This window comes from Streptomyces sp. SD31, from assembly GCF_052068475.1.
Lineage (GTDB): Bacteria > Actinomycetota > Actinomycetes > Streptomycetales > Streptomycetaceae > Streptomyces.
This window is the reverse complement of record NZ_JBQHCX010000003.1, coordinates 456,766-512,447: the sequence shown is the minus strand read 5'-3', so window position 1 is coordinate 512,447 and position 55,682 is coordinate 456,766. Positions and strand designations below refer to the sequence as shown.

Genomic DNA, 55,682 nt, shown 5'->3' with positions numbered 1-55,682 from the left:
CGCCGACCTCGCCGTCCTCACCATCCGCGACGGCGTCCTGCACGTCCTGCTCGTCGAGCGCGGGCAGGAGCCGTACAAGGGGGACTGGGCGCTGCCGGGCGGCTTCGTGCAGCCGGACGAGTCGGCGGAGACGGCCGCCCGGCGTGAACTCGCCGAGGAGACCGGCCTGTTGGACGTCTCCGGTCTGCATCTGGAGCAACTGCGGACCTACAGCGAGCCCGACCGTGATCCCCGGATGCGGGTGGTGACGGTCGCCTTCACCGCACTGCTGCCCCACCCGCCCGAGCCGCACGGTGGCAGCGACGCGGCGCAGGCGCGCTGGGTGCCGTACGACACGGCGGGGCCGCTCGCCTTCGACCACGACCGGATCCTGGCCGACGCCCATGAACGCGTCGGCGCCAAGCTCGAGTACACCTGTCTCGCCACCGCCTTCTGCCCTCCCGAGTTCACCCTCGGCGAGCTGCAACAGGTCTACGAGACGGTGTGGGGCACCGCCCTCGACCGGCCCAACTTCCGCCGCAAGGTGCTCGCCACGCCGGGCTTCGTCGAACCCGTCCCCGGCGCCGCCCGGCTCACCGGCGGCCGCGGCAAACCGGCCGCGCTCTACCGCGCGGGCACCGCCACCGCCCTCCACCCACCCCTGCTGCGGCCCACCCCGGAAGGACGCCCCACATGACCACGACCACCGTCCGCAAGCGCGCCGCCACCGGCTCCCTGCTCGGCCTCGCCCTCGGGGACGCGCTCGGCTTCCCGACCGAGTTCGACGACGTGCCGACGATCCTCGCCAAGTGCGGGCCCTGGCGGGAGATGGAGCTGCCGACGCCGGCGATCGTCACCGACGACACCCAGATGACGCTGGCGTTGGGGAAGGGGCTGCGGACGGCGATGGATCGGGGTGTGCTCACACCGAAGCGGCTGGAGCGGCCGGTGCGGGAGGAGTTCGTCGACTGGTACCAGTCGCCCGAGAACAATCGCGCGCCGGGCCGGACCTGCCTGGTCGCCTGCAATCTGCTGAAGAGTGAGAGCAGGTCCTGGCAGGACGCCAGCCAGATCGGCTCCAAGGGCTGCGGCGCCAACATGCGCGTCGCGCCGATCGGGCTCATCCCCGGCCTGAGTGACGAACAGCGGGCGGGCGCCGCCCAGTTGCAGTCCGCCCTCACCCACGGACATCCGACCGCGCTCGCCGCGTCCGACCTGACCGCACACGCCGTACGGCTCCTCGCGCAGGGCGCCGAGCCGACCGGGCTGGTCGGGTTGCTGCGGTCGTACGCCTACGACAACCGCAGCCACTACCACGAGCGCTGGCTCGGCGACCTGTGGACCCGCAGCCAGGACCCCACCCCCGAGCACTTCATCGCGCGCGGCTGGGACGAGTGCCTGGAGATACTGGGCCGCCTCCAGGACGCCGTACGCACGGCCTCGCCCGAGACCGACCCGTGCCTGGCCACCGGCGCCGGCTGGATCGCCGAAGAGGCCCTCGCGACCGGGTTGTTGTGCTTCCTGATGTTCGTCGACGAGCCGCTGACGGCCCTGCGCCGGGCCGCCTGCACGTCCGGGGACTCGGACTCGATCGCGTGCCTGACCGGCGCGTTCGCGGGCGCCTGGCTCGGGGCCGACGCCTGGCCGACGCAGTGGGCGGACCGGGTCGAGTACCGGGGAGATCTGCTGACCCTCGGAGCGCTCTGGGACGCTTGACGGATGACCGGCGCCCTGGACGTCGACCTCGCACCCGTTGTCGCCGAACAGCCCGGCCCGGTGCTGTTCGGCGACGGTCTCCGGCGCGCATTTGTACGGCTTCCGTCACGCGCCCCCGACGCGGGCCTGCGCGGAGTGCGCTTCAGCGCTGCCCGACGCTCCGAGGGCCTACGACGCCCTGCCTGCCTTCGTCGTACGGGCCCGGCTGGAGGGCTGAGGAGCGGCGGACCCGTGTCAGGAAGTCCTCCACGCGGCGGCGGTCCGGCTCCGGCGGGAGCGGGCTGTGGTGGCAGGCCTCCTCCGTCTCCCTCGCCAGGCGGGTCATCCAGGACTCGACCTCCGGCCAGGGGACCTCGCCGCGCTTGACCGCGAGCAGTGGCTCGCGATGGTCGCCCACGTCGATCGTGAGGTGGCCGGTGCGGAGCAGGTCGCGGGCGCTGATCAGGAGGCGGATCAGGTGCATCGCGTGCTTCCAGCGCGGGGCGCCGTGCACGCGGACGTCGGCGTCCAGCTTCTTGCGCTGGCCCAGTGCGTAGCGAGTGAACGTCTCATGGGCCTGGCGGGACAGGAACGCCTCGCGTAGGGCCAGCAACTCGCGGCCGGTGTCGTCGGCGTACTCCACGAGCGGGGAGTGCAGGCACTCCAGGATGTTCGGGTTGGCGCGCAGGGCCAGCTCGCAGAAGCGTTCCAACTCCCAGCTGAACTGCTCCTCCAGCGGGCCTTCGACATGCGTCGGCGGCTTGTCGAAGCGCCAGAAGAGGGGAGTGGGGGCGAGGTACACGCCACGGCGGTCGGTGTCGCTGCCGTCCGTGGCCAGACCGAAGGCGCGCGAGCCCATGACGCAGGCGTAGATCGTGTGGTCGCGGACCAGGGTCTCGGGGTGCATGCCCGGGAGCGTACGCGGCGGATCACGCCAGGCGGATCGAATTTCCGTCCACGGTGATCTTCTTCTCGGGCAGCGGCCTGGTCGCCGGAGGGTTCGCCACCGAGCCGTCCGTGATGTTGAACTTGCTGCCGTGGCAGACGCAGTTGATCGTGCCGTCCGCGACCGTCGCGACCGTGCACTGCTGATGCGTGCAGATGGCGGAGAAGGCCTTGAAGTCGCCCTGCTTCGGCTGGGTCACCACCACCTCCTCGTCCTTGAAGATCGTGCCGCCGCCCACCGGGATCTCGGACGTGGTGGCCAGCTCCTGGCCCTCTTGGCCGTCCTGGTCGTCTTGCCCGGGGGAGGTGGTCGAGGTCGAGTCGCCGTTGTCGTCGGAACCGCCACAGCCCGCGACGAGCGCCGTCGCGCCTGCCGTGCCCGTCGCGATGAGGATCGTGCGCCGCGTCGGACGGTAGGTCATGTCGTCACTCCGAAAGTGCGGAAGAACCAGAGGGCGGATGTGAGCCAGATGATCGTGAGAGCGGTGAGGACCAGCCCGCCGACGATCGGCAGCAGCCGGCCGGGAAGTCGCTCCGAGCGGAGCAACAGCATCTTTGCACTGAAAGCACCGAAGAAGAAGCAACCCAGGAGGGAGTGCCAGAAAACGCGCGTTTCGTGCGTCTGGTAGCCCAGGGCATACAGGCAGTGCACCGCCACGGGGACGGAGACCAGGAACGCCACGCGGCCCGACCAGCGGTGCAGTGCGGACGACCAGGTCGGGCCCGGCAGTTTGCCGTACACCATGAAGGCGGAGGCCAGTTGGACCAGCGCGAAGAAGATCGCCGCCGTCGCCAGCCATGACTTGACCGCGCCCGTGCTGCTGAACCCGGCGAGGTTGAAGGCGGTCCCGCTCGGGTCGTGGACCTTGCCGTACACGCCGAGGGTCACCGCGACCGCGCCGGCGGCCAGCGCGGGGACCAGATAGCGGGCCGGGCGCGGGCGGCGGTGGCCGGGGTGCGGGGACGGGAAGTCCTGGGTGACTGCGTTCGGGTCGACGGTCATGATCGACTCCTGTGAGGAGGGGGATCGAGGAGCGGGATCAGTTGGCTGGGGCAGGGGTGGCTGGATCAGAGGGCCTGGATCAGGGGCCTGGATCAGGGGGTGGCGGGGTGGGCCGTGAGGTGCTGTCCGTCGACCGTCACCGCGCCGGTCTCCGGGGCGATCCGCGGGGCGGGTGAGGGCTCGCCGTCGCGGGTGAGGACGCCGACCTGCCGGCCGTCCGGCAGTACGATCCAGCCGCCGTCGACCTCGGCGCCGCGCACGGTGGCGGTGGCCCGGTACGGGCCCGACGGCTCCTTCGTCCGGCCGGCGGTGAAGGTGTGGTGCCCGCCGTCGATGTCGACCGTGCCGCGGATCCGCTTGCCCTGATCGAGGGTGCCGTTCAGGACGGAACCGTCCTTGCCGGTGAGCCGCATGGTCCCATCGTCGTTCACCTCGCCCTTGAGCCAGGACTCCTTGGCGCGACCGTCGCAGAAGTACGCGATCGCCCGGCCCTGGCGCAGGGTGAGGGCGACGGCGGAGGAGTCGTCGTCGGTGCGGCCGGTGTAGCGGGCGTCGGGGACGGGGGTCGTGGCGGGCGAGGGCGACGGGAGCGTCCTGGTGGGCGTAGGTGACGCCGTCGCCGCGGGCGGCGCCTTCGTGGTGTCCGCCGCCGTGTCCGCCGTGGTGTCCGTGGACGAGGACGATGTGTTCTTCGCCCCCGTCGTCGCGTTGAGCGACAGCATGAACACACCGACCAACAGTCCCGCGAGAAGGGTGAGCAACGGTCCGGGACGCTTCATGAGGCCTCCCCCGAGGCGAGCTTGCTGCCCATGAGAGCGGAGCCCTGCCCGGGCGTCCAGGGGCGCACGGAGGTGTTCGCAGTCCGGTAGCGAAACCGGGATGCACGGGTGACAGTGGCCCAAAGTCGACTTCGGGTGTCCGGCGGTGTCTCAGCGGGCGGGCGACATGCGTCCGCCGCAACCGGGCTGACTAGGCTGGACCGGCGAAAGAGCCGATCCGTACAGCAGCAAGGAGCCAAGCCGTGGCGGTACGAGCGGTCCGGGGAGCCGTCCAACTGGAGCGGGACGAGGCCGGCCACATGGACGAGCAGGTCGGGGCCCTGCTCACCGCGATCCTGGAGCGCAACGGCCTGGGCCCGGACGATCTGATCAGCATCTGGTTCACGGCCACGCCCGATCTGCACAGCGACTTCCCGGCGGCCGCCGCCCGCAAGCTCGGCATCGTCGACGTACCGCTGATCTGCGCCCAGGAACTGGACATCGCCGGCGCCATGCCGCGGGTCGTGCGCGTCCTCGCGCACATCGAGTCCGACAAGCCCCGCGCCGACATCGCGCACGTCTACCTCGGCGCCGCGGCCGCCCTGCGCAAGGACATCGCCCAGTGAGAACCGCACTCGTCATCGGAACCGGTCTCATCGGTACGTCCGCCGCGCTGGCGCTGGCAGGGCGTGGGGTCGTCGTCCACCTCGCCGACCACGACCCCGAGCAGGCCCGTACGGCGGCCGCGCTCGGCGCCGGCACGGACGAGGCGCCCGAGGGGCCCGTGGACCTCGCGATCGTCGCCTCCCCGCCCGCGCACGTGGCCGGGGTGCTCGCCGACGCCATGCGCCGGGGGGTGGCCCGCGGCTACCTCGACGTGGCCAGCGTCAAGGGCGGGCCGCGGCGTGAGCTGGAGGCGCTGGGGCTGGATCTGTCCGCGTACATCGGTACGCATCCCATGTCGGGCCGGGAGAAGTCCGGGCCGCTGGCCGCGACCGGGGACCTCTTCGAGGGCCGTCCCTGGGTGCTGACGCCGACCCGCGACACCGACACCGAGGTGCTGAACCTCGCTCTGGAGCTGGTCTCGCACTGCCGTGCGGTGCCGGTGGTGATGGACGCCGACGCCCACGACCGGGCGGTCGCCCTGGTGTCGCACATGCCCCATCTGGTGTCCAGCATGGTCGCCGCGCGGCTGGAGAACGCCGAGGAGGCGGCCGTACGGCTGTGCGGTCAGGGCATTCGTGACGTGACGCGGATCGCGGCGTCCGATCCGCGGATGTGGATCGACATCCTCTCCGCGAACCCGGGGCCGGTCGCCGACCTGCTCACGGATGTCGCCGCGGATCTGGAGGAAACGGTGCGGGCGCTGCGGGCGCTGCAGTCGTCCGACGACGACAAGCGGCTGGAGGGGACGTCCGGGATCGAGGACGTGCTGCGGCGCGGGAACGCGGGGCAGGTGCGTGTGCCCGGTAAGCACGGGGCGGCTCCTCGGGTCTACGAGGTCGTTGCGGTGCTGATCGACGACCAGCCGGGGCAACTGGCTCGGATCTTCGCGGATGCGGGGCGGGCCGGGGTCAATATCGAGGACGTGCGGATCGAGCATGCGACGGGGCAGCAGGCCGGGTTGGTTCAGCTGATGGTGGAGCCGAAGGCGGCGCCGGTGCTCAGTGCTGCGCTGCGGGAACGGGGCTGGGCGATCCGTCAGTAGGGTTTCCCGCCCCCGCCGCCTGGGCCGGCGTTGAGAGGTGACGTCCCCTGGGGGTGGGGGAGGGCTGGGGACGGCGCGGCCGGATGAGTGACTCGCACCCAGTAACCTTGTGCGGGGCACGTTCGCGCCCCGCCCCTCCCGCCTCACCGCACCAGGAAGGTGTCCCCCCGTGGAAAACGGTGCCGCCAAGCCCGTGATTGTCGCCATCGACGGCCCCTCCGGCACGGGCAAGTCGAGCACGTCGAAGGCCGTCGCCGCGCAGCTCGGGATGAGCTATCTCGACACCGGCGCCCAGTACCGGGCGATCACCTGGTGGATGGTGGCCAACGGGATCGACATCGAGGACCCGACCGCGATCGCCGCCGTGGCCGGCAAGCCCGAGATCGTCTCCGGCACCGACCCGGCGAACCCGACGATCACCGTGGACGGCACCGACGTGGCCGGCCCGATCCGCACCCAGGAGGTCACCTCCAAGGTCAGTGCGGTCAGTGCGGTGCCGGAGGTGCGTACGCGGATCACCGAGCTGCAGCGCTCGCTGGCGACCTCCGCGGAGGCCGGCATCGTCGTGGAGGGGCGTGACATCGGTACGACCGTGCTGCCCGACGCCGACCTGAAGATCTTCCTCACCGCCTCCCCGGAGGCCCGCGCCGCCCGCCGCAGCGGCGAGCTGAAGGGCGCCGACGTGCACACGACCCGCGAGGCGCTGCTGAAGCGGGACGCGGCCGACTCCAGCCGCAAGACCTCGCCGCTCGCCAAGGCGGACGACGCGGTCGAGGTGGACACCACCGAGCTCACGCTGCAGCAGGTCATCGAGTGCGTCGTCACGCTCGTCGAGGAGAAGCGGGCCGGAAAGTGACGACACCCTCCGAGAAGGGCGCCGAGGTCGGGCGGCGCATCGGCGTCGGCCTGATGTACGGGCTGTGGAAGCCGCGCGTGCTCGGCGCCTGGAAGGTGCCGGCGACCGGGCCGGTGATATTCGCCGTCAACCACTCCCACAACATCGACGGCCCGATGGTCATGGGCGTGGCGCCCCGGCCGACACACTTCCTGATCAAGAAGGAGGCGTTCGTCGGACCGCTCGACCCCTTCCTGACCGGCATCGGCCAGCTGAAGGTGGACCGCGAGACCACCGACCGTACGGCGATCACGCAGGCCCTCGACGTGCTGTCGGCCGGAGGTGTCCTCGGCATCTTCCCGGAGGGCACCCGAGGCGGGGGCGACTTCGCCTCCCTGCGCGCCGGGCTCGCGTACTTCGCGGTGCGCAGCGGGGCGCCGATCGTCCCGATCGCCGTGCTGGGAAGTTCCGAACGGCAGGGACGGTTGGTAAAGGGGCTGCCTCCGCTGCGCAGCCGTATCGACGTCGTCTTCGGCGACCCCTTCGAGGCGGGCGACGGCAGCGGCCGGCGTACCCGCAAGGCGTTGGACGAGGCGACCGAGCGCATCCAGAAGCAGCTCACCGCGCACCTGGAAAACGCCAGGCGACTGACCGGTCGCTAGGCGACACTGAGTAGTGGATCGGACCGGCACAAAGGCACCGGGCGGTTCACCGATCACCACGATGAACGAGGTACGGACTTCATGAACGACCACATCCACTCCGAGGGCTCGCTCGAAGAGCACGACCACGGAGAGCTTGGCGATGCCGAGTACGCGGAGTTCATGGAGCTCGCCGCGGAAGAGGGCTTCGACCTCGAGGACGTCGAGGGGGCGATCGAAGCGGCCGGTCATGGGCCGCTTCCCGTCCTCGCCGTCGTCGGGCGGCCCAATGTCGGCAAGTCGACTCTCGTCAACCGCATCATCGGTCGCCGCGAGGCGGTCGTCGAGGACAAGCCCGGCGTCACCCGTGACCGCGTGACCTACGAGGCCGAGTGGGCCGGCCGCCGCTTCAAGGTCGTCGACACCGGCGGCTGGGAGCAGGACGTCTTCGGCATCGACGCCTCCGTGGCCGCGCAGGCCGAGTTCGCGATCGAGGCCGCCGACGCCGTCGTGTTCGTGGTCGACGCCAAGGTGGGTGCGACCGACACCGACGAGGCGGTCGTACGACTGCTGCGCAAGGCCGGCAAGCCCGTGGTGCTGTGCGCCAACAAGGTCGACGGTCCCAGTGGCGAGGCGGACGCCGCCTATCTGTGGTCGCTGGGGCTGGGGGAGCCCCACCCTGTCTCCGCGCTGCACGGCCGTGGCACCGGCGACATGCTGGACGCCGTCCTGGAGGCGCTGCCGGACGCCCCGCGCGAGTCCTTCGGCGGGGGCGGCATCGGCGGTCCGCGCCGCATCGCCCTGATCGGCCGCCCGAACGTCGGCAAGTCGTCCCTGCTGAACAAGGTGGCGGGCGAGGAGCGCGTCGTCGTCAACGAAATCGCCGGTACGACCCGCGACCCGGTCGACGAGCTCATCGAACTGGGCGGCAGGACCTGGAAGTTCGTCGACACGGCGGGCATCCGCAAGCGCGTCCACCTCCAGCAGGGCGCCGACTACTACGCCTCGCTGCGCACCGCGGCCGCCGTCGAGAAGGCCGAGGTCGCCGTCGTCCTGATCGACGGCTCCGAGTCCATCTCGGTGCAGGACCAGCGCATCGTCACGATGGCCGTGGAGGCGGGCCGCGCGATGGTGATCGCCTACAACAAGTGGGACACCCTCGACGAGGAGCGCCGCTACTACCTGGAGCGGGAGATCGAGACCGAGTTCGGCCAGGTCGCCTGGGCGCCCCGGGTCAACGTCTCCGCGCGCACCGGCCGGCACATGGAGAAGCTGGTCCCGGCGATCGAGACGGCCCTCGCCGGCTGGGAGACCCGCGTCCCGACCGGCCGCCTGAACGCCTTCCTCGGCGAGCTGGTCGCCGCCCACCCCCACCCGATCCGCGGCGGCAAGCAGCCCCGCATCCTGTTCGGCACCCAGGCCGGCACCAAGCCCCCGCGGTTCGTGCTCTTCGCCTCCGGTTTCATCGAGGCGGGCTACCGCCGGTTCATCGAGCGCCGGCTGCGCGAGGAGTTCGGCTTCGAGGGCACGCCGATCCATATCTCGGTGCGGGTGCGGGAGAAGCGCGGCAAGAAGAAGTAGCAGAAGTAGAAGAAGCAACGGACATGACGGAAGGGCGGCCCGTACCGGGCCGCCCTTCCGTGTGTTCAGCCTCTGCGCGCCGGTGGCAGCGCGGCCGGGACATGGTGCATCCCCGTGCCCTGGGGGCCGATATGACCGACGCGCTGCCACTGCGGCTGCTGGCCGTGGCCCTGGCGCGCACTGTGGGCCCCCGCGCTGTAGGCGGTGTACGAGCTGCTGAACGACCCCGGGCGGTGCCCCCCGTACGAGCCCGTACTCCGCGGGATGTTCCCGAACGCGATGAACCCCAGCTCCTCCTCACCGCTGCGATCACCCGGCAGCGAGCGGAAGGACTTGACGTACTCGGCGTAGAGCGCGTCGTAGATCGGCGTGGGCGAGGGGCCGCCCTGATGGCGGGGAACGTCGTATGCATGCACGTATGTCCAAACGACCCCGCGCTCGAAGGGATGCGGCCGCCGCGAAGGATCGCCTGCTCATCGGGGGCGCCGGCAACGTCCCGGGGGCGCGAGGCAGGCGCTCTCAGGTGCCCGCGAGAGGCAACGCCGCCCCGACCAATTTGCCGTTCGCCGCGGCCTTGTCCAGCGCCTCCCGCAGCAGATCCTCCCGGGGCTGACGCCCGATCGAACCCACCGGTGCCGCGAACATCAGCACCTGCTGGTGCTTGTTCGCGGCGGCCCGCCAGCCGTCGGTCACCAGCAACGGCTGATGCGCCTGCCACCAGGCGACCGGCTGCCCGCCGTTGGTCCCGGGCTGGAGGACTGCGTGCAGCTGCCCCATGGCCAGCAGCACGGACCAGCCGTGCAGCACCGGCGGTACATCGGCCAGCTCCGTCACCGGCATGAACCCCTGCTCGATGAGCAGCGGCAGGAAGTCGTCCCCGGCACCGATCGCCCCGGGGCGCACGATGGGTCCGGTCGGTTCGACGACCAGCGCGGGGTGCAGTTCCCCGGCGATCAGCACCAGTCCGCTGGTCACGCCGAGCACGGCCTGCTCCGGCACGATCGACTCCGGCTCCAGATCGACGCGGTCGCCGGTGATGGACTTCACGGCACCCTGCAACTGCTCCTCGGTGACCTGGACGACCTGCGAGGGCAGACAGGTGGCGTGGGCGAAGGCGAGGACTGCGGTCTCGTCCCCGATGAACAGGACGGTGCTGGTGCGCTCCTGTTCGGAGTCGCCCGGGGTGCGGCAGGACGTGCAGTCGTAACTGCCGGGGGCGTTCTCTCCGGCGAGCAGCCGGTCGGCTTCTTCGTCGCCGATCTCGGCACGTACCTCGTCGCTGACGTCGAGCATGCGCGGCACGGTTGGCTCCCTCGGGATGCAGTGCGTGGCGGGGCCGGGTGGCTCCCGGCCCGTGAACCGGGCGGGTGCCGGGCTCATGAAGAAGACAACGGACGATCTGTGGCGGGAGTCACGCACTCGGGCGAACGGAATCGAACCATCCACAGCGCACGGTCACCTCGGGCGCGGAATCGCGTACTCACCGTCAACTCCTTGGTTGCCAAAGGAAGTTGGGTGCGTGGGGTGCGTCACAGATCGCCGGGGTTGTTGGTCGACAAATCCGGAAATCAGCGAATGAAGTGGGTGGCCAAAAATCGCTGATACCGGAGGTAACGGCGAACTGGCCTGGAATGACAAGGAGTTGGTTGATGCCGACCGGGCGCCCTCCCTACATTCCTCGGCCGTGTGCAACGAGCACCGCTCGGGTACGTCCGCCGGCCGCAACAAGCCAGCTCGCAGTACCGACTCCGGCGGACGGGGTGAGCGCGACTCACACGCCCCATGGCGTGGGAGTGGTGCTTCGCCCTGGGGGACCCCGAGTCCTTCGAGAGGGAACTACATGTCCGAATGTGCCGATAACACTCACGGCAACGGTCTCAAGGCGCAGCAGGCTCCGAACCGGAGCCGGACTCGTACGACGGCGGTCCTCGCCGGGGCGGCACTGCTCGCCCCGCTCGGGCTGCTGGCCGCCACCGGCAACGCCGCGGCGGCGGACGGCGGAGTGTGGGACCGCATCGCACAGTGCGAGAGCGGCGGCAACTGGCACATCAACACCGGCAACGGCTACTACGGCGGACTGCAGTTCGCCCCCTCCACCTGGCGCGCGTACGGCGGTACGGCCTACGCGCCGACGGCGGACCAGGCAAGCAAGGCCCAGCAGATCGCCGTGGCCACCAAGGTCCAGCGCGCCCAGGGGTGGGGTGCGTGGCCGACCTGTTCGGCCCGTGCCGGAGCGTCCGGAGGCGCACCCGCGGCCCCCGCCACCGGCTCGGCCTCCTCCTCAGCCTCCTCCGCCAAGGCGGCCCCGTCGACGCCGTCGCAGACGCCGGAGCGTTCGGCGGGACACCCGAACCGCGGCTCGTCCCGCGGTGACTACACCGTCCGTGAGGGCGACACGCTGAGCGGTATCGCCGCCCGGCACGGAACGACCTGGGAGCGGCTCTACGCCGCCAACAAGTCCGTCATCGGCGGTGATCCCCATCTGATCGTGCCCGGACAGCGCCTCGAACTCTGAGCGCGTCGCCTGTTTCCCCGGGCGCGGGGCCCCACCCGGTCCGCCGACCGGGTGGGGCCCCGGCGGCCGTCGGACGCGCCGCCCAGGCCGACCGCAATGAGCTGCCTAGCGTGCTGATATGAAATGCACACGACTCACGTTCGCCCTGGCCGCCGCACTGTTCACCGCCGTTCTCCCGGGAACGTCGCACGCGGCGCAGCCAACGCACCCGACGCAGCACGTCCATACGGCGCCACCACCGGCCCATGGACCGCCGCCCAAACCCGCGGCGTACGGCTGTGCCAAGGACCAGTGGCCCTGGGGCTGTGTCGCCAAGTGCGAGAGCGGCGGCAATTGGAGCATCAACACCGGCAACGGCCACTACGGGGGACTGCAGTTCTCGCAGTCGACCTGGGAGGGCTTCGGCGGGGGGAAGTACGCCCCGCGCGCGGATCTCGCCACCCGCCAGGAGCAGATCACGATCGCCCGGAAAGTGGTGGCCGTGCAGGGGTGGGGGGCCTGGCCGCACTGCTCCAGGCGGTACGGGCTCAAGGGCCGTATGCAGCTGGAGAGACCCAGCGTCGTGGATCGCCTGACCTCGAAGACATCGCAGCTCATCCGGAAGGGCTCGACCCGGTTCGGCGCGCTGCACGGCGCTCCCACTCGCCGCTCTCTCCGCTGAACACGACCACGCCCCGCCGCAGTTCGTGGACGAGCGCCGCCTTGCCGCGCAACACGCGCGGCAGGCGCTGCTCGGTGACGATCACGCAGGCGTCGAGTCCGCTCAGCAGTTCGTACGTCCGGGCGGCCACCGTGGGGGACATGCCCTGCGCGGGCTCGTCCACGAGCACCACGCGCGCGCGTGCCAGCAGGGCACGGGCGAGGGCGAGCATGCGCTGCTCGCCGCCGGAGAGGGTGCCGGCGCGGCGCGCGAGGAGCGGCGCGAGCCGGGGGTAGGCGTCGAGGGCGATGTCGTACGAGTCGGCCGCGAGTTCGAGGTTCTCGCGCACGGTGAGGGAGCCGAACGTCGCCTGCCGCTCGGGGACCAGGCACAGACCGCGGCGGGCCCGCTCGTATGCGGGCATACGGGTCACGTCGGCGTCGTCCCACACCACCGCGCCGCCCGACAGTGGCACGGTGCCGGCCAGGGCGCGCAGCACGGTCGTACGGCCGGATCCGTTCCGTCCCAGCAGGATGGTGAGGCCGGGACCGGGGGCGGCGAGGGTGACGCCGTGCAGGGCCTCCAGGGGGCCGTAGCGCACGCGCGCGTGGCGCAGGGAGATCGTGGTCATACGGCGGTCTCCTGTGAGCCTGCGAGGTCGAGCACGCGGTCGGGTGCGCCGGAGGCGACGATGCGGCCCGCCGCCATGATGTGCACGGTGTCGGCGAGGTCGGCGACCAGGTCGAGGTCGTGCTCGACGACGAGCAGGGCCGTGCCGTCGGCGGCGAGGGCCTTCAGGGCCCGGGCCAGTGCGGTGACTTCGGCGGTGTCGAGGCCGGCGGCGGGTTCGTCGAGCAGCAGCACGCGCGGGCTGCCCGCGAGGGCGCGGGCCAGTTCGACGCGGCGCAGTGTGCCGGTGGGGAGGTCTGCGGCGGGCATGGCCCGTACGGGGCCGTCGAGTCCGAGGAGCCCGAGTGCGCGTTCCACGGCTGCGGGGTCTCGGACTCGGCCCTGCTCGGCGCCTACGCGGACGTTCTCGGCGACGGTCAAGGAGGGGAAGACGGCCAGTTGCTGGAAGGTGCGGGCGATGCCGAGGCGGGTGCGGGCGTGTGCGGGCAGGCGGGTGATGTCTCGGGCGCCGAGCAGGACTTGGCCGTGGGCGGGGCGGTGGGTGCCGGCCAGACAGTGGAACAGGGTGCTCTTTCCGGCGCCGTTGGGGCCGATGATCGCGGTGATGTGGCCGGGTGGGACGGTGAGGGTGACGTCGTCGAGGGCGGTGAAGGTGTCGTAGCGGGCCTGGAGGTGGTGGGTGGTGAGGGTGGCGTTGCTGGGTGCGGGTGCGTGGGTGGGCACGCGGCCCTCGGCCGCGTTGGAGTTCCCACCCGCACCATCCGTACCGCTTTCGTCGTCGGGTGCGGGTGGCCCTTGTGGGGGCTCAGCGCCGTCGGCGGCTGCGGGCACGGCTTCGTCCTGCTCTTCCCGGCGTGTCGCCCCCGCGGTCGGCCGCAGTCGCCCGCGCACCTCCGCCCCCAACGCCGTAAGCCTCGCCCTCCGTCGCAGCCGCAGTCTCCCCGTCGCCGTCCGCAACGCCTCGTACGGCCCCCCGGCAAAGCGGCCCACCAGCACCGCCAGCACCCCGATCAGCGCCGCCGCCACCCCGCCCCGGGCGCCCGCGTCGAGGCCCACCAGGAGGGCTGCCGCGGCCAGGGCGCCCAGGGTGCTGTCGGCGCCCAGGACGACTACCGCCGCGAACCAGAGGAGGCCGCGGACCGGGTCGTAGGCGGCCGGGTCGAAGGCGCGTAGGCCCATGCCGAGCAGGCCGCCGCCCAGCGCCGCCAGGGCGGCGCCCGAGACGAAGGCCAGGAGCTTCAGGGACGGCACCTGGACGCCTGCCGCCGACGCCCCCGGCTCGTGGTCCCGCATCGCCGCCAGGGCCCGGCCCGTGCGGCCCCGGCGCAGCAGCCGGGTCGTCAGCAGGGCGACCGCGAGGAGGGCCAGTTCCAGGACGTAGTAGGCGCGGTCGCCCTCGAAGCCGGCCGGGCGGCCCAGGGAGAGGCCCGAGATCGCGTACGGCTGGGTGAAGACGAAGCGGCTCACGCCGACGCCTACCGCGAAGGTCGCCAGCGCCAGGGCGAGACCACGGCGGCTGATCGCCGGCCAGCCGGTGAGGAGGCCCAGCGGGGCCACCAGGACGACCGCCAGCGCGAGTGCCGCGAGTTCCGGCAGGCGGGGCACGCCAGGGAAGCGGCCCGCCGCCAGCAGGGCCGTGAACAGGGCGCCCAGGCCCGCGTACGCCGCCTGTCCGAGGGAGATCTGGCCGCCCCGGCCCGTGACCACGACCAGGGACAGCAGCACCACGGCCAGCGCCGGCACCTGTACCGACGTATGCAGGTCCGAGCCCGCGAAGCCCAAGGGGAGCAGGAAGAGAACCGTCGCCACGATCCAGGCGCCCGGCGGGGTCGGCACGCGCGCGGTGGCCGTGCGGGGCAGGGCGTCGCGGGTGCCGACGCGGGGGAGGGCCAGGGCGGCGATCAGCAGGGCCACTACGAAGAGGTTCGTGCTGACGGCCTGCAGGAGGGGCGCGCCCCAGCCCGACGGGTGCAGGCGCGTCAGCTGGCTCTGGGCCACGCCGATGCCCAGCGCGGCGATCACCGCGACCGGCAGGCTGCGCATCCGCGCGGCCACCGCGACCGCGACCACCTCCATGACCAGCAGCGGCATGCCGTACGGGTCCAGGCGGACGTACGGCGCCAGCAGCACGCCCGTCAGGCCCGCCGTGAACGAGCCGAACGCCCAGCCCGCTGCCGCCACCCGGTCCGCGTCGATACCGCCCAGCACGGCCAGTTGGCGGTCGTCCACCACGGCACGGAGTTCCCGCCCGAAGCGTGTCCAGCGGATGACCGCCCCGACCCCGGCCGCCAGCAGCAGTGCCACCGCCAGCTGACCCCACGGATCCGCCGACACCAGCTGCGGCGCGTCGTCCCGCGCCCCCTGGCCCCACCACAGCGCCGCCCCGCCCACCAGCAGCACGAACACCCCGATGGACGCGACCAGGGTCTGCGCCGGGTCGCTGCCCAGGACCGCGAGCGGACGGAAGACGAACCGTTCCAGCACCACCCCGATCCCGGGCGCGAGGACCAGCAGCGTCACCGTCGCGCCCGCCCACAGGGGCCAGCCCCACTCCACCACGCACTGCCGCAGCACATACGCGCACACCATCGCGATCGCCCCGTGCGCGAAGTTCAGCACCCCGGTCGCGCGGTACGTCACGACCAGACCGATCCCGGTGAGCGCGGCGGCGCTGCCGACCGACAGTCCGGCCAGGGTGAGGTCGTACGTCAGCGAGGACATCAGTCATCCGCTTCGGCGGGCTCACAGATCGGGCACGGGCCCAGTTCGCCGCTTGTCACCAGCTTCGCGTCGACCGGCACCGCCTCCACCTTTCCGGCGACCAGCGGGCAGTCCGCGCGGTGCCAGAGGGTGCCGCCGGGCACCATGAGCAGGTCCGCGCTGACCGCGAGCGGCGCCACGGCCGCCTGCCCGGCCTCCTCGGCGTCGGCGGGCTCGGCGGCGACCAGAAGGCCGTACAGCTCCTCCACGCGCGCGGCGGCGAGCGCGCCCCGGCCGTGGGTCAGCAGCACCGCCCCGGCGATGATCAGCGCGGCGCCGGGAATCGTGCAGGACGCGAGATACGGCAGTTGCCGCTCGGCGAAACGCTCGCCGGAGATGCCGTACCAGCCGACGACGCACAGCACCGCGCCCGCCGCGAGCGCGGCCCAGCCGGCCCAGAGGACGGGGTGCACGGTCCGCAGTCGGGCTGTCCGCATCGCCGGCTCCACACGTCGGGTTTCGGGGTATGCACAGCGGGTTTCTGCGCATGTGCCTGTCCATGTCAGCCAATGGCTTGCACTATGCCTCGTGCAAGCTGACCCTGAAAGCACCGGGCGCACACGGCCCGGATCGACACCCGGTGGTGAGCCAGATGGTTCTCGGGAGCGACCTCAGGCGGAGCAATGCCCACAAGGGGCGTGGCCCACGGGCGGCGGGACGGGGGACCGCGGTGGCGGCCGCCCTGCTCCTGTTCCTCGCCCCGGCCCTCGCGGCCTGCAGCGACGACGAGGGAGGCGGCGGCAGCGAGACGCCGCCGACGCCGACCGTCGAGCGGACCGAGCCGACCGAGCAGTCGCCGGCCGCGACGGCGCCCGCCGACGTGGGGGCCGCCGAGACGGAGATCAAGCAGAACTGGCAGAAGTTCTTCGATCCGAAGACGTCCCTGGAGGACAAGCAGACCGTCCTGGAGAACGGCGAGCGGATGGCGCCGGTCCTGCAGGCGTTCAGCGGCGACGAGCGCGGCGGACAGGTCCAGGCGAAGGTGTCCAAGGTCGAGTTCACCTCGCCGACCGAGGCGAACGTGACGTACGACCTCACCCTGAAGGGCGCGACCGCCCTGCCGAACGCCGCCGGGACCGCGGTCGAACAGGACGGCACCTGGAAGGTGTCCGCCAAGACACTGTGCGCGCTGGTCCAGTTGAGCGGCAATGGGTCGCCGATCCCGGGGTGCTGAGGCGGCGATCGCCGTGATGGTGCTGACTCTGAGTACGGCGTGCGGCAGCCGGCTGCCGGAGAGCGACTTCGAGCACCGCGACCGCGGCACGCCTTTGGCGCCCGCGGCGGACCGCACGCCGATCCGCGTCGGCATCATCACCAGCGCCACCAGCGCCGTCGGCGGCAGCGCCTTCACCGGCCCGCGCGACGGCGCCAAGGCCTTCTTCGACCGCCTCAACGCGCGCGGGGGCATCGACGGGCGACGGGTCGAGGTGCGCGAGTGCGACGACGGCGGCAGCGGCGTCGGCAACAACGAGTGCGTGCACGAGCTGATCGACGAGGACGAGGTCGTCGCCCTGGTCGCCACCACCGCCCTGGACTACGCGGGCGCCTCCCGCGTCTCACGCGCGCGCGTGCCCGATATCGGCGGCCAGCCCATCGGGGCCGCCTACGACACCTACCCGCACCTGTACGGCATCTACGGCAGCCTCGCGCCCCGCGACGGCACCACCGGCTGGGACGGCAAGCAGTACGGCGGCACGGAGGTCTACCGCTACTTCAAGCGCGAGCACCGCGCCCGTACGGCCGCCGTCGTCTCCTACAACCAGCCCGCGTCCGCCGCTTACGCCCGGCTCGTGGAGCGGGGGCTGAAGGCCGAGGGCTACAAGGTGGTCACCGAGCAGGTCGACTTCGCGCTGCCCAACTTCCGGGCGGTCGCCGCCGATCTGAAGGAGCAGGGCGCCGACCTCGTCTTCGACGCCATCGACAGCCACGGCAACGCCCGGCTGTGCGAGGCGATGGACGACGTGGGCGCCGATGTCACCGCCAAGGTCACGAACGTCCAGAACTGGACCTCCACCGTCGCCGAGGAGTACAAGGACTCCCCGCGCTGCCGCAACGCCCTGTGGGCGACCGGGTCGTCCCGCAATCACGAGGACACGGACCAGGACGCCGTACGGGAGTTCCGGGACGCCACCGACGGGCTGACGGCGCACTCGCAGTGGCAGTTGGAGGGCTGGGCCGCGGCGATGTGGTTCACGGACGCGGCGAAGTCGTGCGCCGAACGGGGCGTCACGCGCGCGTGTGTCGACGACTTCATGAACCGCAGCCAGGGGTACACCGCCGACGGCCTGCTGATCCCGGTCAGGTTCGAGCGGCTGGCCGAGCCGCCGAAGAGCCGTCGGACCTGTCTGTCCGTGGCCCGCTGGGAGGACGGCAGGGGCTGGGTCTCCCAAGGGGACATGAACAGCACGTGCTTCGAGGTCCCGCAGCTGTCGTATCAGCCATGACGGGCAACCAAAAGGCCGCATCGTCGGTCCAACCGACAGAGCACAGAGCCGAGGGAGGAACCGCAGCGTATGACGCCCGTGTCGCAGGCAGTACCCCTGCGTGCCGACTGCATCGCGGATTCGGCCGGCGGGCTGACCTTCGACGTCACCTCGGCCGGGGTCACCGAGGCGGCCCACCTGGTCCTGCGCCACCGCGAGGGCCACGAGGAGGTCACCCTGCCCCTGACCCCGGCCACGACGGGCCGCCTGCGCGCCGCCCTGCCGAGCAGTGTCGCTCTGCCGGAGGGGCACTGGGACGCGTACGCCTGTGTGACGGAGGGGGAGCCGCACCGCTTGGCTCCGGGTGCCATGAAGGTGCACTCCCTTGCTTCCCGAGTCCCGTACGAGACCCGCCAGGGCAATCTGAGCGTGGAGTGCCGGGTGCCGGCCACGCCCTTAGCTATGGGGCTTGCTCGCTCTTAGGCTCCGGCTGCGGAGCCTCCAGCGCGTGCGCCGGGTGGTGCAGGTCGAACGCCGGGGACTCGGAGCGGATCCGCGGCAGCGCGGTGAAGTTGTGCCGCGGGGGCGGGCAGGAGGTCGCCCACTCCAGGGAGCGGCCGTAGCCCCAGGGGTCGTCGACCTGGACCTTCTGGCCGTACTTCGCGGTCTTCCAGACGTTGTAGAGGAACGGCAGCGTGGAGAGGCCGAGCAGGAACGCGCCGATCGTCGAGATCGTGTTCAGCGCCGTGAAGCCGTCGGCGGCGAGATAGTCGGCGTACCGGCGGGGCATGCCCTCCGCGCCCAGCCAGTGCTGCACCAGGAACGTGGTGTGGAAGCCGACGAACAGCGTCCAGAAGTGGATCTTGCCCAGTCGCTCGTCGAGCATCTTCCCGGTGAACTTGGGCCACCAGAAGTGGAACCCGGCGAAGATCGCGAAGACGACGGTGCCGAAGACGACGTAGTGGAAGTGGGCGACGACGAAGTACGAGTCGGAGACGTGGAAGTCCATCGGTGGCGACGCCAGGATCACCCCGGTCAGCCCGCCGAACAGGAACGTCACCAGGAAGCCGAACGCCCACAGCATCGGGGTCTCGAAGGACAGCGAGCCCTTGATCATGGTCCCGGTCCAGTTGAAGAACTTCACGCCCGTCGGCACCGCGATCAGGAAGCTCATGAAGGAGAAGAACGGCAGCAGCACCGCGCCCGTGACGAACATGTGGTGCGCCCACACGACCATCGACAGACCGGTGATCGCCATCGTCGCCGCGACGAGTGTCAGATAGCCGAACAGCGGCTTGCGCGCGAAGACCGGGATGATCTCGCTGATGATGCCGAAGAACGGCAGCGCGATGATGTACACCTCGGGATGGCCGAAGAACCAGAACAGGTGCTGCCACAGCAGCGCCCCGCCGCTGCCCGCCTCGAACACCACCGAGCCGAACCGGCGGTCCGCCTCCAGCACCAGCAATGCCGCCGCCAGCACCGGGAACGCCATCAGGATCAGGATCGACGTGAACAGCGTGTTCCACACGAAGATCGGCATCCGGAACATCGTCATGCCGGGGGCGCGCATCCCGATGATCGTGGTGATGAAGTTGACCGCGCCGAGGATCGTGCCGAAGCCCGCCAGCGCGAGACCCATGATCCACAGGTCGGCGCCGATGCCGGGCGAGCGCTCCAGGCTGTTGAGCGGCGCGTAGGCGAACCAGCCGAAGGAGGCCGGCCCGCTCGGCACGATCAGCGAGCCCATCACGATCAGGCCGCCGAACAGGAACAGCCAGTACGAGAACATGTTCAGCCGTGGGAAGGCGACGTCGGGGGCGCCGATCTGCAGCGGCATCAGCTCGTTGGCGAAGCCCGCGAAGGTCGGGGTCGCGAACAGCAGCAGCATGATCGTGCCATGCATGGTGAACAGCTGGTTGAACTGTTCGTTGCTCAGCAACTGCGTCCCGGGCCGGGCCAGCTCGGCCCGCATCAGCAGGGCCATGACGCCGCCGGCCAGGAAGAAACCGAACGACGTGATCAGGTAGAGATGGCCGATCTTCTTGTGGTCGGTGGTGGTCAGCCAGTCGACGATCACCCGTCCGGGCTCTCTGGTCCGCTCGGGCCGTGCCGTCGCCCGTACGGTCTGCGTCCCCATCGCTCGCCCCTTCGCTCGTAGCGCCCCGGGCCCGCTGAAAGCCCGCGCCGCACGCGCCGACGCGAGCTCACGCCATGATGCTCGCGTCGGCAGCGCTCCGACAGAGGGCATACGGAGGTTCTGTGGTAGAACCATGTACTTTCTGTGCGATACCGGCTCCCGCGGCCCGTGCGTAATCGGGGGAATAGCAGTCCGCCGAGGCGTCCGGGGATGGTTCCTCGGAAACTTTTCCGGGGGGCTATTGGCCCGGCCGGTGCGACACGCGGAAATTACGATCGAATGCCTGCGGAAGTGCCTGCGGAAGGCCTATGGATCCGCTCGTCCGTGTGACGAAGTGTGGCCGAAACGCGTGTCGTGATTCTGTGACAAAAGCGTGACCGGAGGGGGACGTGTGACCTGGATGGCCGCTACAAAGGATCCCGGTCCGCTCTGGCCCGATCCTTCGCTCAGGCCCTAGCGTGGCGGCATGGCACCCATTCCGAAACCCCCTGCCGAACCCCAGGACAGCCCGGACACATATGTCGGTCTCGATGCCGACCGGGCCGAGCGACTCGCCCGTGACCGAGGGTGGTCGACGGTGCGTTCGCTGCCGCCGGGGGCGATCATCACCATGGAGTACCGAAGCGGTCGCCTGAACTTCGAGGTCAAGGACGGCCAGGTGGCGCGAGCCTGGAAGGGCTGACGAAAGGGCTGACACAGGGCGACGGCCCCGGCTCCTGTCGTGGAACCGGGGCCGTCGCGCTGCGGGGTGGTCGTGCGTACCGAAACCCCGCTGGCCGGGAAGGTCAGCCGCCCGCGAGGGGGCGGGCTGCCGGGGCCCCGCTGCGGTTGATGCGGTCCGGGTGCGGCGGGCGGCGGCTGCCGATCGGGGTGACCGGAGTGCGCTCCGCGCGCGCGGTGTGCGGGCCGGGCGCCAGATAGACGGGCGCCCGGGGCGAGCGGGGCACGGGGTTCGACTCGCATGCCGCGACCTCGTCGTCGGCGGCCGTGGCGCGCGACTTGAGCAGCACGGGGGCCCCGACCGGGGCGGCCGAGGGGGGTCCCCCCGCTCGAACCGGTTCGAGAGTGGGGGAGGACACGGCGCCGGCCCGGCGCTCGCGCAAGCGGTCGCGCAGGTCGAAGATCCAGGCCTCGGACCGGGCGATCAGCGGCTCGAACCAGGGCAGGGCGAGCAGGATCAGCAGTCCGGCGGCCCAGCCGAGGAGCACATCGCTCAGCCAGTGCGTACCGAGGTAGACGGTGGACAGGCCGACACCCAGCGAGGTCACCGCCGACAGGGCCGACAGCCAGCGGCGCGCCCTCGGGGTCGAGGCCAGATACGCCAGGATTCCCCAGGTCACCACGGCGTTGGCGGTGTGGCCGCTGGGGAATATATCGCCGCCCAGCCACATCTCGTTGGAGCCGACGGTCGTCGCGTAGTGCGGTCCGAGGCGGCCCATGCCGAGCTTCGCGGCGCCGACCGTGACGTTCAGCAGCAGCAGCGAGACGCCGAGCGCGAGCAGCGGCCGCAGCGTGTGCTGCCGCCAGGAACGCCAGCCCAGCCAGGCCGCGACCATCACGGCGGTCGGGCCGCGCTGGCCGAGCACCACGTAGTAGTCGACGAACGCGTGGATCTCCGCCCACTGCTGGTACGGCCGGAAGAACATGACCTGCCAGTCGAGCCGGACCAGCCACGAGGTGATGACGACGGCCCACACGATGGCCCCGTAGAAGGCCAGGGTCGAAGCGAACAGCACGATCCTGTGCGGGGTCATCCCCGGCACATCGATGTGGGCCGGACGTTCCGGCTCACGGTCCAGCCTGGCGAAGACCCGGTCCAGACGGGTCAGCTTTCGTTCGGTACGCACGCAATCGACGTTACAGCGAGTGAGCGCAGTTCAAGGGCGATTCCACGGCTTTGTGATGACGATGTGATGTGGGATTCCTCTCAGGAGGAGGTTTATTTCCAAGGAATCCGTAATCGCCGGGCGCTGCATCCTTCAATTCCTTTGATCATTTCGGCGGCTCGTTTTTCGCTGCTTATGAATTGGTTCACCGAATGATGGGATGGAATTCCCCTGGAGCTCACCGGGCCGGCCCCGCTCCGAGCAGGGGCCAGGAGGAGCGGGAGGGGCGGCGGTGCAGACCGGACGTGGCGTACGCCACACCCGCTCTGTGCGGAGTCTGAGAGGTCCGCCACTCGGCACCGACGCGGACTCGCGTACCCTGACGAGTCACTCGCCCTTCGTTGCGCGGGCCGGAGACCACCGCTCCTCTCCGGCCGAGTCACGGGGAGTCCCCACCCCGTGAGCCCGCCGGGGCGAGGGAACATCTGGGAGGTACGTACATGTCCGGTCCGACCACGGCTGCCGCTGCGCTGCGCCGTCGGGCGGCCGGGGCCGGTGCCAACCGCTGGGTCGTCCTGGTCGTCCTGTGCGTCAGCCTGCTCCTCGTCGCCGTCGACGCGACCGTGCTCCACGTGGCGGTGCCCGCCGTCACCGAGGACCTCAGGCCCGGCGCGATAGAGCTGCTCTGGATCGTCGACATCTATCCGCTGGTCTGCGCCTCGCTGCTGATCCTCTTCGGCACGCTCGGTGACCGCGTGGGCCGCAGACGGGTCCTGCTGCTCGGCTACGGCCTCTTCGGCCTCGCCTCCGGCCTCGCGGCCCTCGCGCACGACCCACAGGTGCTGATCCTGGCCCGCGCCCTGCTCGGCGTCGGCGGCGCGATGATCATGCCCGCGACCCTGTCGATCCTGCGCCAGGTCTTCCCCGACCGGCGTGAGCGGGCCCTCGCGATCGGCATCTGGAGCGCGGTGGCCGCGGTGGGCGCGGCGGTCGGGCCGCTGCTCGGCGGCTTCCTCCTCGAGCACTTCTGGTGGGGCTCTGTCTTCCTCGTCAACATCCCGCTGATGCTGGTCAGCCTCCCGGTGGGACGACTGCTGCTGCCCGAGTCGAAGGGCGACGGCAAGGGCCCCTGGGACGTGGTCGGCGCGCTGATGGCGGCGGCCGGTCTGTTCGGTGTCGTCCTGGGCGTGAAGCGGCTCGGCGGCGGGGAGGAGGTGGCCAGCGTGTTCACCGTGGCGCCGCTGGTCATCGGTGCGGTGCTGCTGGTTCTCTTCGTGCGACGACAGCGGCGCCGGGAGTATCCGCTGGTGGACCTGCGGATGTTCGCGCGGCCTGCCTTCAGTACGTCCGTGGGCTGCATCGTGCTGGCGATGCTCGCGCTCGTGGGGCTCGAACTGATCGCGGCGCAGTATCTGCAGCTGGTGCTGGGGCTGTCGCCGCTGGAGACGGGGCTACGGCTGCTGCCGCTGACGTTCGCGGCGATGGCGTCCGGCCTCGCGGGGGCGCGGATGCTGCGGCGGTTCGGGCCCCGGCGGATGGTGTGCGCCGGGTTCTGTCTGACGGCCGTCGCGGTGCTGCTGCTGACGGCCATGGGCGGCGAGGACAATCCCATGCTGCTGCTGTTCGGGTTCGTGCTGCTGGGCTTCGGGCTGGAGACGACGCTCTTCGGGGCGTACGAGTCGATGCTGAGCGAGGCTCCGCCCGAGCAGGCCGGTGGGGCGGCGGCGATCGGCGAGACGTCGTACCAGCTGGGTGCGGGGATCGGCATCGCGCTGCTGGGCAGCGTGATGAACGCGGCGTATGCCCCCGGGCTGACGAGCGTGTCGGGTGTTCCGGCGTCGGCCTCCGCGGCGGCTTCGCACTCGTTGGGGGAGGCCTACGAGGTTGCCGCGCAGCTGGGCGGGCCTGCGGGGGTGGCCCTGCAGCGGGCGGCTCGGGACTGTTTTGTGCACGGGCTGCATGTGACGTTGCTGGTGAGTGCGGGGTTGTTGCTGCTGGGCGCGGTGATGGCGTTGCGGTTGCCGCGGGCCATGCAGTGTGAGGCGCCTGCCGTGGAGTTGCCTGCGCAGAGGGAAGTCGCGGAGTCCCGCGTCTCTGTGTGAACGACCTTCTCCCGCCCACGCACCACCCGTTTCCAGTTCGTTGATGGGTGGGATTCGCTGGGCCTCTCCTGTGTGGGGCCCAGCGCCGTTGGCGGCTTCCGGTTCGGGGAGTCCTACTGGACGTGCGGGACACTGCGTCGTAGCGTCTGCGCAGAGTCGTAACTAGCGGCGCTAGTTTTAATCGTTGCCGGAGGGTGTCCCATGTCCGCGTCCTCGAAGTTGCCCCCGTTCGACCCCGCCGACCCCCTCGGCATCGACGACCTCCTGGAGCCCGAGGACCTGGCGATTCGGAGCACCGTGCGGGAGTGGGCCGCGGATCGGGTGGTGCCGTATGTCGCCGAGTGGTACGAGAAGGGCGAGCTGCCGGGGATTCGTGAGCTCGCCCGCGAGCTGGGGGAGATTGGCGCTCTCGGGATGTCCCTCGACGGGTACGGGTGTGCCGGTGCCTCCGCCGTGCAGTACGGGCTCGCCTGTCTGGAGCTGGAGGCCGCCGACTCCGGCATCCGGTCCCTGGTCTCCGTGCAGGGCTCCCTCGCCATGTACGCCATTCACCGGTTCGGGAGCGAGGAGCAGAAGCAGGAGTGGCTGCCTCGTATGGCTTCCGGTGAGGTCATCGGGTGCTTCGGGCTGACCGAGCCGGACCATGGGTCCGACCCCGCCTCAATGCGCACCTACGCCAAACGGGACGGGTCCGACTGGGTGCTGAACGGGCGCAAGATGTGGATCACCAACGGGTCCGTCTCCGGGGTCGCCGTCGTGTGGGCGCAGACCGACGAGGGGATCCGCGGGTTCGTCGTGCCCGCCGACAGCGCCGGTTTCTCCGCGCCGGAGATCAAGCACAAGCTGTCGCTGCGCGCCTCCGTCACCAGTGAACTCGTCCTCGACGACGTACGGCTGCCCGTCGATGCCGTGCTGCCCGAGGTGGTCGGGCTCAAGGGGCCGCTCAGTTGTCTCTCGCACGCCCGTTACGGGATCGTGTGGGGTGCCATGGGTGCGGCGCGGTCCTGTTTCGAGGCCGCCGTCGAATACGCGAAGACGCGGGAGCAGTTCGGTCGGCCGATCGGTGGCTTCCAGCTCACCCAGGCCAAACTCGCCGACATGGCGCTCGAACTGCACAAGGGGATTCTGCTCGCCCATCATCTGGGGCGGCGCATGGACGCCGGCCGCCTGCGTCCCGAGCAGGTCAGCTTCGGCAAGCTCAACAACGTCCGCGAGGCCATCGACATCTGCCGTACGTCCCGGACGATTCTCGGTGCCAACGGGATCTCGCTCGAATACCCCGTGATGCGGCACGCGACCAACCTCGAATCGGTGCTCACCTACGAGGGCACCGTCGAGATGCACCAGCTCGTGCTGGGCAAGGCGCTCACCGGACTCGACGCCTTCCGCTGAACCCCACCAGGCTGAACCCACCAGGGGGCAGGGCCGGCGAGCGGCCCTGCCTCAGCTCTGGTTGTAGAAGCCGTCCGTGCGGTGCTGCGACGCCTCGCCGCTGATGATCTCCGTGTCGGCCGGAGTCAACAGGAACACACGGTTGGACACGCGGTCGATCGAACCGCGCAGACCGAAGATGAGCCCCGCCGCGAAGTCGACGACGCGCTTGGCGTCGGCCGGCTCCATGGCCGTGAGGTTCATGATGACCGGGACCCCGTCCCGGAACAGTTCGCCGATGGCGCGGGCGTCCCGGAAGCTGTCCGGGGTGACCGTGCCGATGCGGCGGCCCTTCTCCTCGGCGACGTCCGTGGCCACCTTGACCCTCGGGTCGGTGACCCAGGCGTCCCCGGGCTCGGTCCCTTCGGAGTAGTCGTCGTCGTAGTAACGCTCGTCATCGTTGTCGTCAACGAGGCCCAGCCAGGCACTCGCCTTGCGCACCGATCCCATGGACGCCTCCTCTCACAGCGGTCTCTCTTACATTCCGCATCCCTATGGTCATCCATGATGCGGACGTCGCGCCAAGTGGATAGACGCCGCGCGGGGGGTTTGTGACGGTACTGGTGCACAGCGAATCCGTCGAGAGCCCGTGTCCCCCAAGGGGCATGCCACGTACGGCTGCTGACTGTGAGTGAAATATGATTCTTCACGGCGTATGGGTGATGCTGGGTGCGTACGGGTGAACGAGGCGGCCGTGGCGATCTGTACCACGGTCGATACGATGCGGCAGCTCAGCGCCGTGAGAAGCGTCGTAAGAACCACGGGGGAACGTCGTGTTCGGAATCGTCAGGCCTTGTCGTCATCGGCTCGGGGAGCAGCTCACCGGTGAATGGATGGCGCATTTGTGCGGGTTGTGCCTCTCGTTGCGCGGGGACCACGGTCAGTTCGCGCGGATCGTGACGAACTACGACGGCCTCCTCATCTCTGTTCTGACGGAGGCTCAGGCCGAGAAGAACAGTGGAATGCGGCGTACGGCGGGACCGTGCGCGTTGCGCGGGATGCGGACCGCGTCCGTCGCCCAGGGTGAGGGCGCGCGGCTCGCCGCCGCCGTCTCGCTGGTGCTCGCCTCGGCGAAGGTGCGGGACCACGTGGCCGACGGGGACGGGCTGCTGGCCCGTAGGCCCGTGGCGCTCGCCGCGCGCCGGGTGGCCGCCGGCTGGGGTGCGGCGGGTGCCCGTACCGGGTCGGCCGTCGGGTTCGACACCGCCGTACTCGTCGACGCCGTGGACCGGCAGGTCGGCATCGAGGCGCTCGCCGGGCCCGGCACGCCGATCCTCGCCGTCACCGAACCGACCGAGACGGCGACCGCCGCCGCCTTCGCGCACACCGCGATCCTGGCCGGACGGCCGCACAACGCCGAGCCGCTCGCCGAGGCCGGGCGCCTCTTCGGACGGCTGGCGCACCTCCTGGACGCCGTGGAGGACCAGGCGGCCGACGCCGCGTCGGGTGCGTGGAACCCGCTCACCGCGACCGGAACCTCGCTGCCCGAGGCGCGCCGGCTCGCCGACGACGCCGTGCGGGGGGTGCGGCTGGCGCTGCGCGAGGTCGAGTTCGGCGATGCCAAGCTCGCGCATCTGCTGCTCGTGCACGAGCTGCGGCGGTCGGTGGACCGGGCGTTCGGCACGGTACCGATGTGTGCGTCGCACCAGCCCGGGCCCTATGGGCAGCCGCCGCAGCAGGGGCCGGGGCAGGGCCAGGGGCCGTATGGGGCGCCGCAGAATCCGTATGCCGGCCAGAACCCGTATATCGGCGGGAATCCGTACGCGGGCGGTGGGGGAGCGCCCGGTGGGGGTGGCCATGGTGGTGGCGGTGGTGGTGACTTCGGTGGGTTCGGTGGTGGGCCGGCCGCTCAGCCGCCGAAGGGGCGGCGGGGGTTCTGGGCCGGCTGCGGGATGTTCTGGCTGCTGTGCTGCACCTGCAAGCTGTGCTGCGCGAAGGAGTACGAGGGCCCGTGGTCCCGCAAGAAGCGCGAGGGCTGCTGCCGTGACTGTGACGACTGCGACTGCTGCTGCCCCTGCGACGGCTGCTAGGGCCCGTCTCACGGTCGCTGGAGGGATGTCCGGAGAGGCGACTTCCGGACATCCCGGGGGGATGGGGCGTGCGTGACGTCGACCTCTAGGACGCCGATGAGCTCGGGCTTCCGGGGAGCGCAACCTGCGCCGAAGGATGGGCCGACAGGGGCGCTGACCGGGGCAGCGACAGCCAACTCGGATAGATCGTTCAAAGATTGACGGCCGAAAGGCGCCCTTGCGGCTACCCACTGTTCGGCCGAATACTCCCCCTCAGCGCTTGTCAGGGGCACGGCGTGTTCGGAATCCGGACGTGCGGCCGTCTGACTGCGCCTCACGGGCCCCACCCCACGCGGGCCCCCGACTTCCCTTGGAGGGAACGAAACGTGAGGATCAAGCGCACCACCCCCCGCAGTGGCATTACGAGACGGACCCGGCTGATCGCCGTCTCCTCCGGCCTCGTAGCCGCAGCCGCGATCGCGATCCCCAACGCGACCGCAGCCGACTCGCCCACCACCTTCAGCGCCGCCGAGCTCAAGAGCGCCAGCGGCTCCGTGCTGAAGGCCGACATCCCGGGCACCGCCTGGGCGGTCGACAGCAAGACCAACCGTGTCACCGTGACCGTCGACAGCACGGTCTCCCAGGCGGAGATAGCGAAGATCAAGGAGCAGGCGGGCAGCAATGCCGACGCGCTCACGATCAAGCGCACCGCCGGCAAGTTCAGCAAGTTCATCCAGGGCGGCGACGCCATCTATGCGAGTAGCTGGCGCTGCTCGCTCGGCTTCAACGTCCAGGACAGCAGCGGCAACCAGTACTTCCTGACGGCCGGCCACTGCACCGACGGTGCGGGCACCTGGTACTCCAACTCCGGCCGTACCCAGGTCATCGGCTCGACCGCCGGCTCCAGCTTCCCGGGCAACGACTACGGCATCGTGCGCTACTCCGGGTCCGTCAGCCGGCCCGGCACCGCGAACGGCGTGGACATCACCCGCGCGGCCACGCCGGCCGTGGGCACCACCGTCATCCGCGACGGCTCCACCACCGGTACGCACAGCGGCCGGGTCACCGCCCTCAACGCGACCGTCAACTACGGCGGCGGCGACGTCGTCGGTGGTCTGATCCAGACCACCGTCTGTGCCGAGCCCGGCGACTCCGGCGGCTCGCTCTACGGCAGCAACGGCACCGCGTACGGTCTGACCTCCGGCGGCAGCGGCAACTGCAGCTCCGGTGGCACGACCTTCTTCCAGCCGGTCACGGAGGCCCTGAGCGCCTATGGCGTCAGCGTCTACTGACGTTCGGTCGAACGCCGGTATCCGTATGGCCTGATCTGTATGGCCTGATCGGCGTGGATTGACCTACGGCCAGCAGCATGTGAGCCCCCGCACGCAACTGTCGTGCGGGGGCTCACCCTTGCGCCCGAGTCGGACCCTGGGGGCGTGATGGTCGAGGAGAACTCCGGGTGGGGGTTTGGCGATTCTGGTGGATTTGTTGTGATTTCTGGAAGGAAGGGCGCAGGGCGCCGTCTCCGGTTCCGGGGACGTGGAGGGTCGAATTCAAGACAGGAGTAGACCTTACGCGCTGCTTATGAATAGCTTGCTCGTGGTGTTTGCTGAGTGAAGAGAGCGGGTGTGACTGTGCACGGTCAAGGTGGCGAGGGGCGTGCAACCGTGTTCTACGCGCGTCCGGAAGTCGACCTTGTGCGCTCCCAGGAGGCATCGGAATAGTGAGCGTTGTTCAACCGGCCCGGACGCGGCATTTGTTGTGAGCCGCCTTCGTGGCCGTACGCCTTCCGGTTCGTGAGGTCCCCACAACCTCTCGGGCCGACCCCCCACAGGAGGACGTAAGTTGAAGCACCGACGCATACCCAAGCGGCGTGCAGCCGTGGCAGGTGCGGGCATCGCCGCACTGGTTGCCGCGGGAGTGACCTTGCAGACTGCGAACGCCAGTGAGACGCCTGAGGCGCCCGCGCTGAAGACGCTGTCGGTCGGCGCGGCCGGAAAGCTCGCCTCGACGCTGGCGAAGGACCTCGGCGCCGATGCCGCGGGTACCTACTACGACGCACAGACCAAGAACCTTGTCGTGAACGTCCTCGACGAGACCGCCGCCGACACCGTCGAGGCGGCCGGCGCCAAGGCCAGAGTCGTCGAGAACTCCCTCGCCGAGCTGAAGAGCGCCCGTACGACGCTCAAGCAGGACGCGACCATTCCCGGCACCGCCTGGGTGACGGACCCGGCGACCAACAAGGTCGTCGTCACCGCCGACCGTACGGTGTCCGAGGCCGAGTGGGCCAAGCTCGACAAGGTCGTCGACGGGCTGGGCGCCACCGCGGAACTGAAGCGGACGAAGGGGGAGTTCAAGCCCTTCATCGCGGGTGGTGACGCCATCAAGGGTGGCAGCGGGCGTTGCTCGCTCGGCTTCAACGTCGTCAAGGGCGGCGAGCCGTTCTTCCTGACCGCCGGGCACTGCACCGAGGGCATCACGGAGTGGACGGACACGGACGGCAACGCGATCGGCACCAACGAGACGTCCAGCTTCCCGGACAACGACTACGGGCTGGTCAAGTACACCGCCGAGGTCGACCACCCGAGCGAGGTCAACCTCTACAACGGCTCCTCGCAGGCCATCAGTGGTGCCGCGGAGGCCACCGTCGGTATGGCCGTCACGCGGAGCGGTTCGACCACCCAGGTGCACGAGGGCAAGGTCACCGGCCTTGACGCCACCGTGAACTACGGCAACGGTGACATCGTCAACGGGCTGATCCAGACCGACGTCTGCGCCGAGCCCGGTGACAGTGGTGGCTCGCTGTTCTCCGGTGACAAGGCGATCGGGCTCACGTCTGGTGGTAGCGGTGACTGCACCTCCGGTGGGGAGACGTTCTTCCAGCCGGTGACGGAGGCGCTGTCGGCCACGGGTACTGAGATCGGCTGACCGTTCGTCGCTTCGTGAAGTCCCGCCCCTGTGTGTGAGGGGCGGGACTTTTCGTGTGGTGTGCGGCTTTGATGCCGTATGCCTGCGGCGGCCCGTTGCGATGGGTGGGGGTTCGCGTAGCGCGTGTGGGTGCGTTGTGGGTCGGGGCCGCGTCGGGGGGTGTCCGTCCTCGGTCCGGTGGTGGGCCTTGCGCGAGAGGTGCCGTTTGTTGACACCGGACTCTGCGGGCGGACACCCCCCGACGCGTCCCCTCGCCGCCGTACGCGTCTGCGGGTGCGTTCGGCCTACGGCGCTCTGCCTCGCCATCGTGCCGCCAGTAGCGTGATCGCGGTTCCTGCCGCCGCCCATGCCGAGAGGACCAGGAGTGAGGCGGTCGTGTCGTTGCCCTTGAAGTAGGCGATCGAGCGGGTTGCCCATGTTCCCGCGCCCGGTGGTAGTGCCGGGCCAATGTCTCTCCAGAACGGGGGGAGCAGTGGGGGTGGGAGGGCGCCGCCCGCGCTCGGGTTGCCCAGGATGACGATGATCAGGATGACCAGGCCGATGCCGGCCAGGCCGAAGATGGCCTGGAAGGCGAGCGTGGCCGCGCCTACCGCGAAGATGATCAGGGCGCCTACGCCCCAGAGCGCGGCGATGCTGCCGGGGAGGGCGCCCAGGATCGGGCCGACGATCAGGGCGCCGCCGAGGCCGCCGACGAGGGCGACTACGGCCATGGCGATGAGGCGGATCACCGAGCGTTTTGGGGTGGGGCGGCCGGCGCCCGAGCTGATCGTCATGATCGATGCGCAGAGGTAGCCGCCCACGCACCAGCCCACGGTCACGTAGAAGGACGTGAGCCCGTTGGCGTCGTGGCGGTCGGCCGGGGCCACGTCGATGGTGCGGAGGGTGCGGGCCTCGGATTTCTCCAGGGTGGTGAGGAGTGTTTCCAGGGTGGTGGCCAGTACCTTTCCGCCTCCGGTCGCGACCAGGAGGGTGTCGGTGGTGCCGGTCGGGTCGAGCAGCAGGGCGCCGTCGATGTCGCGGTTCAGGATCTGCTTGCGGGCCGTCGCTTCGTCGGCCACGGCGTGCGGGTCCAGGGGCTCACCGGGCAGGTTCTCGAGCCGGGTCACCGCCTGCTGGGCGGCGGCCTGGGGTGCCACGACCCCGAAGGGCACGTCCTTGGGCTTGGGGTCGTGGAGCGCGCCCACGTAGGAGGCGATGAAGAGCAGGGCGAGGGCGACCACGCCGGTCACGAGCAGCGTGGCCCGGGGGGTGACGGCGTCCTTCACCTCGGCCATGAAGGAGCTGGGAGGAGGGGTGGCGCCCTTGGTCTGCGTCATGCCCCCACGGTCTGGGTCGTCCGGTGTTTGCGCAGGTGGGAGGCGGCCGAACGGATGTCGTACGGATGTTCGAGAAACGGTCCGGAAATGGTCTATGGTGGGGGTGGGAGTGTTGGGAACTGATGTTCGAGAGCTGGTGTTCGGCCGGTCTCGGGCTCATGAGTCGGGAGGTGCGTGTGCCGGGTTTCACGCATCTGCACACCGTCTCCGGGTTCTCCCTGCGGTACGGCGCCTCGCACCCGGAGCGGCTGGCCGAGCGTGCCTCCGAGCGGGGTATGGATGCCCTGGCTCTCACTGATCGGGACTCGCTCGGGGGTGCGGTTCGGTTCGCCAAGGCCTGTGCGGCGGCGGGGGTGCGGCCGTTGTTCGGTGTGGAGCTGGCTGTGGAGGAGTTCGGGCTCTCGGGGGTGGAGGAGTCCGTGGGGCGGCGGCGCCGGGTTCCGGTGCGGGGTGGTGTTTTTGTTGATGAGTCGACGCCCCGGGTCACCTTTCTTGCTCGGGATGGGGCCCGGGGGTGGGCTGATCTGTGCCGAATCGTTTCGGCCGCGCATGCCGGTGCGGGGCCGCCGCTGCTGCCTCGGGGGGACAGCCGGGGGGACGGTCTGATCGTTCTGCTCGGTGCCGACTCCGATGTGGGGCGTGCGCTTGCCGCCGGTCGTCCCGATCGGGCGGCCCGGCTGCTCGGGCCCTGGCGGGAGGTCTACGGGGACTCCCTGCGGCTGGAGGCCGTCTGGCACGGGCGTAAGGGCACCGGCCCGGGATCGCTGAGGCTGGCCGCCCGTACCGTCGGCTTCGCCGCCGAGCAGCGGGTGCGGCCTGTGCTGAGCAATGCCGTCCGGTACGCGGATCCTGGCCTGGGGCCGGTCGCCGATGTGCTGGACGCCGCGCGCCGGCTCGTGCCCATCGACTCCACCAAGGAACTGGACTCCGGTGAGGCCTGGCTCAAGGGCGCGGGTGAGATGGCGCGGGTCGCCGAGCGGGTTGTCGAGGCTGCGGGCTTTCGGCGCGATGCCGCGTACCGGTTGGTGGAGCAGACCGGGGCCGCTGCTGCCGAGTGTCTTGTCGATCCCGAGGATGATCTCGGTATCGGCAGCGTTCACTTCCCCGAGCCGTATCTCGTCGGTGCCGGGCAGCGCACCGCCCAGCGGGCGCTGGCCTCTCGGGCGGTGGCGGGCATGGTGCTGCGCGGCTATGACGGGCGGCGGGCGTACTGGGAGCGGATGCATCAGGAGCTGGACATCATCGCCCATCACGGGTTCGCCTCCTATTTCCTGACGGTCGCTCAAGTCGTGGATGACGTGCGGAAGATGGGGATTCGGGTGGCCGCGCGTGGGTCCGGTGCGGGGTCGCTCGTCAACCATCTGCTCGGCATCGCGCACGCCGATCCCGTGGAGCACGGGCTGTTGATGGAGCGCTTCCTGTCCAAGCGGCGGCTGGTGCTGCCCGATATCGATGTCGATGTGGAGTCCGCGCGGCGGCTGGAGGTCTATCGCGCGATCATCGACCGGTTCGGGAGGGAGCGGGTCGCGACCGTCTCGATGCCGGAGACCTATCGGGTGCGGCATGCGATCCGGGATGTGGGTGCGGCCCTGTCCATGGACCCGGCCGACATCGACCGCATCGCCAAGTCCTTCCCGCACATCCGGGCGCGGGACGCCCGGGCCGCCTTGGACGAGCTGCCCGAGCTCAGGAAACTGGCGGGGGAGCGGGAGAAGTACGGCAAGTTGTGGGAGCTGACGGAGGCTCTTGACGCCCTTCCGCGGGGCATCGCCATGCATCCGTGCGGGGTGCTGCTCTCGGATGCCTCGCTTCTTTCCCGTACACCCGTCATGCCGACCAGCGGCGAGGGCTTCCCCATGTCCCAGTTCGACAAGGACGACGTCGAGGACCTCGGGCTGCTCAAGCTCGATGTGCTGGGCGTGCGGATGCAGTCGGCGATGGCGCACGCGGTCGCGGAGGTGGAGCGGGTCACGGGGGAGCGGATCGATCTGGACGCGCTCGACTTCGAGCGGGGGGAGGGTGACCCGGCGACGTACCGGCTCATTCGTTCGACGGAGACGCTCGGCTGCTTCCAGATCGAGTCGCCGGGGCAGCGGGACCTGGTGGGGCGGCTTCAGCCGGCCACCTTTCACGATCTTGTCGTTGACATCTCGCTCTTCCGGCCCGGGCCGGTCGCCGCCGACATGGTGCGGCCGTTCATCGAGGCGCGACACGGGCGGGCGCCGGTGCGCTACCCGCACCGGGATCTGGAGGAGCCGCTGCGGGAGACGTACGGGGTCGTCGTCTTCCATGAGCAGATCATCGACATCGTGCACATCATGACCGGGTGTGGGCGGGACGAGGCGGATCGGGTGCGGCGGGGGCTGTCGGATCCCGAGTCGCAGGGGCGGATCCGGGTGTGGTTCGCGCAGCATGCGGCGGCCAAGGGGTATGACGCGGAGACCATTCGGCGGACTTGGGAGATCGTCGAGGCCTTCGGGTCGTACGGCTTCTGCAAGGCGCACGCGGTCGCCTTCGCCGTGCCGACGTACCAGTCGGCCTGGCTGAAGGCACATCATCCGGCCGCCTTCTATGCGGGGCTGCTCACCCATGACCCCGGGATGTATCCGAAGCGGCTGCTGCTGGCGGACGCGCGGCGGCGTGGGGTGCCGATCCTGCCGTTGGATGTGAATGTGTCAGGGGTCGCACACCGGATCGAACTGGTGTCTGATTACAGGGGTTCGAGAGGGGTTTGGGGGCTGCGGCTCGCCCTCTCCGATGTGTACGGCATCAGTGAGGCCGAGGCGGCGCGGATCGCGCAGGGGCAGCCGTACGCCTCGTTGCTCGACTTCTGGGAGCGGGGGCGGCCCAGTCGTCCGCTTGCCCAGAGGCTCGCGCAGGTCGGCGCGTTGGACGCCTTCGGGGCCAACCGGCGCGATCTGCAACTGCACCTGACCGAGCTGCACCGGGGTGCCCGGGGTGGGGGCGGGGGTCAACTGCCCCTGGGCGGTGGGCGGAAGACGGCGGCGGCCGGGCTGCCCGATCTCAGCTCGGCGGAGCGGCTCAGTGCCGAGCTGGGCGTGCTGTCGATGGATGCCTCGCGCAATCTGATGGACGATCACCGGGCCTTCCTCGACGAGTTGGGTGTCGTTTCGGCGAAGCGGCTGCGCGACGCCCGGCACGGGGAGGCCGTGCTGGTCGCCGGCGCCAAGGCGGCCACCCAGACGCCGCCGATCCGGTCCGGCAAGCGGGTCATCTTCAGCACCCTGGACGACGGGACGGGCCTGGTCGACCTCGCCTTCTTCGACGACTCGCACGACGCGTGCGCCCACACCGTCTTCCACTCCTGGCTGCTACTGGTGCGGGGGGTCGTGCAGCGGCGCGGTCCGCGCAGTCTGAGTGTGGTGGGTGCCGCCGCCTGGAACCTCGCCGAGCTGATCGAACTGCGTGACGAGGGCGGCCTGGACGTGGTGGCGGCGCGGCTGGCGGAGCCCATGCCGGTGCCGGCGGGGGACGGTGGGGATCCGGCGCACGGCCGGCGGATCCATCTGCCCACCGGATACGAACTGAACCCGTGGGCCGATCTGCGACCGGCGGGTCAAGCGCCTTCACAGGTACGGAAGTTGTGGCATCAGAGTCCGGGGAGTGCGGGATGACCATCCTCTGCGTACGTTTCCAGCTGCCGCCGGTGCACGAGGCGGCCCTGCCGGGGCTGCTCGGGCTGCTCGAGGACTTCACGCCGGTCGTTCAGGCGCTGCCGCCGGACGGGGCGCTGGTCGATCTGCGGGGCGCCGAACGGTACTTCGGGCGCGACGCGGTCGAGCTGGCGTCGGTGATCCGGGTCCGCGCCCTCGCCCACCACGGCGTCGACTGCGTGATCGGCGCCGGGCCGGGGCCGATGCTGGCCCGTGTCGCCCTGCGGGACGCCCGGCCGGGGGTGACCTGTGCCGTCCCTGAGGAGCCGGGCGCCGTCGCGGAGTTCCTCGCCGGCAAGCCCGTCGGCGCGCTGCCCGGCGTCGGTGCCGCGACCGCCCGCACCCTGTGCGAGTACGGCCTCGACACCCTCGGCCTGGTCGCCGCCGCGCCCCTGTCCACGCTTCAGCGCCTGGTCGGCGTGAAGGTCGGCCGTGAGCTGCGGGAGAAGGCGAGCGGAATCGACCGCGGCCGGGTGGTGCCGAACGCCGTGTCGCGCTCGCTCGCCACCGAACGTCCCTTCACCCGGGACGAGTTGGACCCCGACCGGCACCGCCGCGCCCTGCTCTCCGCCGCCGAGGAACTGGGCGCCCGGCTGCGCGCCCTGGACAAGGTCTGCCGCACCCTGACCCTCACCGCTCGCTATGCCGACCGCTCTTCGACGACCCGCAGCCGCACCCTGAAGGAGCCGACGGCCCACTCGGCGGCGCTGACCGGGGCGGCGTACGGCATGTACGACGCCCTCGGCCTCCAGCGCGCCCGCGTCCGTGCCCTCGCCCTGCGCGCCGAGGGTCTCGACCCCGCCGAGCGCGCCTCTCACCAGCTCTCCTTCGACCCGCTCGACGAGAAGGCCCGCCGTATCGAGGAGGTCGCGGACCGCGCGCGAGCGAAGTTCGGGCCGCATGCGGTGATGCCGGGGGCGCTCGCTCGCCGTTCAGGGCTCAGTTCGCCCACGGCGGCGTGATGCGCGTACCGTCGGCCAGCTCCGCCGTCAGGCCGATGGACGTGGTGACCCAGGTGACGGCGGTCCGGTCGGTCGGGTTCTCGACGGTCAGGGTCGCGCCGGGATTGATGATCAGGGTGTCGCCGGGCGTGATCCGGACGGTGCGGTCGTCGAGGGTGATCAGCAGCTCGCCGTCGAGCAGGTGGAGGATCTCCTCCCGGTTGACGGTGTGTGCGGGGGCCTTGGTTCCGGCCGGGATCTCGCCGCGCCAGGCGCAGAGCTCTTGGCTGCCGGTGCGGGGGGTGGCGTACGAGACAAAACGGGCGCCGTGGATCTCGTGGGTGACGGCTTCGGAAGCGCGGATTACGGGCACGGGGCCTCCTGTTGGGTAAATGGTCAAGCAGCTTGACCATATGAGGCTATGGTCAAGCTGCTTGACCAATCCGTCAAGGGTGTTTCAATGCCTGCGTGCAGAACTCCGAAGCCATGGCCCTGTCCGCCGCCCTGCTCGCCGTCGCAGGTGAGCTCACGCAACGCATCCATGACGGCGTGGCGGCTCGGGGCTTCCAGGGGCTGCGGCCCGCACACGGTTTCGCGTTCGCCCGGCTCGCCCCGGACGGAGCGACGGTCACCGACCTCGCCGTCCATCTCGGTGTGACGAAGCAGGCGGCGAGTCAATTGGTCGACGAGATCGTGTGCAAGGGATACGCCGAGCGGCGGCCGCATCCCGATGACGCGCGCGCCCGGCTGGTCGTGCTGACCGGGCAGGGGTGGGCCTGTACTCGTGCGGCCGAGGAGGCTGCCGCGGACGCCGTCCGGGCGTGGGTAGATGTGCTGGGTGAGGGTGAAGTGCTGGCGTTGCTCGGCCAGTTGGCGCGCATCGCGCCCTATGGCCCCATCCGGCCCGCTTGGTGACGGTCCATCAGTAGGCGTGATCCGTTCTTTGACTATCACTGGAAGTTTTTACTGACGCGTAACTTCACACGTCTACTACTCGCCCGTAACTTGACGAGTGAACAGCATCCTCGTGATCCGGATCACAGGGCGTAAGGCCGTCGCACCTCCCTTGAGCCGCAAGGAGATCACACGATGCTGCCCTGGAAACGCGCGCTCAGACCCCTGGCCGCGCTGCTGCTGACCACCGCGGTCGCCGTCCTCCCCGCCGCCACCACCGCCCAGGCGGCCGAGGCGGCGGCGACCTCGAACAGTGGCTGGAACGACTACTCCTGCAAGCCGTCCGCCGCCCACCCCCGTCCCGTCGTCCTCGTGCACGGCACCTTCGCGAACTCCGTCGACAACTGGCTGGGACTCGCGCCATACCTGGAGAATCGCGGCTACTGCGTCTTCTCCCTCGACTACGGGCAGCTGCCGGGCGTGCCGTTCTTCCACGCCCTCGGCCCCATCGACAAGTCGGCGGAGCAACTCTCCGCCTATGTCGACAAGGTGCTCGCCGCCACCGGCGCCGCCAAGGCCGACCTCGTCGGCCACTCACAGGGCGGCATGATGCCCCGCTACTACCTCAAGTTCCTCGGCGGTGCCGCCAAGGTGAACGCCCTCGTCGGCATCGCGCCCAACAACCACGGCACCACCCTGGCCGGGCTCACCCACCTGCTGCCGTACTTCCCCGGCGCGGAGGACCTGCTCTCCACGGCCACTCCCGCCCTCGCCCAGCAGGTCGTCGGATCCGACTTCATGACCAAGCTCAACGAGGGCGGCGACACCGTCCCCGGCGTCCACTACACGGTCATCGCCACCAAGTACGACGAGGTGGTCACGCCGTACCGGAGTCAGTTCCTGAACGGGCCCGGTGTGAAGAACGTTTTGATCCAGGACCTGTGCGCGGTCGACATATCCGAGCACGCGTTCCTGGGGCTGACCGACCGGATCGCCTTCCACGAGGTGGCCAACGCGCTCGACCCGGCGCGCGCCACACCCACCACCTGTGCGTCCGCGATCGGTTGAGCACGCGAGCACGTGAGCACGTGAGCACGTGAGCACGTGAGTGCGGGAGCGCGGGACGCACCGCCGGGGTCTGACCGGCCTGAGCCGCCGGTCAGACCCCGGAGCCTTGGGTGTCCGTGGTGTCCGTGGTGTCAGCGGTCGTGGCGCCCGCCGGCCGTCGCCCGCCTGCGCATCGACGCGAACAGGACCGCCGACCCGAGCGCGAGAGTCGCCGCACCGCCCATCGCGAGATACGCCGTGCCGCTGTCCCCGCCCGTCTCGGCGAGGTTCTCGGCGGCACCGGCGGCCTTCGGCCGGTTGGCCGGGGCGGTGGGCTGGTCCTCCTCGGCCGCCGCGACCGGCTCCGCCGACGTACCGGCGTCCTGGTCGCCGTGGCCGTGGTGCTCGACCGTCGACTCGTCGGCACCGTCCTCGATCTGCTCCTCGGAGGGCGCGGAGGCGCTCGGCGCCGCCGAGGCCTCGCCATCGGTACCGCCCCCGTCGGCGCCGCCCCCGAACGTGACGTCCGAGCAGGAGTAGAACGCCTCCGGGCTGTCCGAGCGCTGCCAGACCGCGTACAGCAGCTGCTTGCCGGAGCGCTCGGGGAGGGTGCCGGAGAACGTGTAGAAGCCGCCCGAGGCCGCCGGATCGGTGACCGTCGCCACCGGGTTCGCCAGGTCCAGGTCGTCCCAGGCCAGCGGCTTCGTGGGGTCGTACCCCGCCTTGGTGAGGTAGACCTTGAAGGTGCCCTTGTGCGGGGCGGTCACGCGGTACTTGAAGGTGTACGACCCGCTGCTCACGCTCGTCGCCGGCCAGTCGGCGCGGGCCAGGTCGAGGCCCTTGAAGGCGTCGCTGTTCGCGCTGCACAGCTTGCCGTCCGGGATCAGCTCCTGGTGCCGGCCGGCCGCGTCGCCGATGCGTATGCCGTTCCAGTCGTAGAGGGCCTGGGTGCCGCCGGCCGCGACCGCAGCCTTGCAGGCGGCGGACTTCGGGCTCTCGGGGCCCTCCGCATAACACTGCGAGACCCGACTGACCGGGTCGCCCATCGAACCGTGCGCCGCGGCGGGAGCCGTGGCGAGCGCGGTCAGGGCGAGCGGGGTCAGGCCGAGCACGGTGACGGCGGCGGCCTTGCGGCGTGCGGGCATGGAAGATCTCCTCAAGGGGGCCTCTGACGCGTGGGGTGAATCCCGTGGGGGCGATCAGAAGCTAGCCCGAGGAAACCGCGAAATCGCCTGCCGACGGCGGCTGATGGCGATCTTTAGGGTCGCCTTAAGGGAGTGCTGAGACTGCGATCAGGTAGATACTGTCGCGCTATGACGGACGACGACATCAGGCCGGCGGTCGCCGCCGACGTAGGCGTGGTGAAGGCCGTGACCGATGCCGCCTACCACCGCTACATCGAGCGCATCGGACGGGTGCCCGTCCCCATGGAGGCGGACCACGCCGCGAACGTGGCCGAGGGGAAGGTGTTCGTGACGGGCGTTCCCGTGATCGGGCTCGTCGTGCTCGAGGTGCACGAGGACCATCTGTTCCTCGACAGCATCGCCGTCCACCCCGACGCACACGGAAAGGGCGTGGGGCGACGGCTGCTGCACTTCGTCGACGCACGCGCGCGTGCGCTCGGCCTGCCCGAGATCAGGCTCTACACGAACGCCCTGATGTGGGAGAACCAGAAGATCTATCCGAAGTACGGCTACGAGGTCGTCGAGCGTCGCGTGGACGGCCCGTACGACCGCGTCCACTACCGCAAGCGGATCAGCTGAGTTGTTTCATGCGACCGGGAGGGCGTTTCAGCCTTCCGGCCACCAGGTCCGCGCGATGTCCTTGCGGACCTCCGGTCGTCCCGAGGGGGACTCGTCCGCCTCCTCCCGGAGCCGACGGGCATCCGTCTTCCTCTTCAGGGGCTTCTGCACGGTTACACGGCGCATGGCTGCCTCCTTCAGGGCCACCGAGTTCCGCGTTGTCACGGAGGTAGACCCTTTTGGCGAGAGTTCCTCATCGTCGCTGGTCCTGTCAGTGGCGGCTGTCACCATCCGACTGTCAGTGGCGGGTGTCACTCTTGGCCCATGACGAACGGTGAGCACGCCATCACGGGGGCGGGTATGGATGTGGACTGGGACGCGGCGGCCGTCTCCTTCGACGAGGAACCGGACCACGGCCTGCGCGACCCCGAGGTGCGCCAGGCCTGGGCTTCCCGGCTGCGGTCCTGGCTGCCCGCACGCCCGTCCGACGTCCTCGACGTCGGCTGCGGCACCGGCAGCCTGTCGCTCCTCGCGGCCGAGCAGGGACACCGGGTCACCGGGGTGGACCGCTCCCCGGCGATGGTCGACCTCGCCCGCGCCAAGCTCGCCGGGCGGGACGCGGCGTTCCTCGTCGGCGACGCGGCGGCGCCCCCGGTGGGCGAGGAGCGGTTCGACGTGGTGCTCGTACGGCATGTCCTGTGGGCCCTGCCCGACCCGGGCCGCGTCCTGCGGCACTGGCGCGGGCTGCTTCGCCCGGGAGGGCGGTTCGTGCTGGTGGAGGGGGTGTGGGGGACGACCGTGCCGTCGGTCGGTATACCGGCGGCACGGCTCACCGCTCTGCTTGCACCCCTCGCCCGGGACGTGCGCGTGGAGCGACTGTCCGGTGACGCCCGGCTGTGGGGGAAGGACGTGGACGACGAGCGGTACGCGGTGGTGGCGGGGGTGGCCTGACCCAGGGGTGGTGCCTTCGGCAGCTGTCCAGCAGGCCCAGCAGGCCCAGCAGGCCTTCGGGAGCTATCCGAGCAGCCCCGCGAAACCCTCCCCGCGCGCCAGCGCCTCCAGTGCGTCCAGCGCGGACACGGCGGCCGCGGCGGCCTGCGGATCCGTCCGCGCGAGGCCGCTCTCGGCGAACTCGTCCTCGTCCAGACGGCGTACGTCCGAGCCGTCGGCGGAGCACCACAGGTCCAGGTCGAGGTCCTCGACGACCAGCTCCGCGCCGGACAGCGTGGCCGGGCGGGTGATGTCGCAGTACCAGCCCTTGAGGGCCCCCGCGGCGTCGCGGACCTCCTTCACGGCGTACCAGCGGTCGCGCCAGTAATACTCGGTGAAGACATCGCCCGGCTCGAAACGGACGAAGCCGAAGTCGCGGACGCCGGCGCCGGACCAGGGAGCGCGGACGGCGACGCGGGTGCCGTCGTCGGCCAGCAGTTCGGCCTCGTAACGGATCTTCGTACGGCCGCCCTTGACCAGGACCACGTCCAGCAGGCGGGCCTGATCAGCCGAGTTCGCGGACATAGCGCACCTCCGTCGCGCAGATCTCGTACCCGAACCACTTGTTGATCGCGAGCATCGGCCCGTTGCCGGTGTCGTTGCCCGTGAATGCCTCCGTGAGCCCGGCGGCGCGGGCGCGGTGCAGGGAGTCGTTCTTGGCGAGCTTGGCGAGGCCACGTCCCCGGAAGTCACGGGCGGTGCCGGTGATGACGGTGCCGTACCGGGTGCCACCGTCCGTGCGGGCCACGCTGAAGGCGACGGGGCGGCCGTCGACGACGGCGACGGAGGTCAGCTCGCGGCTGACCAGGGGGTGGTTCCAGGTCTCCTCCAGCCAGGCCTCGTAGTCCGTGAACGCGTAGGCGACGTCGCTCGGTTCGTCCGACGCGGCCACCGCGTCCAGCTCGAACAGCGGGCGCGGATCGTCCGCGAAGTCGGCCCCCGTGCGCAGCTCCACGCCCGAGGGCGGGGCCTGGAGGGGCGGCAGCGTGCCGTGCGCCAGGTCAAGGCGGAGGAAGTGCGCCGAGCGGCCCTCGCGATAGCCGTGCCGTTCGGCGAAGGCGCGGTTGCCCGGTGCGTCGAGGATCCAGGCGAACAGCCTGGTCGCTCCTCGCTCGGCCAAGTACTCCTCGGCGGTGCGGACCAGCAGCGTGCCCGCGCCGCGGCGGGTGCGCTCCGGGTGGACGTACACGTTGACGTAGGCCTGCCCGGGCTCCGGGCTCTCGTTGACGAGCCCGACCTGGGCGGTGCCGATCACCTCGCCGTCCTCCTCCGCGACGAGCGGCCGGTAGTGGGCGTCCGGGTGGATGTGGCTGACGTCGTAGGCGATGGAGTCCGGGGTCACCAGAAAGAAGGGAAGGGCGAGGTGCCGGACATGGGCGAAGCCCTCGACGTCGGCTCGGACCTCGGGACGCAGGGGGCGCACGGTGATAGTCATCACGGCGCACGCTACTGGCGAGATCCGCCGGGCTGCCTCTTATTTTCCGGCAGGTACGGGACAATCGCTGCGTGACCTTGAAGATCCACATCGACGACAGTGCCGCGCCGTACGAGCAGGTTCGGGCGCAGATCTCCGAGCAGGCGCGGTCGGGGGTGCTGCCGGTCGGGTACCGGCTGCCGACCGTGCGAGGGCTGGCGGAGTCGCTGGGACTGGCGGCCAACACGGTCGCCAAGGCGTACCGGGCGCTGGAGAGCGACGGGGTGATCGAGACGCGCGGGCGCAACGGCACGTTCGTGGCCGCCGCCGGCTCGGCCGCGGAACGTGAGCTGGCGGCGGCCGCGCAGGCCTATGTGGAGCGGGCTCGCAGGCTTGGGCTCGCGGAGGCCGACGCGTTGGCGGCCGTGCGGGATGCCCTGCGGGCGGCTTACGGGGAGTGATCAGCGGCGGGTGGCCAACTCCGGCGTGCGGGTGACCGTGCGGCCCGCTCGCGTCGCCGCCCTCCCGAAGACCACCGCGTCCTGGACCGCCGCCCCGCCGGGGTCGTTGTTGAAGTACGCGAACATGTCCTCGGCGTCGGACCAGGTGGTCGCGATGCGGTCGACCCAGGTCTCCAGGGAGCGTCGGCCGTAGCGGGGCCAGGGGTGGGCGCGGCCCTGGTGGAAGCGGACGTACCCCCAGTCCGTGGTGCGCCACAGAGGGGTCACCGGGCGGGCCTGGACGTCGGCCCAGCACAGGGCGGCCTCCCGGGACTCCAGGACCTTGCGGATCTCCGGCGTCCACCAGGACTCGTGGCGGGGCTCGACCGCGATCCGCGTCCCCGACGGGAAGCAGGCCAGGCAGGCGTCCAGGAGATCGGGGTCGGCGCGCAGAGTCGGCGGGAGCTGGAGGAGTACCGGTCCCAGGCGGTCGCCCAGGCCCGCCGCGTGGGACATCAGACGGTGGACCGGTTCCTCGGGATCCTTGAGGCGCTTGATGTGGGTGAGGTAGCGGCTCGCCTTCACCGCGACCACGAAGTCCCGCGGCACTCGTTCACGCCAGGCCTCGAAGTTCTCCCGCGTCGGCAACCGGTAGAACGCGTTGTTGATCTCCACCGTGGCGAAGCACTCCGTGTACTCCTCCAGCCACCGCCGCATGGGCACATCGGGGGGATAGAAGGCACCCCGCCAGTCCTTGTACTGCCATCCCGACGTCCCGAGGAACAGGGTCATACCACCATGAAAGCACCGGAGGCCCAGGTCGTGTCCGCACAGTCCCGTCGTCCGCCCGGAGGGCGGGAATCTGCCGACAGGGCCTAGAGGTACAGCCCCGCGTCCGCCCCGTCCCGCGGCTCCGGCAGCGACGTCGGGGAGGTGCCCCGCTTCAGCGCGTACAGCTCCGCCAGGGTGGCCCCCTCCCGGCCGACACCCTCGTCGGTGCCCAGCCAGTTCACCGCCTCCCGGCGGGTCAGCGGCCCCACCTCGATGCGGGCCAGACAGCGGCCGGGGCGGACGACGGCGGGGTGGAGCCGCTCCAGGTCCTCGTTGGTCGTCACGCCGACCAGGACGTTACGGCCCTGGCCCAGCAGGCCGTCCGTCAGGTTCAGCAATCGCGACAGCGCCTGGCCCGCCGTGTGCTTGGCCTCGCCGCGGATCAGCTCGTCGCAGTCCTCCAGGAGCAGCAGCCGCCAGCGGCCCTTGCCGGTCCCGTCCTCCTCGCCGATCGCGATGTCCATCAGATAGCCGACGTCACTGAACAGCCGCTCCGGGTCCAGCACACAGTCCACCTGGCACCAGTCCCGCCAGGAGCGGGCCAGCGTCCGCAGCGCCGACGTCTTGCCCGTGCCCGGCGGGCCGTGCAGCAGGAGCAGACGGCCCGCGATGTCCTCCGGGGTCGTCTTCATCAGCCGGTCCATCGCGTCCGCGACCGGCGCGGTGTAGTTGTCCCGCACCTCGTCCCAGGTGCCCGCCGAGATCTGCCGGGTCGTGCGGTGCGGACCGCGCCTGGGGGAGACGTACCAAAAGCCCATGGTCACGTTCTCCGGCTGCGGCTCGGGCTCGTCCGCCGCGCCGTCCGTGGCCTCGCCCAGCACGCGCGCGGCCAGTTCCTCGCTGGTCGCCGTCACCGTGACGTCGGCGCCCCGGTTCCAGCGGGAAACCAGCAGGGTCCAGCCGTCGCCCTCCGCCAGCGTCGCGCTGCGGTCGTCGTCGCGGGCGGTGCGCAGGACGCGGGCGCCCGGCGGCAGGAGCGTCGCCCCGGACCGTACGCGGTCGATGTTCGCCGCGTGCGAGTACGGCTGCTCGCCCGTCGCGAAGCGGCCGAGGAACAGCGCGTCGACGACGTCGGACGGCGAGTCGCTGTCGTCGACGTTGAGCCGGATCGGCAGAGCGTCGTGTGGGTTCGCAGACATGCGGCCATGATCCGTCACACGGCGGTCCGGTGCACCCGGTTTCCGTGGCACGTACCGCCAAAGGTCCAGAGTGACGAAACCTGCCCGGACGGCTGTCGCCCCCGTTACCGTTGTCCTTGATGGGACGTCATGGGTGGAATTCGGGGGCACGGCGGTGGCGGCTCACCGCGCTGCTCGGTGTGGGCGTGGCCGCTCTGGCCCTGGTGGTGACCCTGCTCAACACGCTTCCCGGAAACGGCGCGAGCACCGAGGGCACCACACGCGACGGCGACAAGGTGCACGGCAACCCGACCGCCACTCCGGACGCCACGAACCCCGAGGTCGGCTGGGGATTCACGCACACCCAGTACAGCGCCGACGAGGGCGCCGCCACAGCCGTGCAGCGCGTCGAGGGACGGCTCGCGGACGCCGGGGGACTGCCGCAGATCCAGCACATCATGGGCTGGGGCGCCGACAACCCCGAGCCGGTCCAGGGGCGTTACGACTTCGAGGCGATGGACCGCCGTATCGACTTCGTCCGCGCCTCCGGCAGCACCCCGGTCGTCACCCTGTGCTGCGCCCCCGACTGGATGAAGGGCGGCAAGGCCGGCGTCGACAACACCGACTGGAGCCAGGCCGCCCTGGAGACGGCGCCCGAGCCCGAGCACTTCGAGGACTTCGCCGCGCTGGCCGTGACCGTCGCCAAGCGCTATCCGGACGTACGGCACTTCATCGTCTGGAACGAGTTCAAGGGCTTCTGGAACGACGCCGAGGCCCGCTGGGACTACGAGGGCTACACCCGGCTCTACAACCTCGTCCACAAGGCGTTGAAGAAGGTCAACCCGGACATCATGGTCGGTGGGCCGTACCTCGTGATGGACAGCGTCGACCCGCGCGCCGAGGAGGCCTCGACGGCGTTGAAGGGCAGGTGGGGCGCCCTGGACCAGCGCATCGTCGATGCCTTCGCGTACTGGAACGAGCACAAGGTGGGCGCCGACTTCGTCGTCGTGGACGGCTCCAGCTACACCCGGGACGACGAGCTGCTGCCCGACGAGTTCACGGCCACCGACAAGTTCACGGCCGTGGGCCAGTGGGTGCGGCGGCAGACCGGTGACCTGCCGCTGTGGTGGGCCGAGTACTACGTCGAGCCCGCCGACGGCAACGACGACCGCAAGGGCTGGTCCGAGGCCCGCCGCGTCGCCGTCCAGGCCGCCGGAATGATCGCGCTGGCCAAGGGCGGCGCCTCCTCCGCCTTCTACTGGAACCCGCAGGAGGAGAAGGGCACCGAGTGCGCCGGCTGTCTGTGGACGCCGACCGACACCGCGGGTGGCGGAGAGAAGCTGCCGATGTACGACCTGGTCTCCCGGTTCGGCGAGGAGTTCCGGCCGGGCACCGAGTACAAGAAGGTGTCCGTCGCCGACGCCGACCAGCCCGACGTCCGGGTCCTGGCCACCGACAAGGTGGTCCTCGTCGTGAACACCCTCGACCGGCAGACCGGCGCGGAGATCGACGGCAAGAAGATCGAGCTGCAGGCGTACGAGGTGAAGTGGCTCAAGCGCTGAGCCACTTCACCTCCGCGGGACCGTCTGTCCGCTCCCTGCCTGATCGGCTACTTGATCGTCAGGAACCGCTGCACGAGCGAAGCCAACAGCACCGCCAGCAGCGGCAGCGAGAACCAGAAGCTGCTCTGCAACCACCGCAGTTGCCGCACGCCCGGCCGCACCGCCACCCGGACGACCTCGCGGGCCATCAACAGCACGATCAGCGCGAGAGCAGCCAGGCCCCCGACCACCGACCACGGCGTCCAGGTCACCTGCGGCCCGATCGGACCGGGATCGGCCTTCGGCACCTCGCCCGCGGGCTGCTTCCGCAGCGCGTACATCGTCACGTCGGCGTTGACGAAGACCTTCTTCAGCTCCTGCCGCTTGTCCAGGTTCTGGATCAGCCGCGACTCCCAGGTCGCCGAATAGCCCACGTCCATCCGGAGATAGGTGACCTGACCGCGGTTGATCATCAGATACGAGTTCGGGCCCGCGTCCTTGAGCGACTTCACCAGGCCCGACACCAGCACCGGGTCGACCGGCGCCAGCGTCGGCAGGTACTCGACCTTCTCCATGTCCCGCGAGCCCCACGGCATCGACGGCGTCACCACGTTGACCGGATCGTCGCTCAGCCACAGAAGCCGCAGGGACGGATCGTCATGGGCGTACACGTACTCCATGGCGGCGACCTCGCCGGGCCGCACCCGTTCGAACGGCTCGTTGCCCCAACGGGCCACCAGGAAGCCGCCCATGAGGACCAGGCCCGCCATCAGCGCGGCCAGCGGGGCGAGGCTCACCTTGTCCTTGTCGCGCTCCTTGGCGGTGACGCCGGTGCGCGGGAAGAGGGCGAGCCCGGCCAGCAGCGCCGCGCCGGGCAGGGCGAACATGAAGACCCGCAGCGCCATCTCACCGCCGTACGACTGCATGCCGAAGCCCAGGAACGGCACGAAGGTGAGGACGAGCAGCGAGCGCTCCCGGTAGTGGTGGAAGCGCCGGCGCCACCAGCCCCAGCAGGCCATGGCCATCACGCTGCCGGCGAGCAGCACGCGCGTGTACAGCACCAGCTTGTGGGTGGAGCTGCCGCCCTCGATGCGGCCGGAGACGGAGGACGACACATTGCTGCCGACGCCGCCGACCCCGCCGAAGAGTTCGTCGAAGTGGCCCGACCAGTACGGCTCGGCCATGAAACCGATCCAGACCGTCACCATGACACCGAACAGGATGGGCAGACCGCGCAGTTCGGACTTGCCGATCAGCACGAGCGCCGTCAGCACGCCCAGCATCACGAACGGCGTGAGCTGGTGGGCCGGGACGCTCGCCGCGAACAGCCCGGTCACGACCAACAGCAGCACGGCCCGCTGCCGCCGGTCCGTCGGCTCGACCTCGACCTCGCCGGGCCGCCGCTTCGTCCAGATCACGTGCGGCGCCCGGAACCAGACCAGCAGGATCGCCGCGAACACCAGGTACAGCAGATAGGTGAAGCCCTGCGGCGAGAAGTAGTCCTGGCCCACCCAGCCGCTGAGCACGAAGATCCAGATGCCGGTCCACTTGGCCCGCCAGCTCGCCCGCATCGAGCGCACCAGCAGGAACATCGGGACCAGGTAGAGCAGTTGCATGGCCAGCGGCCACCAGCGGATGACCTCGGTGAGGTCACTGACCCCGCACGCCTTCGCGGCGAACGCGGCCACCGCGAAGAAGCCCGGCCAGCTCCAGCGCGCGTCCAGGTCGGGCACGGCCGACCCGGTGCGGTCGATGTAGTCGAGGAAGCCCAGGTGCTGCCACGCCGTCGCGAAGCGCGGCTCGGTCTCGATCAGGGCGGGCAGGGAGTGCAGCGACACGACCGTCGCGACCAGGGTGACCAGCAGCAACGCCCGGTGCTCCCGGCCCAGCCACAGCAGCGAGGCGAACACCACCGCCAGCAGCGCGGCCCCGACCAGCGTCGGCATCGGCAGCACCGAGATCAGCCCGAGCCCGCCCATGCCGTCCAGATCAGCCTCGCCGAGCCGTAGCGCGGGCACCCAGTACAGCAGCAGCGCGGCGACCAGCAGACAGCCGAGGACGACCCCGAGGCGGGTGGGCAGCAGCCGCTCACGCCAGGTGAGCGAGGGCGCGTCGGGCTGTCGTACGGGCTCTTCGGGCATGGGCGGCTCTTCCCGTACGGCGGACTCCTGCCGTACGACGGCCTCCTCCCGTACGGCAGCCTCCTCGCGCTCCTCCGGTAGGGCCTCGTCGCTCGCGCCCGGCATGTCGAAGTCGGCCTCGAACGGCGCGTCCACCTCGGCGGGCCCGAGCGACGCCTCCGAGCCCGGCTCGCTCCCCCACTCTCGGATTCGCTCGAGCGGGGGGACCCCCATCTCGACCGGGAGCCCCGCCTCGGGCTTGCGTGCCCAGGTCGGGCGGTGGTCCGGCCGGTGTTCGAGGCGTACCGGCGGCGTGCCCGTGGGCGGCGTACCCGGCCCCGGGCGGACGTCCGGGCGGCGTTCCAGGTGGTCGAAGTCGACGTGGATGCCGAGCGCGAGGGTGTCCGTGTCGAGCGCCCAGGCGGGCATGCGCCTGCGCGCCCCCAGGTCGGCGAGGTCACCGTCGGGGGCCGCGTCCTCCGGGACCTCGGCCGGCGTCGCCCGCGCGGTCCGGTACAGCTTGGGCGCGGCGATCGCGACGATCACCGCGAGGGAGACGATCTCGGCGACACCGGCGCCGGTCAGGCCCATACGGGGGAGCAGCAGCAGCGTCAGGCCCAGCACCAGGGCACACAGCAGGCCCTGCAGCCAGGCCAGTCCGGCGGTGCGGCTCTGCGCGCGCAGGACCGCGAAGTACGTCTCCATGACGACCCGCAGCAGCGCGCCGACCGCGAACCAGCGCAGCAGCGGGGTCGCCGCGTCCGCGTAGCCCTGGCCGAAGACGCCCAGGATCCAGGGCGCCCCGAAGAACAGGATCGCGGCGACCGGCACCATGATCCGCGCCATGCGCCGGAGCGCGGCGCGGGTGTTGGCGGCCAGCCGCCTCGGATCGTGCGAGCCCTCGACCGTGAGGGAGGCGCCCATGTTGATGGCGAGCAGATTGACCGTGCCGCCGATGGTGGCCGTGATGTAGAAGTACGCGTTGTCCTCGGCGGAGACCTGCGCGGCCACGATCACCGGAATGAGATAGACCACGGCGAGGGAGAACAGCGAGCCGGTGTAGTCGCCCGCCAGGAACTTGCCGATCTCCTTCAGGGACGGCGGGCTGGTGTGGTCCGCGGTCGCCTGCACATGGCGCGGCACCAGGCGCCGGAACACCAGCCAGCCCAGCGGCAGCACCGACACCGCGATCGCCGCGACCCAGGACACGAAGACACCGGCGGTGGGGATCGCCACCGCGAACGCCACCAGCAGACCCAGCTTCACCGCGGAGAACACGGTGTTGCCGACCGGCACCCACACCGCACTGCGCAGCCCGGTCAGCACGCCGTCCTGGAGCGTGAGCAGGTTCCAGGCGACGACGGCGACGACGAAGAAGAGCCCGCCCGCCGCCCCGTTCAGGAACCGGTACGACGGCCCCCACAGATCCAGCGTCAGCAGGAACACGCCCGCGGCCAGGGCCACGATCACGCAACTCCCCGCATACGTCCGGAAGATGAGCCGACCGCTCCTGCGTCCCGCCACCGGGATGAAACGGGCCAGCGCGCCCGTCAGCGCCACCGCGGTCAGACCCGCGAGGAACTTCATCGCGGCGATCGCGGCGGACCCCTGGCCGACCGCGGACTCGGAGTAGTAGCGGGCGGCGGCCAGCCAGAAACCGAGCCCCAGTACGGCGGAGACGCCGGTGTTGATCATCAGGGCGTAGGCGTTGCGGAACAGCTGACTGCCCCCGGAGGGCCCGCCCATGCCGGGCAGGCGAAGCCGGCGTCCCGACTGCTCGGGCGCCGTCGCGTCGGTCGATGCGGGCTCGGTCTTGGTCGTCGTGTCAGACACGGGAACGGATGGCCTTCCGGCGGACCTGTCGGGTTCTGCGGACCACGGCGTACCCCTTGGTCAGGGCACGGTCCCTGGCGAAGGTGCGGGTGATCGCACGGCTCTCGACCATCCGCTGGAACTCCTGGATGCCGGTGCCTCGGCGCACGGTGAGGCGGGTGAGGGCGTACGGCCCCTGTCGCCGCCGCGCGAGGCCGTTGTTGACGGCCAGCGCCTGGGCGTACCCCGTCTCGCGCACAGCTTCGCGCACCCGGCGGCTGGAGTAGCCGTACGGGTAGGCGAAGGAGGCCGGGGCGGTGCCGAGTTCGTCGCTGATGATCTCCTTGCAGAGGATCAGCTCGGAGCGCAGCCTGCCGTCCGGGAGTTGGTCGAGCTGCGGGTGCGTATGACTGTGGCCGCCTATCTCCACGTCCTCCTCGGCGAGTTCGCGGACCTGGGCCCAGTCGAGCATGGTGTCCAGGCCGCCGCCGGTGTCGTGCGGGCCCTTCAGCCAGCCCGTGGAGACGAACAGCGTGGCCGGGAAGCCGTGCTTGGCGAGCACGGGCAGGGCGTGCCGGTGCACGCCCTCGTAGCCGTCGTCGAAGGTGATCAGCACAGGCCGCTCGGGCAGCGGTCTGCCCGAGCGCCAGCGCGCCGCGAGATCGGCCGTCCTGACCGGGGTCAGGCCCAGATCGCCGATCAGCGCCATCTGCTCCGCGAACGCCTCCGGCGTCACCGACAGATCGCGGGTGGCGTCGTTCGGCGAGGTGGAGACCGCGTGGTACATGAGAATCGGCACGCGCGCGTCGCTCATCTGATGCCCCCCTCGCGGCCGGCTTCCCCCTCGCCGGCTTCCCTTTCGACCCCGGCCACCGAGTACGTAACGCCACCCCGGCGGGCCCGGACACTGCCCACCACGTACCCACCGGCCGCCGTCAGCACCCCCGCGACGATCGCGCCCGCCCGCCCCGCACCGCCCGGCCGCGCCAGTACGGCATCCCGCAGCCCGCGCGCCACCCCGGCCGGCAGCACCCGGGTGGTGTACCGGCGCTCGGACTCGAGTCCCTTGTCCGCGCCCACACTTCGGGACACCAGCGCCTTCGACAGGCCCTCGGCGTAGGTACGCGTGCGGAAGTACCGGAAGTGCTCGCGCGCTCCGGGCACCCGGTGATGGATCACCGCGCGGTCGTCGATCAGCAGCACCGCGTCCGGCCGGGCCCGCGTCAGCCGGATGCACAGCTCCGTCTCCTCGCCGCCCAGCGGCAGCCGGTCACCGTCGCGCCCGATGCCGGAGGCGAAGCCGCCCGCGAAGTCGAACGCCGTACGCCGGAAGGAGGCGTTGCCACCGAGGACGTTGCGCACCTTCACCCGCCCGCGCGGCAGGCCCCGGTAGGTGCAGCCGACCACCCAGTCGAACTCCTCCGGGAACCAGACCGGCCGGCGCCCCGACGCCCAGATCGGCTCCGTGCGTCCGCCGACGGCCATGACGCCCGGGTCGGCGTACCCGGCCGCGAAGTACCTCAGCCAGTCCCGCTCGGCCACCGCGTCGTCGTCGAGGAACGCGATCACCTCGCCGTACGAGGCGGCGATGCCGGTGTTGCGGCCGGCGGACAGGCCGCGGGGGCCCGCGTTGGCGAGCACCCGGATGCCGGTCGCTTCCTTGTACTCCTTGGTCAGCCGGTCCAGGAGCGCCTCGTTGTGGTCGACGACCAGCAGCGTCTCCAGGGCCGGATACGCCTGCGCCCGCACCGAGGAGACCGCCGCGAGGATGTCCTCCCAGCGGTCCTCGGTGTACACGCAGATCACGACGGAGATGTCGGGACCGCTCAAGACGCCTCTCCCCGCACCGAGTGAACCGAGTCGAGCATCGGGGAGTGGTTCCTGCGGCTGCGCAGGGCACGCCGGTTGGAGCGCTCCTTGAGGATCACCTTGAGCACCCTCAGCCCGTCCCGCACGGCCCGCAGATTGCTCGTGCCATGGATGCGGAGGTACTCGTGGCTGGGGATCTCCTGCACCTTCAGACCCGCCTTGACGACCCGGATGTTCATCAGGGTCTCCACCTCGAAGCCGGTGCAGTCGAGGTCGATCTTGTCCAGGCAGTGCCGCCAGAACGCGTTGTATCCGTAGCAGAGATCGGTGTAGCGGGCGCCGAACTTACGGTTGACGGCCGTGCACAGCGCCCAGTTGCCCAGCTTGCGGATCGGCGTCATGTCGTCGGTGCCGCCGCCGTTGGCGAAGCGGGACCCCTTGGCGAAGTCCGCGCCCGAGACGAGGGCGGAGACGTACGACACGATCTCCTGGCCGTCGGCCGAGCCGTCCGCGTCGACCATCACGATGATGTCGCCGGTGGCCGCCTCGAACCCGGTGATCAGGGCATCCCCCTTGCCCTTGCCGCGCTGCCGCACGACCTTGACGTCCGGCCACAGCTCACGGGCCACTTCGACGGTGTCGTCGGTGGAGTTGCCGTCCACCAGGACGACTTCGTGTATCCAGTCCGGGAGCGTCTTGAAGACGTACGGAAGGTTCTCGGCCTCGTTCATGGCCGGTATCACCACGCTCACCGGCGGCGCGATGGCCATGTGCGAGGAGACAGGGCGGTACTTGCCGGCTGTTGACAGATCTTGGTCTGCAACCGCCGGGCGCAGAACAGAACTCATGAGTCTGGTCCCTCTCGTCCGGTGGACCGCCCGCCCCTGGGCGGCCCGGTATTTTGTCCGGTTCGAAAGGGGGGTTCTCACTCACGGCACGGCTGACCGGCTCCCTGCCGACTGGCTTTCCGTGTACGTGAAGTGAGCTGGCAAATCTGGCCGACCGCCGCCAAAACGGCAGCCGGTCGCGCGGCACGACTCGGTCACGCATGCGGACATCGTCACCGAGCACCCCCCTACCGCGCCCCGCGCCGGGACTGTCGCGGTCCTTGAGCCCTCCCCTGGAGCCGCTGATGACAGTCCGATGCGCGCGAGATGTACGACGGTATTGATGATTGAGACTGTATGGCAAGAGCTGGAACGAGCTCTCACGTTTTTGTTGGTTTGACCGAAGTCACCTACCTGGAGCGGATCCTCCCCATACGCTTGAGGAGCCGGTCCGCCGGTTCGAACAGCTCCGGCCGGGTCTGCACGGTGTTGCGCAGCGCACGGACCGGGGCACGGCGTGCCCGGTGTCCGAACGCGACCGGGTGACGCCGGGTCACCCACCCCTCCGACACGATCAGCTCACGTGTCTTCAGGGAGTCCTTGTATTCCTTCTGACCCCGGCCGAGATCGAGATAGGCGATGCCGTCGGCGGCGGCCGCCTCGGCCATGCGCAGATGCAGCACCAGCCCCGGCGAGTATTTCGAGAGCGCCGGGTCGTAGGCCGGGAACCAGCAGGCCAGCACCCGCTCGGTGCGCAGCCCGAAGTGCGCCGCGATCGGCTTGCCGCCCGCGTACAGCACCGACAGGATCCCCGCGAACGGCTCGGAGCGGGTGTGGAACAGCTGATCCACGAGCCGGGTGATCCACTCGTGCGCGAAGCGGTCACTGCGCCCGGTCCTGCGGTACTGCGCGGACTTCCAGGCCATCAGCGTGCGCAGGGCGGCCGGATCGCGCTCGTCGTGCACATACCGCACACCCCCGTGGTCCCGGCCCAGCTTGCGCTCCTTGGCGAGCGTCGTCCTGGTGAACTTCGGTGACCTCGCGCGCAGTTGGCTCAGATACGCCTCGTACCCCTGGTCGACGTCCATGACCGGGGACGGGAACGTGCCGGAGGCCTCCGCCGCGAACGCCGCCTGGCCCTCCACCAGGTGGTCGAACTCCCATACGGCGAGCCCGCACGCCTTCAGCAGCTCCCTGGCGTCCCAGGTGAACCCGGGCCGGTGCACCAGCCCCTGGGCGTCCGAGACGCCGAGGCCGATCGCCCGGCCGACACCGGCCGCCGTCCGCTGGAACGGGAAGAAGGCGGCCGGCTCACCGCCCTCCCGTACGACCGCGATCCGCACCCCGCGCCGGCAACGACCGACCGCGAGCGCGAACTCGGGGGACAGGAACGGGTTGGCCAGCTCGGGCGAACCCTGCAGATGGGCCTTGGACTGCATCGAGGTCCACGCCGCCCGGTCGGCGGAGCTGAGCTCGCCGGGGCGGTACACGCTGATGTCCACGTCAGTCAGTCCGCCTTCGCGTCGTACGGCCGCTTAGCCGCCGCAGCAGGACCAGCAGGAGAATGACGGCGCTGATCGCGGTCACGGCCACGATCCCGCCGCGTACCGACCACCGGTGCACGGCGAGCATGCCCTGGGCCACCAGCATGTTGACGACGACCGCGCCCGCGACCGAGGCGATGGTCCGGCCGAAGGGTTCCAGCCCGCGCAGCGCGGCGGCGATCGCCGCGGCCGGTGCGGCGAGCAGGAAGAACAGCGTGAACGGGCCGCGCAGCGGCGAGCCCGAGTCGACCAGCGCGAGCACGGCGCCGAATCCGCCCGCCGCCGTGGCGGCGCCCGCGAGCAGCGGCGCCAGGTCCCTCCCCGGTCCCGGCCGCACGCGCTCGCCGTCCTGAGCGTCGGCTCTGGATGAAGCCGTCTTGATACGTGCCTTGGTACGTAAGGTCTGCATTGGCGACTTTGCCCCCCGAAGCGCCGGATGCCGGGCTTCAATGTGGCTCAGTTCCGTGGGGGCCGTCAAGACGTCCCCCGGAGACGGCGGGCGTCTCCGGGGGACGGTTCGTTCAGCTCGTGCGGTGTGCTGTGACGGGAGTTGTCACGGGAGCTGCTACGGCACGAGCTTCAGCAGCCGGTTCGGCGAACCGGTGCCGGGGCTGGTGACCGCGTTGGTGGTGGCGCCGCTCGTCAGGGCCGAGGCGACCGCGGCCGGGGTGGCCGAGGTGTGGCCCGCCAGATAGACGGCGGCCGCGCCCGCGACGTGCGGGGTGGCCATCGACGTACCGGAGATGGTGTTCGTGGCGGTGTCGCTGGTGTACCAGCCCGCCGTGATCGAGGAGCCGGGCGCGAAGATGTCCAGGACCGAGCCGTAGTTCGAGTAGCTGGCCCGGGCGTCCGAGCTGGTGGTGGCGCCGACCGTGATGGCCTCGGTGACCCGGGCCGGGGAGGAGGACGAGGCGTTGGTGGAGCTGTTTCCGGCCGCAATGGCGTAGGTCACGCCGCTGGCGATGGAGTTGCGCACGGCCGTGTCCAGAGCGGTGGAAACGCCGCCGCCGAGCGACATGTTGGCGACCGAGGGACCCGAGTGGTTCGCCGTCACCCAGTCGATGCCCGCGACC

The 55,682-nt window shown here is 70.7% G+C and carries 53 protein-coding genes and 1 pseudogene (2 of these 54 only partly in view); 27 read left to right on the top strand and 27 right to left on the bottom strand.

The features are described 5' to 3' along the window. The 3 genes and pseudogenes from ACTMVF_RS09735 to ACTMVF_RS09725 all read left to right on the top strand — a co-directional run. Positions 1-676, top strand: partial view of an NUDIX hydrolase gene (locus ACTMVF_RS09735; protein WP_441270534.1) — the 3' portion only. It extends 62 nt beyond the left edge of the window; 676 of the gene's 738 nt are visible here — the last part of the coding sequence; the start codon falls outside the window, past its left edge; the stop codon is at positions 674-676. Beyond that, positions 673-1,695, top strand: coding sequence for an ADP-ribosylglycohydrolase family protein (locus ACTMVF_RS09730; RefSeq protein WP_441270533.1), 1,023 nt, complete (start codon positions 673-675; stop codon positions 1,693-1,695). The genes ACTMVF_RS09735 and ACTMVF_RS09730 overlap by 4 nt, the downstream gene beginning before the upstream one ends. Before the next feature lie 3 nt (positions 1,696-1,698). Next, a pseudogene (locus ACTMVF_RS09725) lies at positions 1,699-1,875 on the top strand (DNA polymerase beta superfamily protein); the annotation flags it as partial. Here the strand turns inward: ACTMVF_RS09725 and ACTMVF_RS09720 are convergent. The 4 genes from ACTMVF_RS09720 to ACTMVF_RS09705 form a co-directional block, all read right to left on the bottom strand. Next, positions 1,838-2,581 carry a nucleotidyltransferase domain-containing protein gene (locus tag ACTMVF_RS09720; RefSeq protein ID WP_441270532.1) on the bottom strand — a complete coding sequence of 248 codons (744 nt, stop codon included), beginning with the start codon at positions 2,579-2,581 and terminating at the stop codon, positions 1,838-1,840. The pseudogene ACTMVF_RS09725 and the gene ACTMVF_RS09720 overlap by 38 nt on opposite strands. Before the next feature lie 22 nt (positions 2,582-2,603). Further along, positions 2,604-3,041 carry a Rieske (2Fe-2S) protein gene (locus ACTMVF_RS09715; RefSeq protein WP_441270531.1) on the bottom strand — a complete coding sequence of 146 codons (438 nt, stop codon included), beginning with the start codon at positions 3,039-3,041 and terminating at the stop codon, positions 2,604-2,606. Further along, complete coding sequence (locus ACTMVF_RS09710) at positions 3,038-3,622, bottom strand: DUF6529 family protein (RefSeq protein WP_441270530.1); 585 nt, start codon at positions 3,620-3,622, stop codon at positions 3,038-3,040. The genes ACTMVF_RS09715 and ACTMVF_RS09710 overlap by 4 nt, the downstream gene beginning before the upstream one ends. Positions 3,623-3,714: 92 nt before the next feature. Next, positions 3,715-4,401, bottom strand: a complete 687-nt coding sequence (locus ACTMVF_RS09705) for a hypothetical protein (RefSeq protein WP_441270529.1) — start codon at positions 4,399-4,401, stop codon at positions 3,715-3,717. A 242-nt stretch (positions 4,402-4,643) separates the two neighbouring features. On the opposite strand from ACTMVF_RS09705, the gene aroH reads away from it, so the two are divergent. From aroH to der, 5 genes are all read left to right on the top strand, one after another. Next, the gene (aroH, locus tag ACTMVF_RS09700; protein WP_441270528.1) at positions 4,644-5,006 is read left to right on the top strand and encodes a chorismate mutase; all 363 of its coding nucleotides are present in this window, start codon (positions 4,644-4,646) and stop codon (positions 5,004-5,006) included. Next, a complete protein-coding gene (locus ACTMVF_RS09695) occupies positions 5,003-6,088 on the top strand; it encodes a prephenate dehydrogenase (protein WP_441270527.1) in 1,086 nt (361 codons plus the stop codon). Before aroH ends, ACTMVF_RS09695 begins: the two co-directional genes overlap by 4 nt. 169 nt (positions 6,089-6,257) lie before the next feature. Continuing rightward, a complete protein-coding gene (cmk, locus tag ACTMVF_RS09690) occupies positions 6,258-6,944 on the top strand; it encodes a (d)CMP kinase (protein ID WP_441270526.1) in 687 nt (228 codons plus the stop codon). Positions 6,945-6,997: 53 nt separating this feature from the next. Further along, entirely contained in the window at positions 6,998-7,585 is a 588-nt protein-coding gene (locus ACTMVF_RS09685; protein WP_441270567.1) for a lysophospholipid acyltransferase family protein, read from the top strand. A gap of 81 nt (positions 7,586-7,666) precedes the next feature. Continuing rightward, on the top strand, positions 7,667-9,145 hold the full coding sequence (gene der / locus ACTMVF_RS09680) for a ribosome biogenesis GTPase Der (RefSeq protein ID WP_441270525.1): 1,479 nt from the start codon (positions 7,667-7,669) through the stop codon (positions 9,143-9,145). A 65-nt stretch (positions 9,146-9,210) separates the two neighbouring features. On the opposite strand, the gene ACTMVF_RS09675 is transcribed toward der, so the two are convergent. Both ACTMVF_RS09675 and ACTMVF_RS09670 read right to left on the bottom strand, forming a co-directional pair. Continuing rightward, positions 9,211-9,561: a hypothetical protein gene (locus tag ACTMVF_RS09675; protein ID WP_302001779.1), complete on the bottom strand. Its 351-nt coding sequence runs from the start codon at positions 9,559-9,561 to the stop codon at positions 9,211-9,213. Between the two features lie 103 nt (positions 9,562-9,664). Then, the gene (locus ACTMVF_RS09670) at positions 9,665-10,447 is read right to left on the bottom strand and encodes a hypothetical protein (RefSeq protein WP_403333612.1); all 783 of its coding nucleotides are present in this window, start codon (positions 10,445-10,447) and stop codon (positions 9,665-9,667) included. A gap of 538 nt (positions 10,448-10,985) precedes the next feature. Here ACTMVF_RS09670 and ACTMVF_RS09665 point away from each other — a divergent pair. Further along, entirely contained in the window at positions 10,986-11,660 is a 675-nt protein-coding gene (locus ACTMVF_RS09665) for a transglycosylase family protein (RefSeq protein ID WP_441270524.1), read from the top strand. A gap of 118 nt (positions 11,661-11,778) precedes the next feature. Continuing rightward, positions 11,779-12,321: a transglycosylase family protein gene (locus ACTMVF_RS09660; protein WP_441270523.1), complete on the top strand. Its 543-nt coding sequence runs from the start codon at positions 11,779-11,781 to the stop codon at positions 12,319-12,321. Here the strand turns inward: ACTMVF_RS09660 and ACTMVF_RS09655 are convergent. The 3 genes from ACTMVF_RS09655 to ACTMVF_RS09645 are packed head-to-tail and all read right to left on the bottom strand — an operon-like array spanning position 12,254 to position 16,127. Then, positions 12,254-12,931, bottom strand: a complete 678-nt coding sequence (locus ACTMVF_RS09655) for an ATP-binding cassette domain-containing protein (protein WP_441270522.1) — start codon at positions 12,929-12,931, stop codon at positions 12,254-12,256. The genes ACTMVF_RS09660 and ACTMVF_RS09655 overlap by 68 nt on opposite strands. Beyond that, positions 12,928-15,651, bottom strand: a complete 2,724-nt coding sequence (locus ACTMVF_RS09650) for an ABC transporter permease subunit (RefSeq protein ID WP_441270521.1) — start codon at positions 15,649-15,651, stop codon at positions 12,928-12,930. Before ACTMVF_RS09650 ends, ACTMVF_RS09655 begins: the two co-directional genes overlap by 4 nt. Further along, the gene (locus ACTMVF_RS09645; RefSeq protein WP_441270520.1) at positions 15,651-16,127 is read right to left on the bottom strand and encodes a hypothetical protein; all 477 of its coding nucleotides are present in this window, start codon (positions 16,125-16,127) and stop codon (positions 15,651-15,653) included. Before ACTMVF_RS09645 ends, ACTMVF_RS09650 begins: the two co-directional genes overlap by 1 nt. Positions 16,128-16,282: 155 nt before the next feature. Here ACTMVF_RS09645 and ACTMVF_RS09640 point away from each other — a divergent pair, with 155 nt between their 5' ends. The 3 genes from ACTMVF_RS09640 (at position 16,283) to ACTMVF_RS09630 (ending at position 18,596) form a co-directional block, all read left to right on the top strand. After that, positions 16,283-16,864 carry a hypothetical protein gene (locus ACTMVF_RS09640; protein ID WP_441270519.1) on the top strand — a complete coding sequence of 194 codons (582 nt, stop codon included), beginning with the start codon at positions 16,283-16,285 and terminating at the stop codon, positions 16,862-16,864. Then, entirely contained in the window at positions 16,839-18,134 is a 1,296-nt protein-coding gene (locus ACTMVF_RS09635) for an ABC transporter substrate-binding protein (RefSeq protein WP_441270518.1), read from the top strand. The genes ACTMVF_RS09640 and ACTMVF_RS09635 overlap by 26 nt, the downstream gene beginning before the upstream one ends. Positions 18,135-18,203: 69 nt before the next feature. Beyond that, positions 18,204-18,596: a hypothetical protein gene (locus ACTMVF_RS09630; RefSeq protein ID WP_441270517.1), complete on the top strand. Its 393-nt coding sequence runs from the start codon at positions 18,204-18,206 to the stop codon at positions 18,594-18,596. Here the strand turns inward: ACTMVF_RS09630 and ctaD are convergent. Continuing rightward, entirely contained in the window at positions 18,574-20,253 is a 1,680-nt protein-coding gene (ctaD, locus tag ACTMVF_RS09625; protein ID WP_441270516.1) for an aa3-type cytochrome oxidase subunit I, read from the bottom strand. The genes ACTMVF_RS09630 and ctaD overlap by 23 nt on opposite strands. A 466-nt stretch (positions 20,254-20,719) precedes the next feature. Here ctaD and ACTMVF_RS09620 point away from each other — a divergent pair, with 466 nt between their 5' ends. Next, positions 20,720-20,935 (top strand): I78 family peptidase inhibitor, encoded by a 216-nt coding sequence (locus ACTMVF_RS09620; RefSeq protein WP_302001789.1) that lies wholly within the window; start codon positions 20,720-20,722, stop codon positions 20,933-20,935. Between the two features lie 103 nt (positions 20,936-21,038). Here ACTMVF_RS09620 and ACTMVF_RS09615 read toward each other — a convergent pair whose 3' ends face one another. Then, a complete protein-coding gene (locus ACTMVF_RS09615; RefSeq protein WP_441270515.1) occupies positions 21,039-22,100 on the bottom strand; it encodes a phosphatase PAP2 family protein in 1,062 nt (353 codons plus the stop codon). A 479-nt stretch (positions 22,101-22,579) separates the two neighbouring features. On the opposite strand from ACTMVF_RS09615, the gene ACTMVF_RS09610 reads away from it, so the two are divergent. Continuing rightward, a complete protein-coding gene (locus tag ACTMVF_RS09610) occupies positions 22,580-24,181 on the top strand; it encodes an MFS transporter (RefSeq protein WP_441270514.1) in 1,602 nt (533 codons plus the stop codon). Between the two features lie 201 nt (positions 24,182-24,382). Next, positions 24,383-25,573 (top strand): acyl-CoA dehydrogenase family protein, encoded by a 1,191-nt coding sequence (locus ACTMVF_RS09605; protein ID WP_441270513.1) that lies wholly within the window; start codon positions 24,383-24,385, stop codon positions 25,571-25,573. Between the two features lie 51 nt (positions 25,574-25,624). On the opposite strand, the gene ACTMVF_RS09600 is transcribed toward ACTMVF_RS09605, so the two are convergent. Next, positions 25,625-26,062: a cell division protein SepF gene (locus tag ACTMVF_RS09600; RefSeq protein ID WP_062701561.1), complete on the bottom strand. Its 438-nt coding sequence runs from the start codon at positions 26,060-26,062 to the stop codon at positions 25,625-25,627. Between the two features lie 323 nt (positions 26,063-26,385). Between ACTMVF_RS09600 and ACTMVF_RS09595 the strand changes: the two genes are divergently transcribed. The 3 genes from ACTMVF_RS09595 (at position 26,386) to ACTMVF_RS09585 (ending at position 30,549) form a co-directional block, all read left to right on the top strand. Beyond that, a complete protein-coding gene (locus tag ACTMVF_RS09595; protein ID WP_441270512.1) occupies positions 26,386-27,642 on the top strand; it encodes a DUF5685 family protein in 1,257 nt (418 codons plus the stop codon). 365 nt (positions 27,643-28,007) lie between these two features. Then, positions 28,008-28,913, top strand: a complete 906-nt coding sequence (locus ACTMVF_RS09590; protein ID WP_441270511.1) for a S1 family peptidase — start codon at positions 28,008-28,010, stop codon at positions 28,911-28,913. A gap of 553 nt (positions 28,914-29,466) precedes the next feature. Next, positions 29,467-30,549: a S1 family peptidase gene (locus ACTMVF_RS09585; RefSeq protein WP_441270510.1), complete on the top strand. Its 1,083-nt coding sequence runs from the start codon at positions 29,467-29,469 to the stop codon at positions 30,547-30,549. 284 nt (positions 30,550-30,833) lie between these two features. Here ACTMVF_RS09585 and ACTMVF_RS09580 read toward each other — a convergent pair whose 3' ends face one another. Further along, positions 30,834-31,865: a DUF3533 domain-containing protein gene (locus ACTMVF_RS09580; RefSeq protein WP_441270509.1), complete on the bottom strand. Its 1,032-nt coding sequence runs from the start codon at positions 31,863-31,865 to the stop codon at positions 30,834-30,836. Between the two features lie 176 nt (positions 31,866-32,041). On the opposite strand from ACTMVF_RS09580, the gene ACTMVF_RS09575 reads away from it, so the two are divergent. Together ACTMVF_RS09575 and ACTMVF_RS09570 are read left to right on the top strand one after the other, a co-directional pair. Continuing rightward, the gene (locus ACTMVF_RS09575) at positions 32,042-35,500 is read left to right on the top strand and encodes a DNA polymerase III subunit alpha (RefSeq protein WP_441270508.1); all 3,459 of its coding nucleotides are present in this window, start codon (positions 32,042-32,044) and stop codon (positions 35,498-35,500) included. Next, entirely contained in the window at positions 35,497-36,501 is a 1,005-nt protein-coding gene (locus ACTMVF_RS09570) for a DNA polymerase Y family protein (protein WP_441270507.1), read from the top strand. Before ACTMVF_RS09575 ends, ACTMVF_RS09570 begins: the two co-directional genes overlap by 4 nt. Here the strand turns inward: ACTMVF_RS09570 and ACTMVF_RS09565 are convergent. Continuing rightward, a complete protein-coding gene (locus ACTMVF_RS09565; RefSeq protein ID WP_441270506.1) occupies positions 36,479-36,853 on the bottom strand; it encodes a cupin domain-containing protein in 375 nt (124 codons plus the stop codon). The genes ACTMVF_RS09570 and ACTMVF_RS09565 overlap by 23 nt on opposite strands. A 95-nt stretch (positions 36,854-36,948) precedes the next feature. Here ACTMVF_RS09565 and ACTMVF_RS09560 point away from each other — a divergent pair, with 95 nt between their 5' ends. Together ACTMVF_RS09560 and ACTMVF_RS09555 are read left to right on the top strand one after the other, a co-directional pair. Beyond that, on the top strand, positions 36,949-37,395 hold the full coding sequence (locus tag ACTMVF_RS09560; RefSeq protein ID WP_441270505.1) for a MarR family winged helix-turn-helix transcriptional regulator: 447 nt from the start codon (positions 36,949-36,951) through the stop codon (positions 37,393-37,395). Between the two features lie 174 nt (positions 37,396-37,569). Further along, positions 37,570-38,442: an esterase/lipase family protein gene (locus ACTMVF_RS09555; RefSeq protein WP_441270504.1), complete on the top strand. Its 873-nt coding sequence runs from the start codon at positions 37,570-37,572 to the stop codon at positions 38,440-38,442. 131 nt (positions 38,443-38,573) lie between these two features. On the opposite strand, the gene ACTMVF_RS09550 is transcribed toward ACTMVF_RS09555, so the two are convergent. Continuing rightward, positions 38,574-39,566, bottom strand: a complete 993-nt coding sequence (locus ACTMVF_RS09550) for a lytic polysaccharide monooxygenase (RefSeq protein ID WP_441270503.1) — start codon at positions 39,564-39,566, stop codon at positions 38,574-38,576. Positions 39,567-39,734: 168 nt separating this feature from the next. On the opposite strand from ACTMVF_RS09550, the gene ACTMVF_RS09545 reads away from it, so the two are divergent. After that, positions 39,735-40,184, top strand: coding sequence for a GNAT family N-acetyltransferase (locus ACTMVF_RS09545; RefSeq protein ID WP_441270502.1), 450 nt, complete (start codon positions 39,735-39,737; stop codon positions 40,182-40,184). Between the two features lie 27 nt (positions 40,185-40,211). On the opposite strand, the gene ACTMVF_RS09540 is transcribed toward ACTMVF_RS09545, so the two are convergent. Further along, positions 40,212-40,349, bottom strand: coding sequence for a hypothetical protein (locus tag ACTMVF_RS09540; RefSeq protein WP_403333566.1), 138 nt, complete (start codon positions 40,347-40,349; stop codon positions 40,212-40,214). A gap of 138 nt (positions 40,350-40,487) precedes the next feature. On the opposite strand from ACTMVF_RS09540, the gene ACTMVF_RS09535 reads away from it, so the two are divergent. Then, positions 40,488-41,114, top strand: a complete 627-nt coding sequence (locus tag ACTMVF_RS09535) for a class I SAM-dependent methyltransferase (protein WP_441270501.1) — start codon at positions 40,488-40,490, stop codon at positions 41,112-41,114. Positions 41,115-41,177: 63 nt separating this feature from the next. Here the strand turns inward: ACTMVF_RS09535 and ACTMVF_RS09530 are convergent, their stop codons facing one another. Together ACTMVF_RS09530 and ACTMVF_RS09525 are read right to left on the bottom strand one after the other, a co-directional pair. After that, on the bottom strand, positions 41,178-41,678 hold the full coding sequence (locus ACTMVF_RS09530; RefSeq protein WP_441270500.1) for a DUF402 domain-containing protein: 501 nt from the start codon (positions 41,676-41,678) through the stop codon (positions 41,178-41,180). After that, on the bottom strand, positions 41,659-42,588 hold the full coding sequence (locus ACTMVF_RS09525) for a GNAT family N-acetyltransferase (protein WP_441270499.1): 930 nt from the start codon (positions 42,586-42,588) through the stop codon (positions 41,659-41,661). The genes ACTMVF_RS09530 and ACTMVF_RS09525 overlap by 20 nt, the downstream gene beginning before the upstream one ends. Positions 42,589-42,659: 71 nt before the next feature. Here ACTMVF_RS09525 and ACTMVF_RS09520 point away from each other — a divergent pair, with 71 nt between their 5' ends. Then, positions 42,660-43,028 carry a GntR family transcriptional regulator gene (locus tag ACTMVF_RS09520; RefSeq protein ID WP_441270498.1) on the top strand — a complete coding sequence of 123 codons (369 nt, stop codon included), beginning with the start codon at positions 42,660-42,662 and terminating at the stop codon, positions 43,026-43,028. Here the strand turns inward: ACTMVF_RS09520 and ACTMVF_RS09515 are convergent, their stop codons facing one another. Next, a complete protein-coding gene (locus tag ACTMVF_RS09515; RefSeq protein WP_441270497.1) occupies positions 43,029-43,799 on the bottom strand; it encodes a DUF72 domain-containing protein in 771 nt (256 codons plus the stop codon). Between the two features lie 83 nt (positions 43,800-43,882). Then, the gene (locus tag ACTMVF_RS09510) at positions 43,883-44,995 is read right to left on the bottom strand and encodes a DUF5925 domain-containing protein (RefSeq protein WP_441270496.1); all 1,113 of its coding nucleotides are present in this window, start codon (positions 44,993-44,995) and stop codon (positions 43,883-43,885) included. 101 nt (positions 44,996-45,096) lie between these two features. Here ACTMVF_RS09510 and ACTMVF_RS09505 point away from each other — a divergent pair, with 101 nt between their 5' ends. Further along, a complete protein-coding gene (locus ACTMVF_RS09505; RefSeq protein WP_441270495.1) occupies positions 45,097-46,518 on the top strand; it encodes a GH39 family glycosyl hydrolase in 1,422 nt (473 codons plus the stop codon). Positions 46,519-46,565: 47 nt separating this feature from the next. Here the strand turns inward: ACTMVF_RS09505 and ACTMVF_RS09500 are convergent, their stop codons facing one another. The 7 genes from ACTMVF_RS09500 to ACTMVF_RS09470 all read right to left on the bottom strand — a co-directional run. Further along, the gene (locus tag ACTMVF_RS09500; protein ID WP_441270494.1) at positions 46,566-50,450 is read right to left on the bottom strand and encodes a lipopolysaccharide biosynthesis protein; all 3,885 of its coding nucleotides are present in this window, start codon (positions 50,448-50,450) and stop codon (positions 46,566-46,568) included. Then, entirely contained in the window at positions 50,443-51,243 is an 801-nt protein-coding gene (locus ACTMVF_RS09495; protein ID WP_441270493.1) for a polysaccharide deacetylase family protein, read from the bottom strand. Before ACTMVF_RS09495 ends, ACTMVF_RS09500 begins: the two co-directional genes overlap by 8 nt. Next, entirely contained in the window at positions 51,240-52,259 is a 1,020-nt protein-coding gene (locus ACTMVF_RS09490) for a glycosyltransferase family 2 protein (RefSeq protein WP_441270492.1), read from the bottom strand. Before ACTMVF_RS09490 ends, ACTMVF_RS09495 begins: the two co-directional genes overlap by 4 nt. Next, the gene (locus tag ACTMVF_RS09485) at positions 52,256-53,086 is read right to left on the bottom strand and encodes a glycosyltransferase family 2 protein (protein ID WP_441270491.1); all 831 of its coding nucleotides are present in this window, start codon (positions 53,084-53,086) and stop codon (positions 52,256-52,258) included. Before ACTMVF_RS09485 ends, ACTMVF_RS09490 begins: the two co-directional genes overlap by 4 nt. A gap of 389 nt (positions 53,087-53,475) precedes the next feature. Then, positions 53,476-54,567 carry a GNAT family N-acetyltransferase gene (locus ACTMVF_RS09480; protein WP_441270490.1) on the bottom strand — a complete coding sequence of 364 codons (1,092 nt, stop codon included), beginning with the start codon at positions 54,565-54,567 and terminating at the stop codon, positions 53,476-53,478. A gap of 1 nt (position 54,568) precedes the next feature. After that, a complete protein-coding gene (locus tag ACTMVF_RS09475) occupies positions 54,569-55,018 on the bottom strand; it encodes a hypothetical protein (protein ID WP_441270489.1) in 450 nt (149 codons plus the stop codon). Positions 55,019-55,174: 156 nt separating this feature from the next. Then, positions 55,175-55,682, bottom strand: the end of a protein-coding gene (locus ACTMVF_RS09470; protein WP_441270488.1) for a S8 family peptidase. 698 nt of this gene lie beyond the right edge of the window; the window shows 508 of its 1,206 coding nt (coding positions 699-1,206); its start codon lies beyond the right edge, outside the window; it ends in the stop codon at positions 55,175-55,177.

Excerpts from the sequence above, each read along its gene's own strand:
- ACTMVF_RS09730 (WP_441270533.1), top strand. The coding sequence starts at position 673 with ATGACCACGACCACCGTCCGCAAGCGCGCCGCCACCGGCTCCCTGCTC.
- ACTMVF_RS09720 (WP_441270532.1), bottom strand. The coding sequence starts at position 2,581 with ATGCACCCCGAGACCCTGGTCCGCGACCACACGATCTACGCCTGCGTC.
- ACTMVF_RS09715 (WP_441270531.1), bottom strand. The coding sequence starts at position 3,041 with ATGACCTACCGTCCGACGCGGCGCACGATCCTCATCGCGACGGGCACG.
- ACTMVF_RS09710 (WP_441270530.1), bottom strand. The coding sequence starts at position 3,622 with ATGACCGTCGACCCGAACGCAGTCACCCAGGACTTCCCGTCCCCGCAC.
- ACTMVF_RS09705 (WP_441270529.1), bottom strand. The coding sequence starts at position 4,401 with ATGAAGCGTCCCGGACCGTTGCTCACCCTTCTCGCGGGACTGTTGGTC.
- ACTMVF_RS09685 (WP_441270567.1), top strand. The coding sequence starts at position 6,998 with ATGTACGGGCTGTGGAAGCCGCGCGTGCTCGGCGCCTGGAAGGTGCCG.
- der (WP_441270525.1), top strand. The coding sequence starts at position 7,667 with ATGAACGACCACATCCACTCCGAGGGCTCGCTCGAAGAGCACGACCAC.
- ACTMVF_RS09665 (WP_441270524.1), top strand. The coding sequence starts at position 10,986 with ATGTCCGAATGTGCCGATAACACTCACGGCAACGGTCTCAAGGCGCAG.
- ACTMVF_RS09660 (WP_441270523.1), top strand. The coding sequence starts at position 11,779 with ATGAAATGCACACGACTCACGTTCGCCCTGGCCGCCGCACTGTTCACC.
- ACTMVF_RS09655 (WP_441270522.1), bottom strand. The coding sequence starts at position 12,931 with ATGACCACGATCTCCCTGCGCCACGCGCGCGTGCGCTACGGCCCCCTG.
- ACTMVF_RS09650 (WP_441270521.1), bottom strand. The coding sequence starts at position 15,651 with ATGTCCTCGCTGACGTACGACCTCACCCTGGCCGGACTGTCGGTCGGC.
- ACTMVF_RS09645 (WP_441270520.1), bottom strand. The coding sequence starts at position 16,127 with ATGCGGACAGCCCGACTGCGGACCGTGCACCCCGTCCTCTGGGCCGGC.
- ACTMVF_RS09640 (WP_441270519.1), top strand. The coding sequence starts at position 16,283 with ATGGTTCTCGGGAGCGACCTCAGGCGGAGCAATGCCCACAAGGGGCGT.
- ACTMVF_RS09635 (WP_441270518.1), top strand. The coding sequence starts at position 16,839 with ATGGGTCGCCGATCCCGGGGTGCTGAGGCGGCGATCGCCGTGATGGTG.
- ACTMVF_RS09630 (WP_441270517.1), top strand. The coding sequence starts at position 18,204 with ATGACGCCCGTGTCGCAGGCAGTACCCCTGCGTGCCGACTGCATCGCG.
- ctaD (WP_441270516.1), bottom strand. The coding sequence starts at position 20,253 with ATGGGGACGCAGACCGTACGGGCGACGGCACGGCCCGAGCGGACCAGA.
- ACTMVF_RS09620 (WP_302001789.1), top strand. The coding sequence starts at position 20,720 with ATGGCACCCATTCCGAAACCCCCTGCCGAACCCCAGGACAGCCCGGAC.
- ACTMVF_RS09610 (WP_441270514.1), top strand. The coding sequence starts at position 22,580 with ATGTCCGGTCCGACCACGGCTGCCGCTGCGCTGCGCCGTCGGGCGGCC.
- ACTMVF_RS09605 (WP_441270513.1), top strand. The coding sequence starts at position 24,383 with ATGTCCGCGTCCTCGAAGTTGCCCCCGTTCGACCCCGCCGACCCCCTC.
- ACTMVF_RS09600 (WP_062701561.1), bottom strand. The coding sequence starts at position 26,062 with ATGGGATCGGTGCGCAAGGCGAGTGCCTGGCTGGGCCTCGTTGACGAC.
- ACTMVF_RS09580 (WP_441270509.1), bottom strand. The coding sequence starts at position 31,865 with ATGACGCAGACCAAGGGCGCCACCCCTCCTCCCAGCTCCTTCATGGCC.
- ACTMVF_RS09570 (WP_441270507.1), top strand. The coding sequence starts at position 35,497 with ATGACCATCCTCTGCGTACGTTTCCAGCTGCCGCCGGTGCACGAGGCG.
- ACTMVF_RS09555 (WP_441270504.1), top strand. The coding sequence starts at position 37,570 with ATGCTGCCCTGGAAACGCGCGCTCAGACCCCTGGCCGCGCTGCTGCTG.
- ACTMVF_RS09550 (WP_441270503.1), bottom strand. The coding sequence starts at position 39,566 with ATGCCCGCACGCCGCAAGGCCGCCGCCGTCACCGTGCTCGGCCTGACC.
- ACTMVF_RS09545 (WP_441270502.1), top strand. The coding sequence starts at position 39,735 with ATGACGGACGACGACATCAGGCCGGCGGTCGCCGCCGACGTAGGCGTG.
- ACTMVF_RS09540 (WP_403333566.1), bottom strand. The coding sequence starts at position 40,349 with ATGCGCCGTGTAACCGTGCAGAAGCCCCTGAAGAGGAAGACGGATGCC.
- ACTMVF_RS09535 (WP_441270501.1), top strand. The coding sequence starts at position 40,488 with ATGACGAACGGTGAGCACGCCATCACGGGGGCGGGTATGGATGTGGAC.
- ACTMVF_RS09530 (WP_441270500.1), bottom strand. The coding sequence starts at position 41,678 with ATGTCCGCGAACTCGGCTGATCAGGCCCGCCTGCTGGACGTGGTCCTG.
- ACTMVF_RS09525 (WP_441270499.1), bottom strand. The coding sequence starts at position 42,588 with ATGACTATCACCGTGCGCCCCCTGCGTCCCGAGGTCCGAGCCGACGTC.
- ACTMVF_RS09515 (WP_441270497.1), bottom strand. The coding sequence starts at position 43,799 with ATGACCCTGTTCCTCGGGACGTCGGGATGGCAGTACAAGGACTGGCGG.
- ACTMVF_RS09505 (WP_441270495.1), top strand. The coding sequence starts at position 45,097 with ATGGGACGTCATGGGTGGAATTCGGGGGCACGGCGGTGGCGGCTCACC.
- ACTMVF_RS09495 (WP_441270493.1), bottom strand. The coding sequence starts at position 51,243 with ATGAGCGACGCGCGCGTGCCGATTCTCATGTACCACGCGGTCTCCACC.
- ACTMVF_RS09485 (WP_441270491.1), bottom strand. The coding sequence starts at position 53,086 with ATGAGTTCTGTTCTGCGCCCGGCGGTTGCAGACCAAGATCTGTCAACA.
- ACTMVF_RS09475 (WP_441270489.1), bottom strand. The coding sequence starts at position 55,018 with ATGCAGACCTTACGTACCAAGGCACGTATCAAGACGGCTTCATCCAGA.